52 protein-coding genes, 1 tRNA gene and 1 pseudogene (1 of these 54 running past the window's edge) are annotated in these 57671 nt (G+C 39.0%); 46 read left to right on the plus strand and 8 right to left on the minus strand.

Annotated features, from left to right (window positions below):
* The first annotated feature begins 361 nt into the window (after positions 1-361).
* The 8 genes from D3H64_RS04030 (at position 362) to D3H64_RS04065 (ending at position 6124) form a co-directional block, all read left to right on the plus strand.
* On the plus strand, positions 362-850 hold the full coding sequence (locus tag D3H64_RS04030; protein WP_121564986.1) for a PTS sugar transporter subunit IIB: 489 nt from the start codon (positions 362-364) through the stop codon (positions 848-850).
* A gap of 11 nt (positions 851-861) precedes the next feature.
* Complete coding sequence (locus tag D3H64_RS04035) at positions 862-1653, plus strand: PTS sugar transporter subunit IIC (RefSeq protein ID WP_121564987.1); 792 nt, start codon at positions 862-864, stop codon at positions 1651-1653.
* Positions 1650-2492, plus strand: coding sequence for a PTS system mannose/fructose/sorbose family transporter subunit IID (locus tag D3H64_RS04040; RefSeq protein WP_121564988.1), 843 nt, complete (start codon positions 1650-1652; stop codon positions 2490-2492). Before D3H64_RS04035 ends, D3H64_RS04040 begins: the two co-directional genes overlap by 4 nt.
* Before the next feature lie 12 nt (positions 2493-2504).
* The gene (locus tag D3H64_RS04045; protein WP_199700133.1) at positions 2505-3428 is read left to right on the plus strand and encodes a hypothetical protein; all 924 of its coding nucleotides are present in this window, start codon (positions 2505-2507) and stop codon (positions 3426-3428) included.
* Positions 3429-3432: 4 nt separating this feature from the next.
* Positions 3433-4611, plus strand: coding sequence for a hypothetical protein (locus D3H64_RS04050; protein ID WP_121564990.1), 1179 nt, complete (start codon positions 3433-3435; stop codon positions 4609-4611).
* Between the two features lie 34 nt (positions 4612-4645).
* On the plus strand, positions 4646-5482 hold the full coding sequence (locus tag D3H64_RS04055; protein ID WP_121564991.1) for a MurR/RpiR family transcriptional regulator: 837 nt from the start codon (positions 4646-4648) through the stop codon (positions 5480-5482).
* A 98-nt stretch (positions 5483-5580) separates the two neighbouring features.
* Complete coding sequence (locus tag D3H64_RS04060) at positions 5581-5862, plus strand: BCCT family transporter (protein ID WP_121564992.1); 282 nt, start codon at positions 5581-5583, stop codon at positions 5860-5862.
* Positions 5863-5872: 10 nt separating this feature from the next.
* On the plus strand, positions 5873-6124 hold the full coding sequence (locus D3H64_RS04065; RefSeq protein ID WP_121564993.1) for a hypothetical protein: 252 nt from the start codon (positions 5873-5875) through the stop codon (positions 6122-6124).
* Between the two features lie 558 nt (positions 6125-6682).
* Here the strand turns inward: D3H64_RS04065 and D3H64_RS04070 are convergent.
* A tRNA-Ala gene (locus tag D3H64_RS04070) sits at positions 6683-6755 on the minus strand.
* 246 nt (positions 6756-7001) lie between these two features.
* Between D3H64_RS04070 and D3H64_RS04075 the strand changes: the two genes are divergently transcribed.
* The 11 genes from D3H64_RS04075 (at position 7002) to D3H64_RS04125 (ending at position 20483) form a co-directional block, all read left to right on the plus strand.
* Complete coding sequence (locus D3H64_RS04075; protein ID WP_121564994.1) at positions 7002-7841, plus strand: exodeoxyribonuclease III; 840 nt, start codon at positions 7002-7004, stop codon at positions 7839-7841.
* Between the two features lie 73 nt (positions 7842-7914).
* Positions 7915-8682, plus strand: coding sequence for a TIGR02206 family membrane protein (locus tag D3H64_RS04080; RefSeq protein ID WP_158589218.1), 768 nt, complete (start codon positions 7915-7917; stop codon positions 8680-8682).
* A 309-nt stretch (positions 8683-8991) separates the two neighbouring features.
* A complete protein-coding gene (locus D3H64_RS04085) occupies positions 8992-9714 on the plus strand; it encodes a YaaA family protein (RefSeq protein WP_121564996.1) in 723 nt (240 codons plus the stop codon).
* A gap of 700 nt (positions 9715-10414) precedes the next feature.
* Positions 10415-10636, plus strand: a complete 222-nt coding sequence (locus D3H64_RS04090) for a FeoA family protein (protein WP_121564997.1) — start codon at positions 10415-10417, stop codon at positions 10634-10636.
* A gap of 8 nt (positions 10637-10644) precedes the next feature.
* The gene (locus D3H64_RS04095) at positions 10645-10878 is read left to right on the plus strand and encodes a FeoA family protein (RefSeq protein WP_121564998.1); all 234 of its coding nucleotides are present in this window, start codon (positions 10645-10647) and stop codon (positions 10876-10878) included.
* Positions 10878-13025 (plus strand): ferrous iron transport protein B, encoded by a 2148-nt coding sequence (gene feoB, locus D3H64_RS04100; RefSeq protein ID WP_121564999.1) that lies wholly within the window; start codon positions 10878-10880, stop codon positions 13023-13025. Before D3H64_RS04095 ends, feoB begins: the two co-directional genes overlap by 1 nt.
* A 12-nt stretch (positions 13026-13037) precedes the next feature.
* On the plus strand, positions 13038-13298 hold the full coding sequence (locus D3H64_RS04105; RefSeq protein WP_199700134.1) for a FeoB-associated Cys-rich membrane protein: 261 nt from the start codon (positions 13038-13040) through the stop codon (positions 13296-13298).
* Between the two features lie 572 nt (positions 13299-13870).
* Positions 13871-16735, plus strand: a complete 2865-nt coding sequence (locus D3H64_RS04110; protein WP_121565001.1) for a zinc-ribbon domain-containing protein — start codon at positions 13871-13873, stop codon at positions 16733-16735.
* 542 nt (positions 16736-17277) lie between these two features.
* Positions 17278-18681 carry an aspartate ammonia-lyase gene (locus tag D3H64_RS04115; RefSeq protein ID WP_121565002.1) on the plus strand — a complete coding sequence of 468 codons (1404 nt, stop codon included), beginning with the start codon at positions 17278-17280 and terminating at the stop codon, positions 18679-18681.
* 18 nt (positions 18682-18699) lie between these two features.
* The gene (locus D3H64_RS04120) at positions 18700-20100 is read left to right on the plus strand and encodes a lyase family protein (protein WP_121565003.1); all 1401 of its coding nucleotides are present in this window, start codon (positions 18700-18702) and stop codon (positions 20098-20100) included.
* Positions 20101-20141: 41 nt separating this feature from the next.
* Positions 20142-20483, plus strand: a complete 342-nt coding sequence (locus D3H64_RS04125) for a carboxymuconolactone decarboxylase family protein (protein WP_121565004.1) — start codon at positions 20142-20144, stop codon at positions 20481-20483.
* A gap of 363 nt (positions 20484-20846) precedes the next feature.
* Here the strand turns inward: D3H64_RS04125 and citX are convergent, their stop codons facing one another.
* Both citX and citC read right to left on the minus strand, forming a co-directional pair.
* Positions 20847-21356, minus strand: coding sequence for a citrate lyase holo-[acyl-carrier protein] synthase (gene citX, locus D3H64_RS04130; protein WP_121565005.1), 510 nt, complete (start codon positions 21354-21356; stop codon positions 20847-20849).
* Between the two features lie 318 nt (positions 21357-21674).
* The gene (gene citC, locus D3H64_RS04135; protein WP_121565006.1) at positions 21675-22736 is read right to left on the minus strand and encodes a [citrate (pro-3S)-lyase] ligase; all 1062 of its coding nucleotides are present in this window, start codon (positions 22734-22736) and stop codon (positions 21675-21677) included.
* A gap of 399 nt (positions 22737-23135) precedes the next feature.
* Between citC and D3H64_RS04140 the strand changes: the two genes are divergently transcribed.
* The 6 genes from D3H64_RS04140 (at position 23136) to lacG (D3H64_RS04170) (ending at position 30660) form a co-directional block, all read left to right on the plus strand.
* Positions 23136-24359, plus strand: coding sequence for a DNA cytosine methyltransferase (locus tag D3H64_RS04140; protein ID WP_121565007.1), 1224 nt, complete (start codon positions 23136-23138; stop codon positions 24357-24359).
* A 44-nt stretch (positions 24360-24403) separates the two neighbouring features.
* The gene (locus D3H64_RS04145; RefSeq protein WP_121565008.1) at positions 24404-25720 is read left to right on the plus strand and encodes a restriction endonuclease PLD domain-containing protein; all 1317 of its coding nucleotides are present in this window, start codon (positions 24404-24406) and stop codon (positions 25718-25720) included.
* 233 nt (positions 25721-25953) lie between these two features.
* Positions 25954-26790, plus strand: a complete 837-nt coding sequence (locus D3H64_RS04150; protein WP_121565009.1) for a PRD domain-containing protein — start codon at positions 25954-25956, stop codon at positions 26788-26790.
* A 92-nt stretch (positions 26791-26882) separates the two neighbouring features.
* Positions 26883-27194 (plus strand): PTS lactose/cellobiose transporter subunit IIA, encoded by a 312-nt coding sequence (locus D3H64_RS04155; protein WP_121565010.1) that lies wholly within the window; start codon positions 26883-26885, stop codon positions 27192-27194.
* Positions 27195-27199: 5 nt separating this feature from the next.
* Positions 27200-29023 (plus strand): lactose-specific PTS transporter subunit EIIC, encoded by a 1824-nt coding sequence (locus D3H64_RS04160; protein WP_233554880.1) that lies wholly within the window; start codon positions 27200-27202, stop codon positions 29021-29023.
* A 230-nt stretch (positions 29024-29253) separates the two neighbouring features.
* The gene (lacG, locus tag D3H64_RS04170; protein WP_121565011.1) at positions 29254-30660 is read left to right on the plus strand and encodes a 6-phospho-beta-galactosidase; all 1407 of its coding nucleotides are present in this window, start codon (positions 29254-29256) and stop codon (positions 30658-30660) included.
* Positions 30661-30790: 130 nt separating this feature from the next.
* On the opposite strand, the gene trpA is transcribed toward lacG (D3H64_RS04170), so the two are convergent.
* From trpA to trpD, 5 genes are all read right to left on the minus strand, one after another.
* The gene (trpA, locus tag D3H64_RS04175; protein ID WP_121565012.1) at positions 30791-31600 is read right to left on the minus strand and encodes a tryptophan synthase subunit alpha; all 810 of its coding nucleotides are present in this window, start codon (positions 31598-31600) and stop codon (positions 30791-30793) included.
* A 120-nt stretch (positions 31601-31720) separates the two neighbouring features.
* Positions 31721-32911: a tryptophan synthase subunit beta gene (gene trpB, locus D3H64_RS04180; RefSeq protein ID WP_121565013.1), complete on the minus strand. Its 1191-nt coding sequence runs from the start codon at positions 32909-32911 to the stop codon at positions 31721-31723.
* A gap of 342 nt (positions 32912-33253) precedes the next feature.
* Positions 33254-33916, minus strand: a complete 663-nt coding sequence (locus tag D3H64_RS04185) for a phosphoribosylanthranilate isomerase (protein ID WP_158589219.1) — start codon at positions 33914-33916, stop codon at positions 33254-33256.
* Between the two features lie 279 nt (positions 33917-34195).
* Complete coding sequence (gene trpC / locus D3H64_RS04190) at positions 34196-34975, minus strand: indole-3-glycerol phosphate synthase TrpC (RefSeq protein WP_121565015.1); 780 nt, start codon at positions 34973-34975, stop codon at positions 34196-34198.
* Between the two features lie 25 nt (positions 34976-35000).
* Positions 35001-36023 (minus strand): anthranilate phosphoribosyltransferase, encoded by a 1023-nt coding sequence (gene trpD / locus D3H64_RS04195; RefSeq protein ID WP_121565016.1) that lies wholly within the window; start codon positions 36021-36023, stop codon positions 35001-35003.
* Between the two features lie 1231 nt (positions 36024-37254).
* On the opposite strand from trpD, the gene D3H64_RS04200 reads away from it, so the two are divergent.
* The 21 genes and pseudogenes from D3H64_RS04200 to lacA form a co-directional block, all read left to right on the plus strand.
* The gene (locus D3H64_RS04200) at positions 37255-37863 is read left to right on the plus strand and encodes an ECF transporter S component (RefSeq protein WP_121565017.1); all 609 of its coding nucleotides are present in this window, start codon (positions 37255-37257) and stop codon (positions 37861-37863) included.
* Positions 37856-38593 carry an energy-coupling factor transporter transmembrane component T gene (locus D3H64_RS04205; RefSeq protein ID WP_121565018.1) on the plus strand — a complete coding sequence of 246 codons (738 nt, stop codon included), beginning with the start codon at positions 37856-37858 and terminating at the stop codon, positions 38591-38593. Before D3H64_RS04200 ends, D3H64_RS04205 begins: the two co-directional genes overlap by 8 nt.
* Positions 38594-39457, plus strand: a complete 864-nt coding sequence (locus D3H64_RS04210; RefSeq protein ID WP_121565019.1) for an energy-coupling factor ABC transporter ATP-binding protein — start codon at positions 38594-38596, stop codon at positions 39455-39457.
* Positions 39458-39460: 3 nt separating this feature from the next.
* Complete coding sequence (locus tag D3H64_RS04215; protein WP_121565020.1) at positions 39461-40267, plus strand: energy-coupling factor ABC transporter ATP-binding protein; 807 nt, start codon at positions 39461-39463, stop codon at positions 40265-40267.
* A 102-nt stretch (positions 40268-40369) separates the two neighbouring features.
* Positions 40370-41665 carry an alpha-L-fucosidase gene (locus D3H64_RS04220; RefSeq protein ID WP_121565021.1) on the plus strand — a complete coding sequence of 432 codons (1296 nt, stop codon included), beginning with the start codon at positions 40370-40372 and terminating at the stop codon, positions 41663-41665.
* Positions 41666-42061: 396 nt separating this feature from the next.
* On the plus strand, positions 42062-43453 hold the full coding sequence (locus D3H64_RS04225) for a glycoside hydrolase family 1 protein (protein ID WP_121565022.1): 1392 nt from the start codon (positions 42062-42064) through the stop codon (positions 43451-43453).
* A gap of 38 nt (positions 43454-43491) precedes the next feature.
* The gene (locus D3H64_RS04230) at positions 43492-43803 is read left to right on the plus strand and encodes a PTS sugar transporter subunit IIB (protein WP_121565023.1); all 312 of its coding nucleotides are present in this window, start codon (positions 43492-43494) and stop codon (positions 43801-43803) included.
* Between the two features lie 205 nt (positions 43804-44008).
* Positions 44009-45379 carry a PTS sugar transporter subunit IIC gene (locus D3H64_RS04235; RefSeq protein WP_121565024.1) on the plus strand — a complete coding sequence of 457 codons (1371 nt, stop codon included), beginning with the start codon at positions 44009-44011 and terminating at the stop codon, positions 45377-45379.
* Between the two features lie 523 nt (positions 45380-45902).
* Positions 45903-46835 (plus strand): haloacid dehalogenase-like hydrolase, encoded by a 933-nt coding sequence (locus D3H64_RS04240; RefSeq protein WP_199700135.1) that lies wholly within the window; start codon positions 45903-45905, stop codon positions 46833-46835.
* Positions 46836-47167: 332 nt separating this feature from the next.
* Positions 47168-47476, plus strand: coding sequence for a PTS lactose/cellobiose transporter subunit IIA (locus D3H64_RS04245; RefSeq protein ID WP_121565026.1), 309 nt, complete (start codon positions 47168-47170; stop codon positions 47474-47476).
* Positions 47477-47511: 35 nt separating this feature from the next.
* Positions 47512-49188, plus strand: a complete 1677-nt coding sequence (locus D3H64_RS04250; protein ID WP_121565027.1) for a lactose/cellobiose PTS transporter subunit IIB — start codon at positions 47512-47514, stop codon at positions 49186-49188.
* A 19-nt stretch (positions 49189-49207) separates the two neighbouring features.
* Positions 49208-50623 (plus strand): 6-phospho-beta-galactosidase, encoded by a 1416-nt coding sequence (lacG, locus tag D3H64_RS04255; protein ID WP_121565028.1) that lies wholly within the window; start codon positions 49208-49210, stop codon positions 50621-50623.
* A 60-nt stretch (positions 50624-50683) separates the two neighbouring features.
* Positions 50684-52123 carry a glycoside hydrolase family 1 protein gene (locus D3H64_RS04260; RefSeq protein WP_121565029.1) on the plus strand — a complete coding sequence of 480 codons (1440 nt, stop codon included), beginning with the start codon at positions 50684-50686 and terminating at the stop codon, positions 52121-52123.
* A pseudogene (locus tag D3H64_RS04265) lies at positions 52122-52268 on the plus strand (haloacid dehalogenase-like hydrolase); the annotation flags it as partial. The gene D3H64_RS04260 and the pseudogene D3H64_RS04265, both read left to right, overlap by 2 nt.
* Before the next feature lie 581 nt (positions 52269-52849).
* On the plus strand, positions 52850-53023 hold the full coding sequence (locus D3H64_RS10210; RefSeq protein ID WP_158589220.1) for a hypothetical protein: 174 nt from the start codon (positions 52850-52852) through the stop codon (positions 53021-53023).
* A gap of 13 nt (positions 53024-53036) precedes the next feature.
* The gene (locus D3H64_RS04270) at positions 53037-53897 is read left to right on the plus strand and encodes a DMT family transporter (RefSeq protein ID WP_121565030.1); all 861 of its coding nucleotides are present in this window, start codon (positions 53037-53039) and stop codon (positions 53895-53897) included.
* A gap of 364 nt (positions 53898-54261) precedes the next feature.
* Positions 54262-54765 (plus strand): PTS sugar transporter subunit IIA, encoded by a 504-nt coding sequence (locus D3H64_RS04275; protein ID WP_121565031.1) that lies wholly within the window; start codon positions 54262-54264, stop codon positions 54763-54765.
* Positions 54758-55063 (plus strand): PTS sugar transporter subunit IIB, encoded by a 306-nt coding sequence (locus D3H64_RS04280; protein WP_121565032.1) that lies wholly within the window; start codon positions 54758-54760, stop codon positions 55061-55063. The genes D3H64_RS04275 and D3H64_RS04280 overlap by 8 nt, the downstream gene beginning before the upstream one ends.
* 85 nt (positions 55064-55148) lie before the next feature.
* On the plus strand, positions 55149-56549 hold the full coding sequence (locus D3H64_RS04285) for a PTS galactitol transporter subunit IIC (protein WP_121565033.1): 1401 nt from the start codon (positions 55149-55151) through the stop codon (positions 56547-56549).
* 311 nt (positions 56550-56860) lie between these two features.
* A complete protein-coding gene (locus D3H64_RS04290) occupies positions 56861-57610 on the plus strand; it encodes a DeoR/GlpR family DNA-binding transcription regulator (RefSeq protein ID WP_121565034.1) in 750 nt (249 codons plus the stop codon).
* A 60-nt stretch (positions 57611-57670) separates the two neighbouring features.
* Position 57671: a 1-nt sliver of a galactose-6-phosphate isomerase subunit LacA gene (lacA, locus tag D3H64_RS04295; protein WP_121565035.1), read on the plus strand. 428 nt of this gene lie beyond the right edge of the window; a 1-nt sliver of its 429-nt coding sequence is all that appears in the window; only part of the start codon is in view: it crosses the right edge, with 1 base visible at position 57671; its stop codon lies off the right edge, out of view.

The following is a 57671-nucleotide window of genomic DNA, read 5'->3' on the forward strand; positions in this document are numbered from 1 at the left end:
AATTTACATGGCGTCTTTTTTTTTCACAATTGAGTGGCTAAGTTCATTCTAAAATCCACCATACGTTCTTTGTATTGTTATCCATTCATCATGTCTATCGGTTAAAATGGATCCGATTAATCGAAGGTTTTTTTTCTGTAAATTATTGATCATTTTATTTTGAGCATTGGATAAATTTTTTCGGGTTTAGGATAAAATAAAAAATATAAAGTCAATTTAAAAATCCAAATAAACCAAAAAAAGGCAAAAAAATATGAATAAAAGGGTTTACAGTTAAAAGTAATAGTGTTACCATTAAATCAAACCTAGATTTCTTGTGAATTTAGGACACAATAAATCAATCTAATTGGGGGTTATAAAAATGATTGTGCATGCTAGATGTGATTGTAGGGTCATTCACGGGCAAACAACTACACGGATTCTCAAAGATTATAGTGCAGATGGCATCATCGTAGTAGATGATGAAATTTCTAAAGATAAATTTATGATCCAATTGTATAGACAAGTTCTTCCAAAAGAAATAAAAGTGTTTGCTTTTTCGATTGATAAAGCTCTCAATAAGCTTAAAGAAGCTGACAATTCTTCGAAAGAATATATTTTGATTTTCAAATCTCCATTAGCTGCGAAACGTTTGGTAGAAGCTGGTTATAAATTTTTAACAACACTGTTTATTGGCCCGCAAAATGTGAGAGAAAAGTCTACATTTATTGTCCAAATGATAGGCTTGTTGGATGAAGAAATGGAAGCGCTTGACTATCTGGAAGAAAAAGGGGTCAAAGTAATTCTTAATCCTACTTTTACAACACCAGATCTTACTTGGTCTAAAGCTAAAGCAAAACTTACCAGATAAGGAGGGATAATATGTTTATTTTGAAAATAAGTTTAATTTCATTACTGTATTATTTGAGTAATGTATATAGTTCATTTGGGGGCTTTGTCCTTAGTAAATATACTTTATGTAGACCCTTAATTGGTGGCTTTTTATGTGGTTTAATTTTAGGAGATTTACAAAAGGGAATTGAGATTGGTGTTGCGATGCAATTAGCATTCATGGGTTCATTTGCTGTTGGCGGTGCTATTACTATGGATATTGGAGCCGTTTCTTTTCCAGTAACTGCAGTTGCTATTCTTTCTAATTTGGATGTCGGGGCTGCTTTAGCCATTGGAACACCAATATCGATTTTAGCAGCTAATCTGATTCAAGTGGTACGTGCGGCAAATACTTATTTTGCTCGTATTATGCGAAAAGGTATTGAAGAGGGCGATGAAAAGAAGATTGTTCTAGGTCATGTGCTTTTGCCTCAGTTATTTTTATTAACATTGTCGTTTGTAGTATCGTTTGTGTTTATTTACTTTGGTGCATCAACTGTACAAAGCTTTATTAATATATTACCGAATAAAATTTTGCACGCATTGAGTCAATTAGCTAGTGTTCTTCCTGCTGTTGGGATGGCACTTCTTCTTAAGTACAATATTAACAACAAATGGATGTTCATTTTCTTCCTGCTAGGATTCATGTTGTTCTCTTACGCCAAAATGACTTTTATCCCAATTGCAATTATTGCTGTAGTGATTGCGTATTTCTATTACAGAACCGATTATTCAAATCAACCATCTGATTCAATGGAAGAAAGTGAGGATGAAGTATTATGATGTTTCAAGCAAAACTAGATGATAATAAAAAACCATTAACTGCTAAAGAAAGGGTTAAAATGTTTTGGCAATACCAGTTACACTATGCCTACTCGATAAATTTTGAAAATTGGCATGGTGATGGGTACTCTTTCTGTATGAAACCTCTTTTAAAAAAATATTATGATAAAGAAGGCCAAAAAGAAGGGATGTTAAGGCATCTTGACTTTCACAATAATGAGCAAACCACTGCTAGTGTTGTATGGGGAATTATCACCGGAATGGAAGAACAAAGAGCATTAGGGAAACCAGTAGATGATCAAATGATTCGGACGACAAAATCTGCTTTAATGGGACCGGTAGCTGGTATAGGTGATAGTCTAATACAAGCAACTATTGTTCCTTTGTTAACAACTATAGCTATTTCTTTAACAGGTAAAGATTACTCCCCTTTAGGAAGTGTATTATATATCATTGCTACTCCTATTATCTTGTGGACGTATGCGTATTTTCTTTATAATAAGGGATACTTTTTAGGTAGGAATGCTATCATGATGTTGTCAGGTAAGACACTAGATAAAATAAGAAACACAATCCAAGTGTTTGGCGTGGTGGTTATTGGTGCTTTATCAGCGAGTTATGTTAAATTACAAACAATCCTTAAATTTGGTGGAAATAACAGGGGCGCTAAACCAATTGTATTGCAAGACATATTAAACAATATTTTTCCTAATATTTTAAGTTTATTGTTGGTATTAGGATGTTATTATCTAGTATCTAAGAAAAATTATTCGATTGCTAAATTAATTGGTTTGTTGATGGCGATGGTACTTGTTTTATCGTTAGTCGGCATAATATAGGAGGTTATTTTAGTGCTTTATCATATCGAACCTATATATAAATCGTTTGTTTGGGGTGGAGAAGCTTTAAAACAGTTTTTTCGACTTAGAACTGATCAAAAAAAGATTGGAACCGTTTATCATGTGATTTCAGTTCCAGGAGATTTGGATAACATCGTTACTGAAACAGGGGAAACTCTTTCAAAATTTTATCAATCAAATAAGGAATTATTTGGGATTAACAGCCAACACTTTCCAATTCGAATGACAACGACTGCTAATGAAGGATTTCAATCGTATCAGGTTCATCCAACTGATGAATTTGGCTTAGCACACGATAATCTGTATGGAAAGGTTTCTGGTGCGGTTGCTTTAGAGGAAAGTGATCAAGTTAGAACGAGATTATTTGGTAATAAAGCTAAAAGTAGGGAAGAATTGGCAGAATTGATACAAAAGAAAGATTGGGGGAATTTATTCACCACTTTAGATGTAAAGGATGGCGATTTCGTACATACGCCTGCTGGGCTTATTCATGGGGGATATGGAGATGGATTGGTTACCTCAACTTTTGGTTCGAATGGTGATATTACTTACCGATTTTACGATCTTGATCGTAATGATCCCAATCGCCCGCTAAGTATAGAAAAGGTTATTGCATGTTCAAATGTTCCAGAAGTCCCTTATGAATCTAAACATGTAGTACCCAAAAAATATGGGGATTTGTCTATTTATGAATATTATGACAAACCTAAAGAATACATAGCTAAGCGACTTAAAATAAATGGTAAGGTAAATTTTCAGTATGAACATTTTTCCTTTTTAGCTGTTGTGGGTGGGAAAGGAAAAATGGATGGAGAAGAGATTGGATTAGGTGAGACCATATTTGTCCCAGTAAATCATCCAACCATTGTAATTGAGGGCAAAATAGATTTAATAATGGTTTCTTATAGGGAGTAGTATTATGGAAGAAGTAACAATTATCGGTTCAGGTAGAACTGGACGGGGAATGATTGGGGAACTGTTTGATACAGATGGTAGGTATCATTTGAATTTTGCAGATATAGATAGACAATTAGTTAACTTGCTAAGAAAAAAAGGAAAGTATAGTGTTCATTTAAGAGATCTTATTGGTGGAGAAGATAAAATTCGAGAAATAGACGATTTTAGCGTATATGACATACATCAAGACCGTATAGAGTATATTGATAAACTCGCTAATTCACGTTTCGTAATTACAAGCCTTTTTCCAGATGCATTTGATTCTGCTATAAATGATATTGTTGAAAGTATTAAGCTACGATATAAACTTCATAAAGAAAATTTGGTAAATATTATTTTGAGTGCTAATTATGTTGGATTAATGGAATATTTTGTTCCTAGAATAAAGAAGCGACTGACAGATAAGGAATTGGAATATTTAGACAACTATATTGCTATTTTAGGGAGTAATGCTAATAGAAAGGTTACTTATTTAAAGGACAAGAATGACCTAACACTAGATGGGGATAATAAGTACGTTTTAAAGGTTAATCGAGGATTCAAGTTGCCTAATGATTATAAATTACCCAGCTTTATAGTTGAAGTAGATGATATCGAACGTGTAATGATTGAGAAGATTTGGTCGGAAAACCTTCAACATATAGGTTTTGCTTTTTTAGGGAATTACAAGGGATATAATGTTATTAATGAAGCAGTTAATGATCCTTGGGTTGTAAAAAAAATTGATGCAGCTTGGGAAGAAGCTCGTAGTGCAATGAAAAAGGTGTATGATATTCCAATTCCAAATGCTAAGCAAAGGAAAACGGTTTTGGATAAATTTGCTAGTCCATTTTTTAAGGATAAATTGCACAGAATTGGTAGAGCTGAAAAGCGAAAGCTGAAAAAGAATGATAGACTACTTGGTCCAGCTTACCTATGTTTAAATAATGGACTACCTGCAGACAATATTTTAAAACTTGTAGCTTACGGATTTTGTTACAATGATCCTTTTGATAGAGATTCACAAGAGGTATTGTCTTTTGTTAAACAAAACGGTATTAAAGAGGCAGTGAAAAAATATTGTGGGTTGAATCTAACATTAAAAAACGACAGAGTAGTTTTAGATAAGGTTGTTAACGAGTATAATAAGCTTAGAAAGTAGTCATTAGAACAGTAAGAAGCTAGGAGGAATAACAGTGTTTATTGCAAAGATAAAGGGTTTGTACCCTACACTTACTGCTTCAGAAATGCGAATAGGGGATTATTTGCTTGCTAATATCCAACGAATGAATAAAATGACGTCATCTGAATTAGCTGAATCTTTAGGAGTGGGTCAAGCGACTGTTATTCGTTTTTCAAAAAAGTTGGGATATAGATCTTTTACAAGTATGATGGATGATATTTTGTCGTCAGATCCAAATGAAGAGCAAGGTGAAATACAATTATCTGATTCAACTTATGCGACCTTTGAAAAAATAAAAGAAAAATATATTCAATCTATTGATGTAGCGTTTAGAAGCAACTCTTGCGAAGCAATTGAAAAAGCTGCAAATTATATTGATAGAGCTAGAAATGTTGTTTGCTTTGGATATCAGGCTACAGGTGGATTTGCTAATTATCTCTCAGAATCATTGATTGAATTAGGTAAATCATCTTATCAAAGTAGCTCTATTATAGAAACAAAGCAAAGGATTCGATTGTTAGATTGTCAAACGGATTGTGTAGTCATGGTGAGTAAATCGGGTGAGACAAAAGAATTGTGTGAGCTTGCAAACTTTGCAAAAGAAAATAATGTACCCGTAATTGCTATTAGCAATATTGGGAAGACAACTTTATCTGATTTAGCAGATGTGCGCCTGAGCTTTTTGTACGATCAGCAAAAGACACGATTGAAGGCATATACTCAAAACGGGGGTCTTTTGTTTGCGATAGATACTCTTATCTTAAATGTTTATAAAAAAGACTACAAAAAATATAGAGAGAATTCATTGAAGTTCATGAAATTCTCTCGGCCTAATGAGTATGAAGAGTAAAATGTGCTTTAAGACACTGTTGTAGCAAGAAGAACTAATCATTTTTCTTCTTACACTTGGCGCAAAAAGATAGTTATAAAAAAGCTAAATGCTAGCAATTGATCTATCCTGCTATAGATTCTATCGCTTTGACAGCATCTTGTTATAGCTATAAACGTTTGGCTAAAGGTAAACAACCAGCACGTGTAATTCAATTGATCTGGTGTATTCTCTTAATTCTCTTGCCCATTTCCTTGTTATTTGCGGAAAGTTCTATGACCAACTTGCAAACAGTGAGTATTATTACAGCCTTTCCTATAGGAGTGGTCATTATCTTAATCGCCTGCGCCTTTTTAGTTGATGCAAAGCGTTATTTGGAGGAATCTGCTTTTAAGAACTAATGGCTGTAGATTGATCTCGTCTAACGAAATGGCTTATAATAAGGCTGAAGATGCGGGCGAACAATTTCAATGGCCGGTTTTTAGCCTGTGGAATAAGGACTTGTGTGAAATGAACAAAGAAAAATGCTTGGGTAAGTTCATGTACTCGGATCAGGCAGTAGAAGAAGACCGTCGTATTGAATGCGATTGTGAATTGGGGATTCTTCCGAGTATTATTTTTGACTTAGGACTTATTTTCCTTTTGTGGAAGTGGCTATTTTAGTCGATAGACTAGTGGGTGACACCCTTTATGAAAGGGCGTCAGAGTGAATGTTTATGGAGGAATAATGATGATCAAGAAAATGGGTAAATTAATTTTTCAAGTCATTCGTTTAGTGGTAATTGTGCTGGGGCTTACTATTTTGTTTAAATAGCTCCAATAAGAAGATCACAGGCGCTTGAAGTCAAAATTGTTTAAAAGAGATAACAGGCGCTTGAATCAAATTTTGTGTAAGGGAGATACATTCGCTTGAAGCCGGAATTGTTTAAGGGAGATCACAGTTGATCGATGTCAGGATTGTTTAAAGGCTATCACACCTGCTTGATGAAAGAATTGTTTAAGGGATATTACAGGCGATCGATGTCACGATTGTTTAAAAGCTATCACACTTGCTTGAAGCAAAAATTGTGTAAGGGAGATACATTCGCTTGAAGCCAGAATTTTGCCACCATCGCACATTGAAGTCATTTTGAGAAAATTTAGAGCCTATACAAGAAAAAAGTTGCTAAAGCTTGATCGAACAAGTTTTAGCAACTTTTATTCATTACTTGAAAAGATTGATGGAGACAACGGGGCTCGAACCCGTGACCTCTACAATGCCATTGTAGCACTCTCCCAACTGAGCTATGCCCCCTCAACAAAAACTACTATAGCTTATTTTAGCCTAAAGTTCAAGAAAATCTCATAAAAATTAAAAGGCTTACAAGATTTGCTGAGAATAGCCTTTCTTCCTTTAGGTCCTTCTGATGTGCGTTCGTGCATGAATATGGTAAACTTGGAGGTAAAGCTTCGGATGGACTAAAGATAAATTTTTTAGGAGTGCGCCTAACTTGGAGCTAAAGTCCAGTGCCAGTTGAAAAAAGAAAAAAGGAGAATTGGGATGAAATTTATTTCATGGAATATTGATTCACTTAATGCCGCTTTAACCAGCGATTCCAGACGCGCAGAATTATCACGTGATGTCTTGAAAACCTTGCAAGAAGAACAGGCGGATATTATCGCTATACAAGAAACAAAATTATCGGCTAAAGGGCCAACGAAGAAGCATCAAGAGTGTTTAGCCCAATGGTTTCCTGACTATCGTTATGCCTGGGTGAGTTCTGAAGAACCTGCACGTAAGGGCTATGCAGGGAATATGGTGCTCTATAGGAAGGACTTGACTCCGATAATTACCTATCCAAAGATAGGGGCACCCACTACCATGGATCATGAGGGGCGGATTCTGACCCTTGAATTTGAGCATTTTTATTTCACTCAAGTCTATACACCAAATGCCGGAAATGAATTGGCTCGTTTGGCAGACCGGCAAATTTGGGATCAAAAGTATGCGGATTATCTAGCGGAATTGGATCAAGATAAGCCAGTGATTGCAACTGGTGATTTCAATGTGGCTCATGAAGAAATAGATTTGGCTAATCCTGCCTCTAACCATCGTTCGGCAGGTTTTACGGATGAAGAACGAGAAGGATTCAGTCAACTCTTAGCTCGGGGCTTTGTGGATAGTTTCCGTCATCTGCATGGGCCACTTGAAGGGGTCTATTCTTGGTGGGCGCAAAGAGTTAAAACCAGTAAAATCAACAATTCAGGCTGGCGGATCGACTATTTTCTGGTCAGCCAAGCGATTAAGGAAAAGATTTCTCGTTCAGAGATGATTGATTCTGGTGAACGTCAAGACCATACCCCAATTGTTCTAGAGATGGATGGGCTTCTAGAGGAGTAAGAAAATAGAATTGATTATCTTTTTTAGTTCATGAGAGACGGCCATTTATCTGTGATGTAAAGGAGTGATGAAGATGGCTTATTTCTTTAGAGGGCATGAAGATGGGTATAGATTTCCTTCTTTTTCCCTCATACATGTGTTGCTTGTGCTGCTACTCTTAGCTGGTGCCTATGTGTTATTCAAATATAGGGATGAGATCAGAGCTAACAGACGTTGGGAGAAAGGGGTAAAGCTGTCTTTCATGACTTTAATCGTCTTGGATCAAGTGCTTTATATCGGCTTTTGCTTCTTTAGTCGACCAGATGGCTTACAGCAAGCTCTCCCTTTATACACCTGTCGTGCGGCCTTATATACAGGATTTTTGGCCTTATTGACGGATCATAAAGTATTCAAGGCCTTAACCGTCTATTGGGGGCTTTTTGGAGGGATTTTACCCCTTGTTTATCCCGATATGATGGCTTATTCTTGGCCACATTTTACCAATATTCATTATTTTTTGTTGCACTTTTTAGTTTTTTGGATGGCAAACTACTTTTTATTGGTAGAGGGCTATGATTCTAGCCGGTCGAATTCTCGTCTGCTTTATAGCTTGGTGAATGCCTTTTTACTTTTAGCGCTAGGGGTTAATCTTTATGTCAAGGGGAATTATGCCTATCTAATGGAGGCTCCTCTTTTAAAGACCTTCTTCTTAGAATGGCCAAAGCTCCTGTATTGGTTATTTACTTTTTCAGTCTACAATGCCTTGGTTTGGTGTGTGCAACAAATGTGTGTGAAGATCTTGATACCGCAATTCCTACCAGAAGAAAGTTCTAAGGCAGATCCATTAAAACAATACCACTAGGGGAAAAGTGAAATTTGTTAGAGCAAGAGCTAAATTGCTACTTAAAACAATACCACTAGGGGAAAAGTGAAATTTGTTAGAGCAAGAGCTAAATTGCTACTTAAAACACTAGCACTAGGGGAAAAGTAAAATTTTATAGAGCAAGAGCTAAATTGCTAGCTTAAAATAATACCACTAAACACTAGAAAACAAGTCAGAGTAGATGAAGCTTTATAGCTAAATTCCCCCAAAATTTCTCCAATGCTCAAAAGAAATGGTGGATAAATTTTTGGGAAATTTAGGGTTTAAAGCTAAGGAAGGAGGAAATAGATGAAGATTATTATGGCGCCTTCTAAGGAAATGGATTGGAGTCATCCTGAAGAAATCGACTGGCACTTGTCAAAGAAAAGTCAGATCATTCAGGAGACTTTACTAGAAATGAATAAAGATGAACTCCAGAAAAGCTTGAAACTGAAAGACAAGCAATTGTTAGAAGTGTTGACCTATAGGGATACTTGGGCTTTACCATTTAGTTCTAGGGCAAGGGATCTTTATAAAGGAGTAGCTTTTCGTTCGCTTCATTTAACCAATTTATCTGAGGAAGAAGAAGGCTATCTGAATGACCATTTGCGCATTTTGTCGGCTTTTTACGGTGTCCTTCAGCCTAATGATAGAGTGAAACCCTACAGGCTGGACTTCATCCTTCCTCTAAAAATCCAAGGGAAAAGTTTAAAAACTTTCTGGGGGAAAAGTTGGGATCAATCCTTTGAAGAAGGGGAATGGCTCATTAACTTAGCGAGTAAGGAATTTGCTAGCCGTTTGACAGCTAGTCGTTACCACTGGCTAGACATTGATTTTGCTGAACGAGTGGGGGATCGGCTAATTCGTCCTTCTAGTTTAGTCAAGAAAGCTCGGGGCATGATGGCGAATTATTTGATTCATCATCAGCTGACTGACCTTGAAAGGATCAAACAATTTAAGGAAGAGGGCTATCATTTTGTAGAGGAAGAATCCAATGATCAGCTCTTGACTTTCATTCGGGAAAAAGAGTGAGGACTTTTTATAAGCGGATAGAAACGTTCAAATGAAGACGTTTTGTCCGTTTTTTTTGATGGGAAAAAGCTGGCTGATGGGAAAAGCTGGTTGACGGGAAAAGCTGGCTGATGAAAAGGAAGGCGTTATGTTTTAGAGCAAGAGAAGGAAAGGTGAAATAGATCAGAAATTGATCCCATAGCTAAATCCCCCAAAAATTTATCCAATGCTCAGTGGACGATTTTTTGGGGGATTTTCTGATTCCTTCTGCAGGAGACAATGTTCAAGAGAGAAGCTTTGTTAGTGTATTTTGTGATCCCATCTGCAGGAGACAGGGGTAAGGAATTTATGGGAAAGAGAAAAAAACGATGCAAAGTGACAATGGTTACAAAATACCTTGTTGAGGGCTTATATATGTTTTCAAAGGTAAAATAGTCGGGAGAAAAAATGGCTGGGGATAAGTGGATTAAAAATGAAAAAGCTGAAAAAACAATTAGTTAAGCTTGCTTAAATTTGATCATATTTTCATATGCAAACTATTGAAATTATAGGAAAACATGGTAATATAATTTTGATATGAAGCCGTTTTTGAAAAAGGCTTTTTATTATTGATATGTTGTTGAGAATGATTATCGAAATTAACCGGGCTAAATGAGAATGACTCGTTGAAATTAGGAATCATTCTTATCATAAAAAAGGTTTGGGATGAGAGAGGCTTGCCATGTTTTTATATATGCTAAAAAAAGGAGAATTAGCAGAGATTGATCGTGTTATTGGGTCAGCTACTTGGAAAAAACGCTTGGAGGATATGGGATTTGTTCCAGGCACCTTGATCCAGGTGGTTTTGGCGCAATCGGGCAACTTGATCGTGGAAGTTCGGGGAACTCGCTTTGCCATCAATCGTGACATGGCTAAGCATGTGCGCATTCGCCCAAGAAAGTGAGGAGTAAAGTGACAACATTACGTGAAATTCCTTGTGGGGAAAAAGTAACCGTCGTTAAAGTGCATGGGGATGGAGCTTTGCGGAAGAGAATTCGTGATATGGGGATGACAAAAGGCGCAGAGGTTTTTGTGAAAAAGGTGGCACCATTAGGCGATCCCATTGAATTAACAATCAGAGGATACGCCCTAACCATTCGCAAAGAAGATGCTGCCGTTATTGAAGTGTCTACGGAAGGAGAATAATGGTGACAAGAATTGCATTAGCGGGTAACCCAAATACGGGTAAAACCACTTTATTTAACGCTTTGACGGGGAGTTCTCAACGTGTTGGTAACTGGCCTGGGGTTACAGTAGAAAAGAAAGAAGGTCAATTGAAAGGGGCAAGTGATGTCCAAATCGAAGACCTGCCTGGGATTTACTCTCTATCGCCTTACACAGCTGAGGAACGTGTGGCAAGGGATTATCTTATTCAAGAACATCCAGATGTGATTATCGATATCATTGATGCGACGAACTTGGAACGGAACTTGTACTTGACCATGCAATTATTGGAAACAGGTATTCCAATGGTTGTTGCTCTGAATATGATTGATGTAGTGGAAAAGAATGGGGACAAGGTAGATATTGATTTATTACAAGAACGTCTAGCTTGCCCAGTGATTGGGATTTCTGCTTTAAAAGGGCAATCCATAGAACACTTGATACAAGCTGCTTTAAAGACTAGTCAAGAAGCTCCTGAAGCGGCATTCCCGACTTACGAAAGTTATATTCACGATGCAATTTTCAAGATTAAGGAAAAATTGCCGGAAAGTGTAGAAGATTATCGCCGTCACTGGACGAGTGTTCAATTGTTTGAACGTGATGAAGACATGTGGAAACAAGTGAAGTTGTCCGATGACAAGAAAGCGGTCATTGAAGGCTTAATTGAAGCTTGTGAAGAAAAAGGTGATGACGACTCTGAAGGCTTGATGTCTGCGACTCGTTATGATTATATTGCTAAAATTATTCAAGGTGTTTATCATACAGCGGATGAAGAAAAGCAGTCCCTTACAGATAAAATTGACGCCATTGTGACCAACCGTTTCCTAGCCTTGCCAATTTTTGCTTTGGTGATGTACCTTGTTTATTTCATTGCGGTTTCGACTATTGGGAAACAAGGGACGGACTGGGTAAATGATGTGGTCTTTGGGGAAGTTGTGCCAAAATATCTTGGCGGTTATCTCGACAGCTTACACTTGATGCCTTGGTTAAATGGCTTAATCATGGATGGTTTAGTGGCTGGTGTCGGTGCCGTTATTGGTTTCTTGCCACAAATGTTAGTTTTATTTGCTTGCTTAGCTTTCCTTGAAGAATGTGGCTATATGGCTCGTATTGCCTTTGTTTTAGACCGTATCTTCCGGAAGTTTGGCTTATCTGGGAAATCCTTTATTCCAATTCTTGTTTCAACTGGTTGTGGGGTGCCTGGGATCATGGCTGCTCGTACCATTGAAAATGATAATGACCGCCGTTTGACTATTTTGACCGCAACTTTCATTCCATGTAATGCCAAGTTGCCGATTATCGCCTTGATTGCAGGGGCTTTCTTCCCTCATCAATCTTGGGTAGCTCCGTCGACTTATTTCTTAGGGATGGGTGCCATTATCGTTTCAGGGATTATGTTGAAGAAAACACGTTGGTTCTCTGGGAATCCAGCCCCATTCGTGATTGAATTGCCAGCTTACCACTTGCCTAGCTTTACAGGTATTTTGCGGACCATGTTTGAACGTGGGAAAGCTTTCGTGAAGAAGGCTGGTACCTTAGTCTTGTTGGCGACTGTTATTGTTTGGTTCCTCCAAGGCTTTAACTGGCACTTGCAAATGGTTGAAGAACCTAACCACTCTATTTTGGCTACATTGGGACGTATCGTAGCGCCTATTTTTGCCCCATTAGGTTGGCCTGACTGGCGGGCGGCTGTTGCTTCTGTAACAGGTCTCTTGGCTAAGGAAAACTTGGTTGGGACATTCGGTGTCCTCTTTGGTTTTGCAGAAGCTGCTGAAGATGGATCTGATTTCTGGCCTCAATTGGCTCATGCCTTCAATCCATTAGCTGGTTACTCTTTGATGGCCTTCAACTTGCTATGTGTGCCTTGCTTTGCAGCGGTCGGAGCTTTGAGACGTGAAATGATGGATGATAAATTGACTCTATTTGCAGTGGTTTATCAATGTGTTCTAGCTTATTGCGTTTCCTTAATCATTTACCAATTGGGGATGTGGTATGCAGAGGGACAATTCGGATTCTGGACACTTGTCGCCTTGTTTATTTTGGCGGGCTTCATTTACATGTTGTTTATCAAGAAACCTTACAAAGCGCCTAAAAAGACTTACGACTATCGACCAGAACCTTCTAAATAAGGAGGGGATATGATGGCAAACATTATTGTATTGCTCATTGTTGTTTTCATTATTGTTTTAGCTGTTCGAACTTTACAAAAAGATCGGAAGGCAGGACCATGTGGTGGCTGTGCGATCAGCAAGAGTTGCTGTAGCGGGAAATGCGCCGGGCTAGGGAAAGCTGGCCAAGGTCGTCCTGAAGCCATCGAAGCAATTCGTCAACGGATGGAACAATTGAAAGCAGAAGGAAAAGAAGATAAAGAAAATAAAAAAGATCACCCTTCATGCTGCTAGTCAGCGCTTGATAAGAAGTAGAAAGAAGCTCCAAGTGGGTTTATAATTGGCCGTTTACTGAAAAAGGAGAAGGCCAGACTTTGTAAGACTAACTTTCTATTGCTTTGAAGTGGATGAGTGAGATTAAGTCTCTAAGCAAGTTTTATACTTGTTTAGGGGCTTTTTTTGATGTGACAAGGAAGGAAAGGTCGTGACAATGAGTTGACACACACTTTTTTGTGGAATAGCTAAAGATTTCCTAGCATTTTTGATATAATGACTACAAGTAGATATTTTTAGCTAAAATCGCTAGAACTTGAACTGGTTAATCAATAATGTTTTCGACTGGTTGATCAATAATGTTGTTGAAGGAGACAGGCAATGACCTTGCGCCTTTCTTTAACCGAATGGAAGCGATCTGGTATCTATTGTTTAGCTGATAGGACTGAATGAGTGCCTATCTGATACAGGATAAAAATGAGGATTATCTCTATTGTAGAGGGATAAAAATGACGATTATCTCTATTGTAGAGGGATAAAAATGACGATTATCTCTATTGGAAAGGGATAGAAATGACAGAGGAGGAAAAGCCATGAAGAATTGCCCTGAATGTGGCAGTGAGAACCGTGATGAGGCGCTATTTTGCCTGAGCTGCGGTAGAAAATTGCCTATACCGAAAGTTCTCGACAGCAGCTTGTCCTGTTCGAACTGTGGCTCATCGAATAGAATAGGAGCACACTTTTGCTTGAATTGTGGGAAATCATTAGAAGATGAAAATGCTTTAGCTCATGCCGATAAGGAATGGCCTGAAGAAGGCGAAGGAGCAACTGATGAAGTTCCTGCAGGTGACAGGGAAGCAGAAGACTATAGCGCAAGTGATGAAGTGCCTGCCGAAGACGGTCTAGCTGATGACTATAGCGCAAGTGATGACAGTCTAGCTGATGACTATAGTTCAACTGATACAGGTCTAGAAGATGGCTATAGTTCAACTGATGCAGGTCTAGCAGAAGACTATAGCTCAACTGATGAAGGCGGGGAGCTTTACAGAAGCCTTGAGCCATCTACTGACGAGGGCGATGCTTACCCAAGCGATGCTGAGGCTGATGCTTACCCAAATGACGAAGAGGCTGATGTTTACCCAAGTTATCATGAAGATGATATGGCCATTCCTTTAGATGAGTGGGAAAGACTGAACGGGAAGCCAGATCTTTATGACGATATTTCTAAAGAAGACCTTTACAAGATGTCCCTTGAAGAAGCTGAGGCTAGAGCGAATCGGCGACCATATGAAAAGGAGACTGAGGATTTTGCTGAGTCAGTTGGCGAAGAAAACCAGTCTGCTATTGTTTTTCACGCTGACGGGAGCAAAGATGAGTTAGAGGCGACTCGGGTATTTGAATCGGGTCAATTAGCAGGTGTTTCTTATCATGAAAGTGCATCTACTGATGAGGCTGACCCTGACTTTCAAAATGACCAGGTGGAGGAATTTGCTGCTAGTGGTGAATCTTTCCCAGAAGAAAGTAATGCCTGTCCTTATTGTGGGGCAGCGAAGGAAGACGGGATGGATTTCTGCCAAAATTGTGGGCAACCCTTCTTAAATGCTGAAGTAGAGGAAGAAGCCCCAGTAGCTAGTCCATTGAGAGGGGCGGGCTCTTCTGAACCAAATGCTTCTCATAAGAAAAAAGGAACCTGGTTCTTACTCCTGATTTGCCTCTTGGGCTTGTTGGGAGCGGGAGGATATAAATATGCAGAAGCATCTGTTTCAAAAGAAAAGCAAATTAATACTTTTATAAAGGAAATTGCAGATGGAGACAGCCAAGCAGTTGCAGAAAAGCTTCGTTCTGATGACAAGAGTCTTACCCTATCTGCACGAACGGTAGAACCACTCGTTAATTACTTATCGACAAGCGAAAGCTTACAAAGGCGATTGAAGAATCAGTTAATGACTGGAGAAAGTAAAGATTTTGGCTTAAGCCTTGAAAAAGAGGGGAAGATTTGGAAATTATTCCCACGATATGTTTTCTCTGTGAAACCTGTCCGTATGTTAGTTACTAGCAACAAAAAGGGTGTTAGTTTCTATACTTTAGGTGAAAAATGGGCGACATCGGATTCAGATAAGTTCAAAGGGGAAATAGGTCCTCTAGTGCCAGGGAAGTATACCATACGAGCTGTCTTGAAAGAGAAGAATGGTAAACAACAAGTGATGGAAAAGACAAAACTTGTCTTACCAAGTCAAAGCAAGCTGGCACAAATTGATTTTGAAATGGTCGAAATTCCTGTTAAGAGTAAGGATAAAAAGGCTAAAGAGGCTGATGTTTTACTTAATGGGAAAAAAGTGGGGCAATTGAAAGATGGACAAACACGTCTTGGACCAGTCTTCTATGAACCTGGTATGAAAGTAGCCTTGCGAGGAAATAATGGCCTGCAATCAAGAGGCGTTCAAGTGCCACAAGGGCAAAAGGCTCCAGAAATGTCTCTAGATTTCTCTACTCAAGCCAATAAGAAAGAATTGGAACGCTTGGAACGGATGAAACAAGAACGTCGCAGACAAGAAGCCCTAGCTACTGCAAGGATCGCTGAGGAGCAAAGAAAAGCTAAACAGGATCGAGAAGAAGCGGCTAGACGTCAAGCAGAACGTAAGCGCCAAGATGAAGTAAGACGCCAAGAAGCAGACCGTAAGCGCAAGGAAGAAGAGGCGAAACGTCAAGAAGAAGAACGTAAGCGTAAGGAAGAAGAGGCGAAACGCCAAGAAGCTGACCGCAAGCGTAAGGAAGAAGAAGCGAAACGCCAAGAAGAAGAACGTAAACGCAAGGAAGAAGAGGCGAAACGCCAAGAAGAAGAACGTAAACGCAAGGAAGAAGAAGCGAAACGCCAAGAAGAAGAACGTAAACGCAAGGAAGAAGAAGCGAAACGCCAAGAAGAACGCAAGCGCAAGGAAGAAGAAGCGAAACGCCAAGAAGCAGACCGCATAAAAGAAGCTCAGGACTTTGTCGGCAAGGAAGCGGAAGCTAGCCTGAATGAAGCAGATAGCCAACTATCGGATGATTACCGTCATGAATTAGAAGGTTTAAATCAATTCTATCAAAAGATTTCTACGGCAACTTTCTATGCGAACAGCTTTAACCCTAGTGATTTTGAAGGTTACTTTGAAAATGGAAAGACTAACCCTGCTTACCAACAACTGATTTCTTACATTAACAGCTGTCGTGAGCAATCGAAGAAGGGTGAAATCTTAGGCGTTAGATTTAAAGCGGGCTTCAAGAAATTTGAAAAAATCGCAGATCGGGATGGCGGACGGAAGATTTCTTATCAATTGCTGGCCGAAACAGCCTATCCAAAAGCATCTTCTAAAGAGAATAGTCAGTCTTCTAAAGTGCTTGAAAATCTTCTCTGCCAATTTGATGTAGATTCCTACTCGCCACGCTTTGATCAGACAAATGAAAGTTTGTTACCTTAAGCAGTAGAGTTATTCGTTAAGCCATCTTCTGTAATTAGGCAGATGAAGGATTGTAGCTTAAGGAGAAAGACTGAATAATAGCACAAAGGAACCTCCCTAGTTGGAATATAGCTAGGGAGGTTTTTGTAAGGAAAATAATTAAATTTAGAGGCCTAGGAAATTTAGGCTGATATGGCAAAAGATAAAGTAACATGGGGAAGTCGATGATACGGAAAAAGATTGTGAAATTTAACCGATAGGACTAGTGGAGCAGAAAAAAATCCAACAGCATTTTGCTAAACGAAAGGAGACTAAGCCTTATGAAAATGACTTTCCTTATAGTTTTAAGAGGAGATAATGATTTTGCTTAAAAGACGGTAAGAATTGACCTTATCACATTGAAAATATGGCAAATATCGTTTACAATGAAACCGCTTATAGGAGATTTAGATTAGAGGGCTGACTCTGTTCAGGGAGGCGAAAAAAAGCTTTTATAGAGAGGTCTAATCTTGTGAAAAAATAGCCGATTTCTCATGAAAAAGATAATAGAAGGGGGAAGCAAAATGGCCATTGAAAAAGAAGAATTTCGAATTGAATCAGATGTAGTAGGGGATTATAAAATTCCAATTGATGCCTATTATGGTGTGAATACGCAACGGGCCTTGGAGAATTTCCCAATTACGGGACAAAAGATGCACCCTCAAATGATTAGGAGTTTGGCAGAAATCAAGAAAGCTTGTGCTTTAGCCAACAAAGAAGTCAAACGTTTAGAAGAACCTCTTGCAGATGCGATTGTTCAAGCTTGCGATGATGTTTTAGCAGGAAAATTGGACAGCGAATTTGTGGTAGACCCTATCCAAGGTGGGGCAGGAACCAGTGCCAATATGAATGCCAATGAAGTTATTGCCAACCGTGCTATTGAAATACTCGGTGGGACAAAGGGAGATTATAAAATCGTTAGCCCTAATGACGACGTGAACTGTGCCCAATCGACGAATGATGTTTACCCATCTTCTGGGAAAATTGCCATTATACGTTTATTAGATAAGGCGATTGAACAGTTAGAGCGCTTAGAAAAGGCTTTACTCAAGAAAGCTGAAGAATTTAAGGAAATTCCTAAGATGGGGAGAACCCAATTACAAGATGCTGTACCTATTACACTTGGTCAAGAGTTTGCCGCTTATGCAGCCGCTGTTGGTCGGGACATTAAACGTTTAGACTCAGCTAAATTAGATGTAGCCTACCTGAACATGGGGGGGACGGCTATCGGTACTTGTGTGAATGTAACGCCAGGCTTTATTGATTCTTGCTTAAAGCATTTAAATGACATTACTGGTTTGAAACTCTATAGTGCGGATGATTTAATTGATGGCACGCAAAACTTGGATTGCTTTGTGGTGGTTTCTTCTAAAGTGAAATCTTGTGCGGTTAATCTGTCGAAGATGGCCAATGATTTGCGCTTAATGAGTTCAGGGCCAAGGACAGGTTTAAATGAAATTAATCTTCCTGCTAAGCAATCAGGTTCATCCATCATGCCAGGGAAGGTAAATCCTGTTATAGCAGAGGTCGTTAGCCAAGTTGCCTTTAATATTTTTGGGAATGATACCACAGTAACCTTTGCAGCTGAAGCAGGTCAATTAGAGTTGAATGCCTTTGAACCAGTGATTTTCTATAACTTGTTTGAATCCATTGATACCCTAGCTCATGTGGCTAGTACCTTTACAGATAACTGTATTTTAGGTATTACCGCTAACACAGATCGTTGCATAGAATTGGTGGAAAAGAGTACAGGTTTAGTGACTGTTTTGAACCCAATCATCGGTTATAAAAAGGCGACAACTATTGCCAAGAGAGCCTTAAAAGAAGATCGTAATGTAAGGGATATTTTGATTGAAGAAGGTTTATTCACAGAAGAAGAATTGAAGACAAAATTGAACATTTTGGATATGACTCAGGCAAAAAAATAAGGCCAAGGAGGCACTGAAATGACACGGATAGTAAAGGATAGCATGGGAACGATCGAAGTGGCAGATGGAGCTTACTGGGGTGCGGTGACCCAAAGAAGTCTAAATAACTTCCGTATTGGTCACGAAAAAATGCCTATCCAGTTGATCCATGCCCTAGCCTTGATTAAAGAGGCAGCTGCCTTGACGAATCAGGAGTTGCGTGGATTAGATGAAAGCTATGCCAAGGCCATTGAACAAGCAGCTGAAGAAGTCCGTTCCGGTAAATTGGATGATCAATTTCCTTTAAAGGTTTGGCAAACAGGTTCTGGGACTCAAACCAACATGAATGTGAATGAAGTGATTGCTAAAAGGGGAAATGATATACTAGGGGTGGAAGTTCTTCACCCAAATGACCATGTTAATTTGTCACAAAGCTCTAACGATACCATCCCTTCTGCTATGCATATGGCGGTGGTTCAACGCACACGGGATAAATTGATGCCAGCCTTACAACATTTGAGAAATAGCCTAGAAGCTTTACAAGAACGGGCTGGAAAGCAAATGAAAGTAGGTCGGACTCACCTTCAAGATGCCACCCCAATTTACTTTGCTCAAGAAGTTTCTGCTTGGGTTGCCATGATGGATTACAATATGGCAAATATTCAAAAAGCTACAGAAGCTTTGATGGCTTTACCACTTGGAGGAACGGCTGTCGGGACAGGGATTAATGCGCCGAAAGATTTTGCGAAAAGGGCTGTGGAATGGATTGCTGAAAAATCTGGTATTCCATACAAAGAAATGGATAATAAGTTCTTTGGTTTATCGTCTAAATCCTTGATGGCGAATTATCATGGGGCTTTGAATGCTCTAGCAACTGATACCATGAAGATGGCTAATGATATTCGTTGGTTAGCGAGTGGCCCTCGTTGTGGTTTTGGTGAAATTAGTTTGCCAGCTAATGAACCAGGGAGCTCTATTATGCCAGGTAAGGTCAATCCGACCCAATGTGAAGCCATGACCATGGTTGCTGCTCAAGTGATGGGAAATCACACGACAGTGACAGTAGCCGCTTCTCAAGGGAACTTTGAATTAAATGTCTATATGCCGGTGATGATCTACAATATCATGCAATCGATCTATCTTTTAGCCGATGCTTGCCAATCCTTTAGTGACAAGTGCGTTTCTGGAATTCAAATCAATGCTAGCGTGATGGAAGATGAACTCAGACGTTCCTTAATGTCTGTCACAGCCTTGACACCGAAAATTGGCTATGATAAGGCCGCTAAAGTGGCTAAATTAGCCCATGAGGAATCGTTGACCTTGAAAGCTGCTTGTGAGAAATTAGGTTTCTTAGATGATGAAAGCTTTGACGAGTTGATGACTCCTGAACATCTTTTAGGCTTAAAGTTAGAGGATGAAGAAGCTTCCCACTTAAAATAAGGCAACAAAGCTGGGGAAAATTTCATAAAGGAGACAGATTCATGGGAAAATATACAGATGCTTTTAAAGAAAATCAACAATTGATGGGCGGAGCACTTCAAGCTTGTCATGTGAAAGAAGGCTTCATGGACGTCCATAAAAATGCTATCTCTGCTGGAAAACTTTCAGTCAAAGAAAAAGAATTGATTGCTTTAGGGATTGCGATTGCTATTCGTTGTGAAGGTTGCATTCTTGCGCATACCCATGCTGCTGTTGAAGCAGGTGCTACTTTAGAAGAAATTTCAGAAACAGTTGATACGGTCATTTTAATGCAAGGTGGCCCAGGTGTTGTCTATAGTGGGAAAGCCATTGCTATGGCAAAAGAATTTTTGGAAAATAAATAGGCAAGGAATGAAAGAAAACCATTGCTAGTGTGTTATTAATACAACCCAGCTTGTGCTGACGTCCTATTTGCTCATGTAGCAGTTAGGGCGTCAGTTTTTTTGGAGAAGAAAATATCCCCCAAAAGTTTGACTGTCAAGGTCAACTCTTGGGGGATTATCGTATGCGATATTTATTAGGACTGCTCTTTCAAGGGCAGTTCTTGAGGGAGTATCGTGTGAGATACTTGTTAGGACTGTTTTTTTAAGGGCAGTTCTTGATGAAGTATCGTATGCGATATTTGCTAGTACTGGATACTAGACTTATCTTACAAGCTAGATAGTGTTTATTGACGACTGGAGTAGAAATTCAGTCCGATAGCTAGCTTATTTTTCTAAAGCATTTTGGATGATGTCATCTACTTTAGATTCTAGTTCTTCAAGCGAATGAGCCCGTGAACGAGCGCAATCTTTAGCGTCTTTCGGGCAAAGTAAGCAAGGACGGTGGTGTGGACGAGCTAGTTTGTGGCCTTGTTTATCCAAGACATCCATGTCGAAGAGGCGACCAAGTTCATCAGCTTCTTCAATGCTGCAAGTTAATTGTTTAAGGCGTTCGGCGGATCCATTCACCACAAGCATTAATTCATCTCCGCTAGGGGCGAGTCGTTCTTCTTGGGCTATGATTTCGACACCAGCTTCTTCTAATTGAGTGAGCAAACGTTCTTTTCCTAATTGGTAGGCCGCACGAATAGATGGATTAGTTTTCACTGACCCTGGAATATTGAGGGCGAATGAGACTAGGGGATGATGATATTGCTGTAACAATGCTTCTTGACGTACAGCACGGTACTCTCTAGCGGCTAACATATCTTCTAAGCTAATGGCTGTTCCAAACATGAAACACAGCTCCTTTCACTATATGAGGTGAGGGAGTAACCCATGTAGTAGTTTAGCACATTTAAAGGGATAAGGTGGCATTTTTTAAAGAAAGAAATCATTTCTTCTTTGAAAAAGAGGGGGAAAAGCCTATAAAGCTCACTGCAAGAGGATATGCTTAGAAAAGGGAAGTGCGGTACTTTCTCAAAGAGGATATCCTTAAAAAGGGAAGTGCAGTACTTTCTCAAAGAGGCTCTGCCTAGAAAAGGAAGTGCGGTACTTTCTCAAAGAGGATCTCCTTAAAAAGGGAAGTGCGGTACCTCCTCAAAAAGGATATCCTTAATGGTGGCGGATAGTTTGACTCGCTTTTATAGAGGCGATAACTTTCTGAGCTTCTTTAGACTGGAAGTAAGCATAAGTCGTTTCTGGAACAAGGGATTTGAGCTCGTCGATTTTACCCTCATGGAGCAATTGGCGAACCTCAGAAGCGCTGATGGCCTGACCATTTTGACTTAACCGCTTGATAACCGTCAATTCTATGCCTGCTTGGGGTAAATTTTCCTCCATAGCTTGATTATAAAGAGCGGTCACTTGACTGAAAGGTTCGTCACCGACAAAACGTTCTTTAATGTGGAGGCGCTGGGCAATTTTGGTAAAAATAGCAGCGTCCAGCTGGGTTTGGCTCGACATGACAGCTGCGTCGTCTTTTTGGAAGTAGCTTGGGAAGGTCGCTTGGCTAATGAGGTAGGGGCCAGTTTGATGATAAATGATATTTTGGATGTCTTTTGTCCCTTCCTTGACTAAACGTTCACGGACTTTAAAGGGAACTAGGCTGGAGTCTTCGTTGACGACAAAAATATGGAGAATATCGACCTGTTTTTTAGCTTCTTCAACCAAGTAACGGTGCCCTTTGGTGAAGGGGTTGGCATTCATTATGATAGCCCCTTGCTTAAGCTGAGCTGATAGGCTAGTTGCTTTTGATTCCTTTTCTAGTTGGTCGAGGTAACGGTCAAAGCCAAGAGAACGGTTTTCCATGAAGACAATTTCGCCTGGAATGCGCACAATTTCATGGAAACCTAACCCAGAGAAAAATTGGCGGGATTCATCTTTAGTGTATAAAAAGAGATGGGTATGACCTTGTTCAAATTGGTACTCTGTCAGGTGTGTGATGATTTGGTTCATCAAACCCTCACCTTGATGTTTGCTTGAAACGGCTAGGCAACGTAGGCTGTTGTGAAAGCAAGATCCAGTGGCTACTAAGTCACCATCTTCAGACCACAAGCCACAAGTGTAGTCGATGTTTTGATCTAAACGGATCCCTTCTTCGTTCAAGAGGGCTGTAACTTGAGCCATTTTACGGGTGTTTCGTTTAGGGATAGCGGAAATGTAGTAATTCGCCATGGGTACACTCCTTATGGGGTCGTTTTGTTAGTTTACCTCAGTGTAGCATGAGAAAGAAAAGAATAAAGGTATTTGAGGGGTACTTTTTAGAGGAGAGGGGGTTTCTTAGTATGGGATTTGGGAGGATGTTATTTGCTTTATAACACGATGTAGAAGTGCTTCTAGATTATGACTGTCTATACTAGTAAAGTAGTGAAAGTGAAAATAACATGGATTAGTTAAATCATAATACGTCAAGAGAGCGTATTTTGTATTGTAGTAGATCAAATAGAGAGATTGAGTGAACAATCTATTTATGATAATCTCTAAGTTAGCGTGAGTTGAGCCTTGTCAGTTCATGTAGTACAAATGCTGTGTAAAGAAAGTTTATTGTTAAATGCTGTTTTAGGAGGATAATACATGACAAATTCTGTAAGTTCTGCATCAGCTGAGAAATATAGTTTAGCTTCATTTTTCGCTGGTGTTGGTGGAATTGAGCTTGGTTTTGAACAAACCGGCGAGTTCAGAGTTGTTTATGCCAATGAATTTGATAAAAATGCGCAAATAACCTATAGATTAAATAATCCATATGTCAAGTTAGATGATCGTGACATACATGAGGTAGCTAGTGAAGAAGTGCCTGATGTAGATGTGATAACGGGAGGATTTCCTTGTCAAGCTTTTAGTATTGCTGGTTATCGAAAGGGATTTGAAGACGAACGAGGGGATTTGTTTTTTGAACTTTTACGCATGATCAACCATAAGCAACCTAAAGCAATTCTGATTGAAAATGTTAAAAATATGGTTACTCATGATCATGGGAATACTTTTAAAGTTATTAGAGAGGCCTTAGTGACGAATGGGTATACTATCAAGTGGAAAGTTTTAAATACAATGGAGTATGGTAATGTTCCTCAAAATCGGGAACGGATCTATATAGTTGGGTTTAAAAATGAGAAGGCTTGTGAATCTTTTTCTTTCCCTGAAAAAACGGAATTGAAAACACCATTATCAGACATCATAAATTATAATGATAAATGTGATGAGTATTTTTATTATAGAGAAGGTAGGCAACCTTTTTATAAAACTTTGGTGAAAGATATAAAAAATAAAGATTCTGTTTATCAATGGAGAAGGCAGTATGTAAGAGAAAACAAATCGGGTGTAGTTCCAACTTTGACCGCAAATATGGGTACTGGTGGTCATAATGTTCCAATTATTTTAACAGATAGGGGCATTCGTAAATTAACACCAAGAGAAACATTTAACGTGCAAGGATTTCCTAAACAATTTAAGTTGCCAAAAGATATGGCTAGAAGTCATTTGTATAAACAAGCTGGGAACAGTGTTTCAGTTCCTGTGATCAAACGAATTGCAGAAAATATAGGGAAAGCACTTCGAGAAGATCGGAAAGAGTATGAAGAGAAAGTGGAAGTCAACGAGAAATATGCATTAGTTTATACAGATATTCAAGGGAGATATAGTGGATATTCTAAACTAGTCCAAACATTTTCGACAATGGAGTCTTTAGAAGAGTACATTTCTGACTCCATAGAGATGTCTTGCTTACTCAGTGTTGAAGAATATATCCGTATAATAAAAAAAGGGAGTAGTGCTAGTTTTTATATGGCGCTACCACTATAGTGTGTGAATACTAAATAGTGCAATGAAGGGCTTAGGTGACTAATATGTCTATTTGGGAAAGGTACAGTAAGGAAGAAAGAAACGAATACATAAAGTTTCTGACGGTCTATGGAGCATTAACTAATCTTTTTAGGCAAAAGCATGGGAAAATGATTCCATATTTAGATTCTAAATTCCAAGAAACGATTTATGCTAAAGTTTTCAAAGGACAAAACGTAGACATAGGCAATACACCTCATGACATTCTTTCAGTATTTGGTAATGAACGAATAGGGATAGGATTAAAAACTTGGATGAATTCTAGCCCATCTTATCAAAAAGTGATGCAAATAAAGAGATTTAAAGCTGAAATTGATCCATTTTTTAAAAAGTCAGATGAAGAATTAGCCCTGAAGTTGTCTCAAATCAAAAATGAAAGGATGCTAGCTGATTATAAAAGATTAAATCTTAATACTGACCATAATATATATCATTATGTGACAAGAGATGACGGGAAATTTGTTATTCAAGAAACCTTATACCCTTTAATTGAATTGAATAGATTGCAAGGGTTTAATAGAACAGATACAGCTTTTCATTGGTCTGATGGCGTCAAAGAATATAAGTATACTTATGGCGATTCGCAAATTTGGCAACATTTTGACTCATCAAAAAAGGATACATGCCTATTGGAACAATTCAATGTCAAAATAATGGATGACCCGTTTGATTTTTTATTGAAGGCATATTTTAATTTAGGTAAGGAATTGCAAAAGGATGTAACTTCTAGGGATTATGTCGAAGTTTATCTGCCTTTGTATTCCTATAAAAGTAAAGAAGTTGAGGAAAAATCAGGATTGAATTCTTGGAATGCAGCACCAAAAGCCAAGGGGAGTGATAGGCTTAGACCATTAAATGAAGTGTATATACCGATCCCTAGAGAGTTCCATAGAAAATTTCCCGATTTCTTTTGCCCGAATATTTTTGACTTTGAAAAACGGCAAAAGAATTTTGAAGGAGATAGACGTGATAAACCTCAAATTAAATTTCATCTTAAACTTCCTAATGGGAAAACGATTCCTGCAATGGTTACTCAAAGCAATATGAAAGCTTTACAATCTGGTAGTACTGTTGAAATAGATCCTGATACTAATAAACTATACGGGCAATCAGCATTGGGTCAGTGGTTATTGATAGATGTTTTAGGACTTAAAGGGAGACAACTTGTTACTAGAGAATGGTTGCAAAAAAAGGGGACAGACTCTATTCGGTTATGGAGAAAAAAGGGAGACTACACTTGTATTAACATTGACTTTGCACCAATAAACAGTTTTGAAGCTTTTATGCGGGAAGAAGAAATTAATGTCGATGACTATATTTAGATGGAGGCTACTTAAGTAGTCGATTAAGATAAGGTGTCGGGGGTTAATCCCCTCACACATACCCCAAAAATTAAAGCCTTTACATTTTAGATTGACCATGCTAGAATGTAGACAAAGCGATAAAAGTAGATCGTGACTAACGAGATTAGGCGAGACTGCGAATGTGGACAGAATAATGGTGTTCTGTTTACTTTTGCGGTCTCTTTTTATTGTTTAGAGAAGGGAGGCTCTCTATGTATCGTGTGATTAGACCCTTAAATAATAATGTGGCCTTGGTCAAAAATGAAAGGAATGAGGAAGCCGTAGTGACCGGTTTAGGTTTGGCCTTCAAAAAGAAGAAAGGAGATGTGATCCCAAAGGAAAAGATTGAAAAAGTATTTCAGTTACGTTCTGAGGAAGCAAAAAATGATTTTATGTCGCTCCTAAAGGATGTCCCACTTGACTTTATCACCGTTACTTTTGATGTGATTGAAAAATTAACTCGAAAGTACCATTATCCTGTCCAAGACTATTTATATATTACCTTAACGGATCATATGTATTGCGCCTATAAAGCCTTGCAAACGGATTCATATGTCTATAATGAATTGCCAGATATTGCCCTGAAATACCCGAGTGAATACGCTATGGCAAGAGAAGCCTTACAAATATTTAGGTCATCTTTACTAGAAAGTTATCCTGACGACGAATTAGGCAGAATTGCCCTTCATTTTATCAATGCGAAAGGTATATCTGAGGCAACTTCTGGAGGGAAAATCGATAATCGAAAGGCTATATTAGAAGCGATCGAAGCCGAATTAATCGCAAATGGGATCAAGAGAAGCCTTGAAAATAGTAATTTCTATGACCGATTTATGGTGCATTTGAATTATTTTTTGGACTACATAGACCGAAGCAAGGAAGAAACTAGTTCGCTTCTAGACATGGAAAAACAAGTGGCTATTGCCTATCCCAAGGCTTTTAAGATAGCCAACGCTATTTATGACATTATTTCTAGAGAAACAGGGGTAGACCTGTATAAAAGTGAACGTTTTTATTTAGTCATTCACATTCAGCGCTTATTGAAATAAAAGAGTTTACTGAAATAAAAAGTGTATTGAAATAAAAGAGCTTGCTGAAATAAAAGAGTTTATTGAAATAAAAAAGCTAGGGAGGACTCATCATGAAAAGAGAAGAAGCCACATTGCTAGGTTTTGAAATTGTCGCTTATGCGGGAGATGCACGGTCTAAATTATTGGAAGCTTTGAAGGCAGCGGAAGAAAAAGATTTTCCTAGGGCTGAGCGTTTGGTAGAAGAAGCCAATACTTGCATTATTGAGGCGCATAAAGCTCAAACGAATTTATTAACGCAAGAAGCAGCTGGGGATGATATTGCCTACAGTGTGACGATGATGCATGGCCAAGACCATCTCATGACGACTTTGCTTTTAAAAGATTTGATGCATCATTTCATCGAGCTTTATAAGAGGGGGTAAAGTGTATGGAAAAATTGATTGCTTGTATTGAAAAAAGGAAACCATTTTTTGAAAAATTGTCACGGAATATTTATCTGCGGGCTATTCGTGATGGCTTTATTGCAGGGATGCCGGTGATTTTATTTTCTACCATTTTCATTTTATTAGCCTATGTCCCGAATGCATTTGGCTTTTTCTGGCCTAAAAGTATTGAAAGCCTTTTAATGAAGCCTTATAGCTATTCTATGGGGATTTTAGCCCTCTTATTAGCTGGGACAACTGCTAAATCATTGACGGATTCAGTCAATCGAAAAATGGAGGCCACTAATCAAATCAATTATATGTCGACTTTATTGGCTTCTATGGTAGGCTTGCTTATTTTAGCCGCTGATCCTCTTGATGGAGGGATTTCGTTAGGGTTTCTTGGGACGAAAGGACTCTTGACGGCTTTCCTTGCAGCTTTTGTGACGGTCGGTATTTATAAAGTTTGTATTAAGAATAATGTGACGATTCGTATGCCTGAAGAGGTTCCGCCAAATATTTCCCAAGTATTTAAAGATGTGATTCCTTTTACAGCATCTGCTATGTCTTTGTATCTATTGGATTTATGCAGCCGTCAATTTATTGGAACAGGTGTGGCTGAAGCGGTTGGAAAAGTCTTGGCACCATTATTCTCTGCAGCGGATGGTTATGTTGGGATTACCCTTATCTTTGGGGCTTATGCCTTCTTCTGGTTTGTTGGGATTCACGGACCTTCTATTGTTGAACCAGCTATTGCGGCTATAACTTATGCCAATATTGATGCTAACTTGGCTTTGATGCAAGCGGGTGAACATGCCGATAAAGTCTTGACTTCTGCTACTCAAATGTTTGTGGTAACTATGGGTGGTACAGGGGCTACTTTAGTCGTGCCATTTATGTTCATGTGGCTCTGTCAATCGAAACGCAATAAGGCTATTGGCCGAGCTTCTGTGGTGCCGACTTTCTTTGGTGTGAATGAACCGATTTTATTTGGGGCGCCGATTGTCTTGAATCCTATTTTCTTTGTGCCATTCATCTTAGCACCGATTGTGAATGTCTGGATTTTGAAAATCTTTGTTGATGTATTGGGGATGAATAGTTTTACGACCAATTTGCCATGGGTAACTCCGGGTCCTATTGGGATTGTCTTAGCTGCGAACTTACAATGGTTAGCAGTTGTCCTTGCCTTGCTGCTTATTTTAGTCGATATAGTGATTTATTATCCTTTTGTTAAAGTTTACGATGAACAAATCCTTGAAGAAGAACGTTCTGGAAAACATAATGATCAATTGAAGGAAAAGGTCGCTGCTCATTTCAATACGAGTAAAGCGGATGCTGTTCTTGAAAAAGCTGGCTTAGACCTGAAGGGGGAAAATGCTTCACTGGCAGGAAAAAATCATTTAGCTGACGGGGAAATGCAATATTCAGATAAAGGAAGCCTAGAAGATAAGAGCGAAAATTCTCAAGCAGATGGAGAAGGGTTAGAATTAAGCCCAGAAAGCAAAGCTATAACGAAAGAAACACATGTGCTTGTCCTCTGTGCTGGTGGTGGAACGAGTGGTTTGTTGGCGAATGCTTTAAACAAAGTGGCTAAGGAGAAAAATCTCCCATTAAAGGCTGTGGCAGGTAGTTTTGGGGCACATCGCGAAATTTTGCCTGAATTTGATTTAGTCGTTCTAGCTCCACAAGTCGCATCGAATTATGTTGACATGAAAGAAGAAACGGATAGGTTAGGGATCAAACTCGCTAAAACAGAAGGAGCTCAATATATTAAATTGACTCGTGATGGTAAAGCAGCCTTAGACTTTATCAAAGAGCAATTGAATTAGTTCGTAAAAGGATTTTTAACAAAAAATGAAGCGCGAAAGCTTAAAACGAATTTTCGAAAAGGAATGAAGTGCGAAAGGAGTCTTGCGTCATCTGACAATTGAATTAGGCCTTTAAAGAGACTGTAAGAGTAAATGAAGGGAAAATTGATTTGGAATAGACTTGTTTACAGCCCTCTTAGGCCAATAAGGACTATCGCATGAAGCTATCAAAAAGGTAAAGGATGAATGAGATGGGGAAAAAATTACCAAAAGATTTTATATTTGGCGGAGCTACTGCTGCTTATCAAGCAGAAGGGGCAACTCATGTAGATGGGAAAGGACATGTAGCTTGGGATAAGTATTTAGAAGATAACTATTGGTATAGGGCTGAACCAGCCAGTGATTTTTACCATAAATACCCAGTAGATCTTGCTCTTGCAGAAAAATTCGGGATAAATGGCATACGTATTTCCATTGCTTGGTCTCGTATATTTCCGAATGGCTACGGGAAAGTGAATGAAAAAGGGGTAGAATTTTATCATCGCTTGTTTGAAAGTTGTCGGGAGCACTCTGTAGAGCCTTTTGTCACTTTGCATCATTTCGATACACCGGAAGCTCTGCATTCAAATGGGGATTTCCTCAATCGGGAGAATATCCAGCATTTTGTGGATTATGCCGCTTACTGTTTTGAAGAATTTCCTGAAGTTCGCTATTGGACAACCTTTAATGAAATTGGTCCAATAGGGGATGGCCAGTATTTAGTCGGGAAATTTCCTCCTGGTATTCAGTATGATCTGAAAAAGGTCTTTCAATCTCACCATAACATGATGCTGGCACATGCTCGTGCTGTCAAACTCTACAAAGATAAAGGTTATAAAGGAGAAATTGGAGTGGTGCATGCCCTACCAACGAAGTATCCTTTTGATCCATCTGATCCAGCTGATGTCAAAGCTTGCGAATTAGAAGATATTATCCATAACAAATTCATTTTAGATGCCACTTATCTTGGCCACTATTCAAAGGAAACGATGGCAGGTGTTCAAGAAATATTGGCAGCCAATGGAGGAGAACTCGATTTACGTGATGAGGATTTTGTAGATCTAGAGGCGGCTAAAGATTTAAATGACTTCTTAGGCATTAATTATTACATGAGTGATTGGATGAAAGCTTGTGAAGGTGAAACGGAGATCATTCACAATGGGACGGGGGAAAAAGGAAGCTCGAAATACCAAATTAAAGGGGTTGGACGAAGGGAAGCTCCGATAGATATTCCTAAGACTGATTGGGATTGGATCATTTATCCTAAAGGACTCTATGATCAAATTATGCGAGTGAAGCGGGATTATCCTAACTATAAGAAAATTTACATCACAGAAAATGGCTTGGGCTATAAAGATGAATTTGTCGACCAAACTGTTTATGATGATGCACGAATTGATTATGTGAAGAAGCACCTAGAAGTGATTTCGGATGCTATAGCAGATGGTGCTAATGTAAAAGGCTATTTCATCTGGTCATTGATGGATGTCTTTTCATGGTCGAATGGCTATGAAAAGCGCTATGGCCTATTTTATGTAGATTTCAAAACGCAAGAGAGATACCCGAAGAAATCAGCCTATTGGTATAAAAAAGTTGCAAAAAGTCAACTAATTGATTAGGTGGAAAAGGGCAAAATAATTCAGAAGAAAAAGCTAGTCACCTGATACATAAGAAAAAGCTAGTCTCCTTCTAAAGCATAAAAAAGCTAGTCTCCTCATAAGGAAGCTAGCTTTTTTGAATTTAAAGGACTCAGGCGCTGATATGACTTCTTTCGTCCTGTTCCTTGAGTTCTGCTATGGCACTTGTCATTTCTTGTATATATTTACCGACCACACGAGGGGATTTTTGACCATTTTGGCCGATACGTTTGACGACAGCTGATCCGACGATGACACCATCTGCTAGTTTAGCCATTTCTTTGGCTTGGTCAGGCGTAGAGATACCAAAACCGATCGCACATGGGAGGTCTGTGACTTGACGTACTTCTGAGATCATACTTTTGAGGTCTGTTTGAATGTTTTCTCTTTCTCCAGTGACCCCTAGGCTAGAAACCACGTAAATAAAGCCTTCTGCCTCTTTAGCGATCATCTTGATCCGATCTTTAGAGGTTGGAGCGATCAGGGAAATGAAGGATAAGCCATACTTTTGACAAGGGACTTGGAATTCTTCCTTTTCTTCATAAGGAACATCAGCGAGGATCAAGCCATCCATTTTGGCTTCTTGACAAGCTTTTAAGAAACGATCGATCCCATAAGAGTAGACGACGTTGGCATAGGTCATAAATACAAGGGGGATGGTCACTTCTTTTCGTAATTCTTTGACAAAATCTAGGATAGCAGTGGTGGTGATCCCATTTTCTAAGGCACGAATATTGGCGGCTTGGATGACTGGACCTTCCGCTGTTGGATCTGAGAAGGGAATCCCTAATTCGATTAAGCTGGCGCCATTTTTGACGGCTTCTAAGATGATGTGACGGCTGGTTTCTAAATCTGGATCGCCGCAAGTGATAAAGGGAATAAAGGCTTTTTTATTTTGGAAGGCTTGTTTAATGTGACTCATATGAGACTCCTTTCGGTTGAAGCTAGATAAATTTGATGAGGCGGATGAAGAATCTTTTACTAGTTAGCTAGGAAGAAATGATGGAAGGACTATTAGACTCCTTGGTTGAGCATTTAGGCATTATTCAGCAATTTCTTCTCCACGGTAACGGGCGACAGAGGCACAGTCCTTGTCCCCACGGCCTGAAAGGTTAATGACCATGATGTAATCTTTAGGGAGTTGGGGAGCGACTTTGATGGCATAAGCTACGGCATGAGCTGATTCGATAGCAGGAATAATCCCTTCTGTTTTGGAGAGGTATTCAAAGGCGTCAACCGCTTCGTCATCTGTGATTGGGACGTATTCAGCCCGTCCTTCATCGAAAAGATGGGCGTGTTCTGGACCTATACCTGGGTAGTCCAAACCTGCAGAAATAGAGTAGACAGGAGCGATTTGTCCTTCGTCATCTTGGCAGAAGTAAGATTTCATCCCATGGAAAATACCTGGCCGACCAGTCGCAAGGGTAGCGGCGGTATCAGCTGTATCAACGCCTCGACCAGCAGCCTCACAGCCAATTAAGCGGACGCCCTTATCCTCGATAAAGTTGTAGAAGGCACCAATGGCGTTAGAGCCACCACCAACGCAAGCCACCACAGCATCAGGGAGTCTGCCTTCTTTTTCTAACATTTGTTCTTTGATTTCCTTGGAGATGACCGCTTGAAAATCACGAACAATCATAGGGAAAGGGTGAGGGCCAACAGCGGAACCTAGGCAGTAGTGGGTATCGTCAATTCTAGATACCCATTCTTTCATGGCCTCATTGACCGCATCTTTCAAGGTAGCAGTACCGGATGTGACTGGTACTACTTCAGCCCCCAAAAGTTTCATTCGATAGACATTTAAAGCTTGGCGAATGGTGTCTTCCTTTCCCATGTAAACGACGCAATCCATATCTAATAAGGCAGCAGCAGTGGCTGTTGCTACGCCATGTTGACCAGCACCCGTTTCGGCGATGAGACGGGTTTTGCCCATCTTTTTGGCGAGAAGGGCTTGGCCTAGAACGTTGTTGATTTTATGAGCCCCTGTATGGTTCAGATCTTCACGTTTGAGATAGATCTTGGCGCCCCCCAAATCTTTGGTCATTTTTTCAGCGTAATACAAGAGTGATGGGCGGTTGGCGTAGTCATTGAGGAGTTTTTGGAGTTCTTCTTTAAAAGCGGGGTCTTTTTTGTAGTGGTTGTAGGCTGTTTCAAGTTCAATAATGGCATTCATCAATGTTTCAGGAATGTACTGTCCGCCGTGCATTCCGAATCTTCCTGCTTTATTTGTCATGGCATAGTTTCCTTTCTGAGTAAGCTTTAAGGGAAATATGTATTGCTACCCTTTTTATGTTGACTTTAATGTTAGTGTATCCTGCATATTTTTCTGTATTAGGTGTTGTAATAGGTCAGTTCTTTATTTTGTTTTGGCTGGTCTAGCTATTGTAATAGGTCCGTTATTTCTGCTTGTTTATTCTTTCTAGTTGTTGTACTAGGTCAGTTTGTCCCGCCTTTTTATTCCCTCAATGTGACGTAATAGGCCAGTTATTTGTTCTCTCTAGCTAGCTTAATAGGCTAGTTATCCTGCTTGTTTTTCTGCCCAAAGTGTTGCAATAGGCTAGTTTGTCCCGCCTTTTTAGACTGCTTCACCTTCAAGTGGAGGGAATTCTTTAGCTTCTAGGGAATAGAGATTTTGATCTGCCTGTCTGACATTGGCCACAAATTGCCGGATCAAATCGGGATCTTTTTCTTTCATTCTTTCAATTCCCGAGCTCACATCAACGCCATAAGGGTTTAGCTTCTTAATGGCTGAACTGACATTGTCTTTAGTGAGGCCACCAGCTAAAAAGTAGTCTTGATTAAAATCTTTCAATAAGGACCAGTCAAAACTTTTCCCTGATCCAGCTAAAGGGGCATCTAATAAGAGGTAATCCACCTTATAGTTTTTAGCCTGATCTAAATCCTTCAACTGACGAATAGGGCAGGCTTTAATAATGGGACGGTTAATGCGTTCTTTCAATTGGTCGATGTAGGTCTGGTCTTCCTGCCCGTGAAGTTGGATGATATCAAAACCACAGGAAATGGCCAGTCGACTGACTTCATCCAGATCTTGATTTAAAAAAACACCAACAGCTGCGAGGTGATCTGCTAGAGACTTTCTTAAATGAAAAGTCTGATCTGGGTCAAGATAACGAGGGCTTTTAAGCACTTGGATAAAGCCTACCGCATCAACGTCTAAAGTGTTAATTAAGCGAATAGTTGAGAGTTTTTTTATGCCGCATAGTTTGATCTGAGTCATTTGTTTGCCTTTCTTTTTCAGACGATCTGGAGAGTGATAGCGCATGGGGTCAGTAAGTGATCGGGAGAGTGATAGCGTTTGGGGTCAGTAAGCGATTTTGAGTCGGTGAAAGTGACTTGGCTTGCTTGAGATGTAGTGGCTTGGTCGAGATAGTTTGTCGTGGCCGAGATAGCTTGGATTGCTAAGAGCCTCTTTGATCGGTGAAAATATTTTATCCACGGGTATTGTTCACTTGAATCTTAATCTAGTCCCTTGTAGCCTAATCCAGTCACTTGAATCTTAATCCAGTCCCTTTAAGGCTCTTAATTGCGCAGTTTTGTCTTTTGCACGCATGAGACTTTCTCCCACTAAAATAGCATCCGCTCCTATAGCTTCCATGGCCAATACGTCCATTCTGGTGTGTATACCTGATTCAGCCACGAAAAGGGCATTTGGAGAAAGAAGATCTCTCAGCTTTTTAGTGGTTTCTAAGTCAACTTCAAAGTTAGCAAGGTTACGGTTATTAATCCCGATAATTGGGGCATTGAGGTCATTGACCATAGCGATTTCCTCCTTTTGGTGTACTTCTACTAAAGGGGAGAGGCCTAAGTCTTGGCACAGATTAAGGTTATCCTCTAATTCTTTTGGAGTGTGGAGACTAGCGATTAGTAAGACGGCTGAGGCTCCTAGAACTTTAGCTTCATAAATCATATAGGGATCGACGACGAAATCCTTTCTTAAGCAAGGAATCGTTATAGCTTGGCTGATTTCTTTTAAATAATCGTTGCACCCTTTAAAATATTGGGGTTCAGTCAGGACAGAAACTGCATCGGCGCCAGCTTTTTCATAAGCTTTGGCGATAGCAAGATAGGGAAAATCTGGAGCGATCAAGCCCTTAGAAGGAGAAGCTTTTTTGCATTCAGCAATGACGGATAGGCCAGGTTTTTGCAGAGCAGTTGTGAAATTTGGCCGATTGGGGCTTGAAAGAGCAAGACTTTTTAGCTCTTCTAAAGGGACTTGAGCTTTGACTTTTTCGATGCGCACTTTTGTGGCATGAGCAATTTCATTCAAAATGGACATAGTTGGCTCCTCCTTCTGACTTTTCTTAATCTTTGACTTGGCTTTCTTTAATCAGCTGTTCTAGTGTAGCTTGGGCTTTGCCAGAATCAATGAGTTGACCAGCCAGTTCTACCCCTTCTTTGATGGAAGCGACTTTTTGGCTAATATAGAGGGCAGCTCCTGCATTCAATAAGACGGCATCCCTTTTAGGACCTTTTTCACCAGCTAAAATACGACGGGTCAATTCGGCATTTTCTTTAGGGGAGCCACCTTTTAAATCCTCTTTTCGACAAGAAGTAAGGCCGAAATCTTCTGGTTTGATGACATAAGACTTTAATTGGTCTCCATCAATTTCACATACGCTAGTTGGAGCGCTCAAGGAAATTTCATCTAGTTTGTCTTGCCCATAGACCACTAAGCCACGTTTAACCCCAAGATTTTGCAGAACTTTAGCTAAAGGTTCAACGAGGTATTCATCGTATACCCCTAACAATTGATGAACAGGGCTAGCAGGATTTGTCAAAGGGCCTAAGATGTTGAAGACGGTTCTAAAGCCTAATTGTTTTCTGATTGGACCCACGTATTTCATAGACTTGTGGTAACGTTGGGCGAAAAAGAAGCACATCCCCACTTTATCCAATAGCTTCCGGCAAAGGTCTGGGTCTTGGTCGATGTTGACGCCTAGTGCTTCTAAACAGTCAGCTGTACCAGATTTCGAGGAAGCGGCACGGTTACCGTGTTTGGCCACTTTTACGCCAGCTGATGCGACGACGAGAGAGGCTGTAGTGGAAATGTTGAAAGAGTTTGCCTTATCGCCACCAGTTCCGACAATATCAATGACAGGTTGAGGGACTGGGACTTGTTCGGCGTGTTCACGCATGGCCTTGGCGCAACCAGAAATTTCATCAATCGTTTCTGCCTTAGCCGATTTGGTTGATAAAGCAGCAAGGAAAGCAGCGTTTTGAACTTCTGTACTTTCACCGCTCATTATTTCATTCATAACAGTATAGGCTTCTTCGAAAGTCAAATCTTCTTTGCTGACAATTTTTTCAATAGCTTCTTTAATCATGGGGAAGTCTCCTTTTTTGTTAAGATTTTTAGTAAGATCTAAAGATGAAAGGGTCTAAAAATGCCAATGATCTTTAGTTTGTGGAATAGCTATGGACGAATAGCTTCAGTTGCTTTTTCTTGTATGAGCCCTGTTGGAAGTGTTGCAAGACTTCTTGTATGAGCCCTCTTGGACGTGTTGCAAGACTTCTTGTATGAGCCCTCTTGGACTGGTTGCAAGTTTTTTGTATGAGTCTTGTTTGATGTGTCAGAAAGCTTTTTGTAGTAGTCTTCTTGGATATATTAGCAAGCTCTTTTCACTAGTGTTATAGTTCATAAGAATTGATCTGGCATGGGATCCCTCCTAAAATAAAAAACTTCTCTCGATCTCTTTGTCGAAAGAAGCTGTAAAAAAAGCCCCTGACAAAGAAATCTCTATGATTTCTAGCCAAGGACGGAAAAATAAGTGCAATAATCCGCGGTGCCACCTTGCTTTCATGAAAGAAAACTCGTTATTTTATGGGACTTCTTTCATGCCCTTTGTAGGATACTAACATATCCCTAGTCACTGACGTAGACTGTCACGTCACAGAATACTCTGGCCTAAACCATTTGACTGTGCCCTCAGCGGTCCATTTGCTAGCTTGTTTCTGGCTCGACTCTCATCTCTCTCGAACTCTCTGTGCAGGCATCACTAACGTTATCTCCGCTTCAACGGTTTCTAAATTGGCACTATTATGACACTGGTTTTAAAAACTGTCAAGTGCTATATCGTATAGTTTAGTGAAGTTTTTACAATTTTTAAAAGTGGTAAAAGAGGAGCGGATAGGTTAAAAAAGGCTATAAATCGGTGAAAATAGAGGGTGATTAATCTGGGATAAGTCGTTCGTTTTTGGACTAAAAAAATTTAAAAATATTTTTATGAAGCACTAGTTGCTGGAAGATTTTCCGGGATATGGGAGTGAAGTTTAAAGGCTTATAAACATTTAAGGATAATCTTTCATGGTGGGAAGGAGCGAAGCAATTAAAACTAATCACTCATGGAGGGAAGGAGCGTAAGCATTTAAAGCTAATCACTCATGGTGAAAAAGATCAAAAGCATTTAAAGCTAATCACTCATGGTGGGAAACACCATAAAAACCTAGAGAAAGAGTAAAAAGGAGGATGTTCGCTATTTAGTAGAAGTAATTTCGCATATTATTCAATTATTTATCTATAATAAATAAGAGAACTTCAATAAAGGAGATGGAGAAATGCAAAAAGAGCGAGCTCCCCGTGTGAGTTTACAGGAATTAATGTTGATTCCTGTAGGGGTCTCACTGAATGTAGTCGGTTACCAGTTGTGTACCGTCTTAAAATTCCCCGTATTTGTCGACCAAATCGGGACTTATTTAGTAGCGATGTTGGCAGGACCTTGGATGGGGCTGTTAACGGGATTTATTGGGAATGTGGTCAATGGTATGTTGAGCCCTGTTGCTATACCATTTGGCTTAGTGTCTGTGATTATCGGTTTATGTGCTGGATTTTTCTCACGCTGGGGATTTTTTAAGCATATAATCGGGCTAGTCTTTTCATGTGTGGTGATAACGATCGCTTCAGCGACAGCGGCTGCTTTTGTTTCGGTTGTTCTATTTGGTGGGGTAACAGGGTCAGGGACAGATCTGATTACAGCGACTTTCCTGGCTTGCGGGAAACAAGTTTATGAATCGGTTTTATCTACGAACTTAATTTCAGGCTGCTTTTCTGCCATTTTGAATCTAGGCTTAGCTTATTTGATCGTTCGTCGTATTCCTGACCGTTTTTTGATTCGTTTGAGAGACGGAGCGAAATATGTGAAGGTGAAGGTGAGTGAGAATGAGTAAAAATTTATTGCAACTACATCCTGCTACGAAGGCTTTGATCCTTTTGACTGTTATTTTGCTATCGATGTTTTCAAGTCAATTGATGACACAAGGGATTCTTATAGCCTTTACCCTAGGCTTAGCTTTTTTATTTGGAAAGGGAGAAGAATTTCTATCGACCTTCTTTAAGGCTACTGGGCTACTAGTTCTTTTTATCCTTCTCATGCAAACTTACATTGTTCCAAATCCTGATAAACAAGTTTATTTTGCTTTTATTGGCTTTTCCAAGACAGGTTTTGACACGAGCATCAATTTAAGTTTACGCATTATGGCTATTTCCTCTAGTGTTATTTGGTTTTTCTTAGTGACTAAAGTCAAGGATATTGTCGCTTATTTAGATCATTTGAAAGTGCCAAAAGCAGTGACTTTTGTTCTTGCCTCTACCATTTTATTGGTGCCTGAAATGACGAAATTAAGTCAGCAAATTATGGATGCGCAAAAAGCTCGTGGGATTGAAACAGAAGGGAATCTCTTGATGAGATCGAAAGCTTTCTTACCCATGATTGGCCCGCTTGTCTTGACCGCCATTCAACAAACTGATGAACGAGTACTCACCATGGAAGCTCGGGGATTTTCTGCACCAGTGACTAAGACGAGTTATTACCTGCTAAAACATTCTTCTATCGACTGGATCCTGCGTTTTGCTTGCTTAGTGGTATTGGTACTAGCATTTACTAGAGGAGGGATATAAATGGCGCTTATTGAACTAAAAGGGGTCAATTACCGCTATCCACTTGCCAAAAAAGAGGCTTTAAAAGGGATTAATTTGACCTTTGAAGCGGGCAAGATGTATGGACTGGTGGGAGCGAACCAGTCGGGAAAAACGACCCTAGTCCAAGTGATTCGTGGCTTTCTTCCTAATTTGCTAAAAGGAAATTTATCAGGACTGGTGACTTTTAAAGGACAGGATGTGTCTTCTTACAATATAGGGGCTTTAGCGGCTTTTATGGGCTATTCTTCCCAAAATCCCTTTACCCAAATATCTGGAGTGAAGGATACCGTTGAAGAAGAAATTGTTTATGGAATGGAAAATCTAGGTTTTGATAGAGAAAAAATGCAGGAGAGGCTAGAAAAAGTCTTGGCTGATTTTAACTTAACAGGACTTCGGGGCAAAAATCCTTATGATCTTTCAGGGGGACAGAAACAACGAGTAGCCTTGGCGTCTATCGTGGCTATAGACCCAGAAGTGATTATTTTGGACGAGCCAACTTCTCAATTAGATCCAGAAGGCACGGCAGAGATTTTTTCTATCGTGGAGCAATTGAAAAAAGCTGGGAAGACCATCATCATGATTGAACACAAGATCGACTTATTAGCCGAATGCTGTGACGAAATTATTGTCATGGAAAAAGGCCAAGTGGTTTTATCTGGTTCTACTCGTACAGTTTTGACCGATAAAAACTTGATTCAATATGGGGTTAATGCTCCTCAAGTCACTAGCTTTTTCCAACAATTTCTAACAGAAATAGATGGAGATTTCCCTTTCTTAAAGGGGAGCTTGCAGGAATTACCCTTGACCATCGAAGAAGCGATCAAACAATTAAGGGGGCTATAGACTATGTCGGTATTAAAACTTGATGGCGTGACCTACCGTTACCCTAACCAACATCTGGCTTTAGAAAATGTCACAGTTAGCTTTGAAGCCGGTCAAGCTGTAGCGATTATTGGGCAAAATGGTGCAGGGAAAACGACCACCGCTAAATTGATGAATGGGTTATTGAGACCGACTTGCGGGCATGTCCTTGTGAATGGAAAGAAAACAACCGGCTTAACGACCGCTCAAATGGCAAAATATGTCGGCTATGTCTTTCAAAATCCTGACGATCAAATTTTCCAAGAAACGATTGAAAAAGAAATTGCTTTTGGCCCAGCACAAAAAGGTAAGTCTAAGGAAGAAGTAGAAAAGATTGTCAAAGAAGTCGCAGAAGTTTGTGGTTTGAGCGATAGTTTGGGGGAACATCCTTACAATATTTCTTATTCCAAACGTAAATTTATTAGCATTGCAGCAGTATTAGCGACGGATCCAGCTGTTGTCGTATTGGATGAGCCGACAGCCGGTCAAGACAGAGAATCTTTGTTGCTTTTAGGAAGAATCATCCGTTATATGACGGAAAAAGGCAAGGCAGTGTTGACGATCACCCATGATATGGAATTTGTGGTGAGAGAATTTCAACGGGTACTCGTTTTTGCCAATCGTCGCTTACAAAGAGATGGTCAAGTAGGAGAAATATTTGCGGATAAAGACTTATTGTTTAAATCAGGGCTGAAGCAACCTTATATTTGTCAATTCGCTGACCAATTAGGCTTTAAAGGAGTCTTGACGATGGAGGACTTAGCTCAAGCGATTCAGTCAAGAGGTCGTTAGATTTAAAGAACCAGCCAGTTGGGTAAGATCTCTAGCCAGTTGGGTAAGACTGCTAGCCAGTTGGGTAAGACTCTAGATTAGTTGGGTAAGGAGGTAGGAAAGATGGAGGAAACATTTCAATGGTTTCGTACAGGTAAATATGGGCTGTTTATTCACTTTGGTTTGTATTCGATAGCGGCACGGCATGAGTGGGTGCAAACTTTAGAGGAAATCAGTCCTAAAGATTACGAAAAGTATATGGACTATTTCAATCCAGATTTATTGAGACCGAAAGAATGGGCGAGACAAGCCAAATCAGCCGGTTTTCGTTATGTGATTATTACCGCTCGCCATCACGAAGGCTTTTCATTATGGGATAGTGAGTATTCAGATTTTACTATCGCTCATACAGCTTATGGCAAAGACTTGCTAAAAGAATTAGTTGACGCTTTCAGAGAAGAAGGTTTAGGGATTGGTTTATACTATTCCCTTTTAGATTGGCATAGGGAGGACTTTACAGTAGACGGTTTTCACCCGATGCGCAATGATGAAACATACTGTAAAGAACACCCAGGGGATATGGAAAGTTACCGGCAATTCATGAAAAATCAGATTCGAGAGCTGTTGACTAAGTATGGAAAGATTGATTATTTCTGGTTTGATTTTTCTTATGAAGGTAGAAAGTGGAAAAATTCTGTGGGTAAGGGGCCGAAAGATTGGGACTCAGAAGGATTAGAAGCCTTAGTTCATGAACTTCAACCCCACATTTTGCTGAATGATCGTTTAGGTTTAGGTCGAGGTGTACAAACCCCTGAGCAATTTGCTAGAAGTCAAGGTGCTGAAGAGGGGCAATTATGGGAGACTGTTCAGACTTTAAACAATAGTTGGGGCTATGACCGGGATAATCACAATTATAAGACGCCTGAAATGGTCGTGAAGCAGTTAGTCGATACGGTGTCTAAGGGCGGTAACTTTGTCATGAATGTTGGCCCGAATGCTCGTGGTGAGTGGGGTGAAGAGGCTACAGAGATTTTATCTCAAGTGGGAGAATGGTTACAGAAAAATGGGGATAGTATCTATGGGACGACTCCTGCTCCTTATACTTGCCCGGTGGATTGCCGTTATACCAAAAAAGGGAAGAAACTCTACTTGCATGTGATGAGTTGGCCTTTTAGAACCTTGTTATTGCCAGAACTTGGTGGGAAAGTTGCTTTTGCTAGGCTTTTAGCTGACGGGTCTGAAATTCGCTTTGTGGATACGAAGAATTTGCCAGATCGTCGTTTAGATAATGACAATCTCTACCAAGAGGTCACTACAGCCCATATTGATGAATCCCTTGATCCAAGCATGGTGATGCTGAATTTACCAGTGAAGGAGCCGGATAAGTTTGTGACGGTGATTGAACTGACCTTGAAATAATAAGGGATAAGTTTGTGACCGGTATGGAAAAGACCTTGGAATAAATGCAGAATAAGAAAAAGCTCTGCTTATGGATAGTTTTCCTTTTAAGTACTACTTAGAGAGGAGACTATCAGCTTAAGCGAGCTTTTTTGGCGTGTGATGGGACTAAATGGGCGTCTCTTATATTGGGAAAGGAAAGCACTTTAAGGATCTTCTGTATTGCTAAGGAAGTTTCCAGACCTTTGCCTGAGCTATTTTTTGCTATACTGAAAGCGTTAGGAGGCAGATAGTTCCAAGGCTGTGGCTTAATAAAATTGAAAGCCGTACTATCTAGAATATTTTTGCTTCAAAAAGATGAAAACGCTCTAATTAGTGATGGGATAAGAGTGAAAGTAGATTAAAGGAGGGGGATAGATGTTTTATCAATTTCCAGAAAATTTTTGGTGGGGTTCCTCTACTTCAGGGCCTCAAACAGAAGGGCGAGTTGAAGGGGATGGAAAAGGGGATAGCAATTGGGATTATTGGTACAAGCAGGCTCCTGAAAAATTCTTCGATCAAGTTGGGCCAGGGAAGGCTTCTACTTTTTATGAACATTATCAAACGGACATAGATTATCTAGTGAAAACTGGGCACAACAGCTTTAGAACGTCCATTCAATGGTCTCGGCTAATCCCAGACGGAGATGGAGAGGTCAATCCAAAAGCAGTTGCGTTTTATAAAGAAGTCTTTCAAAGGATCAAAGATAAAGGCATTCGTCTCATCATCAATTTATATCATTTTGATCTGCCTTATGCCTTAGAAGAAAAGGGCGGTTGGTTGAATAAAGCAACGGTAATAGCTTATGAACGCTATGCAAGAATTTGCTTTGAATTATTTAATCCATGGGTAGATGCTTGGGTTACTTTCAATGAACCGATTGTGCCAGTTGAAGCAGGTTATTTAGGACAGTATCATTATCCAGCTATTGTAGATGCCAAAAAGGCGGTACAGGTGGCATATTATACCCAATTGGCTTCTTCCTTAGCCGTTAGGGCATGCCATCAAGTAGATGAAGATAAAAAAATAGCTATTATTTTGAATTTGACACCAGCTTATGCCAGATCTACAGCGAAAGAAGATCAAGAAGCTGCCGAAATTGCGGCTTTATTCCAAGCGAAAAGTTTTTTGGATCCATCTGTTAAAGGGGAATATCCTAAAAAATTAGTGGCAATTTTGAAAGAGAATCAACTCTTGCCTGATTATACGGATGAAGAGCTAAAAATTATTAAAGAAAACACAGTGGATTTCTTGGGAGTGAATTACTACCAGCCATTGCGGGTACAAGCCCCTGATAAAAGAAAAGAGACCCATCCATTAAATGTAGATCACTTTTACCAAACTTATGATATGCCAGGAAAGAAGATGAATCCTTACAGGGGATGGGAAATTTATGAACAAGGGATTTATGATCTAGCCATGATGATCATGAAAGAATATGACAATATCGATTGGGTTTTAACTGAAAATGGTATGGGCGTAGAAAATGAAGGACGTTTTAGGGATGAAACGGGTCAAATACAAGATGATTATCGGATAGAATTTATCAAAGGACATTTAATAAAACTATACGAGGCCATTCAAGATGGAGCCAATTGTCATGGTTATCTTTTGTGGACTTTTATTGATTGCTGGTCTTGGTTGAATGCTTATAAAAATCGCTATGGGCTAGTGGAATTAGACTTATATACGCAAGAACGTCGTTTGAAAAAATCTGGTGAATGGTATAGACAACTAGCTAATCATAATGGCTTTGAAGCACAGGAATAGGAATAAATAAGCTAGCTATGGGAGAGGAGAAAAGCAGAATGAAAACGATTATGTTGGTGTGTAATGCAGGCATGTCTACATCTATGTTAGTGACAAAAATGAAAAAGGCAGCTATGGAAAAGGGGGTAGATGTAGAAATATTTGCTATACCTGTTTCAGAAGTAGCTGAGCAAGTTGCTTCTAAAGCTATTGATGTTATTTTAGTTGGACCACAAGTGAAATTTATGGTGAGTCAGTACAAGAAAGATTATGAACCTAAAATAAAAGTGGATAGTATCAATATGCAAGACTATGGGGTGATGAATGGGGAAAAAGTGTTAGAAACAGCTCTAAAAATGTTGGCTGAATAGGAAGTCTAGCGGATGAAAAGATCCGCCTCATCTACTGGCTTAAGCAATGCCCAAGTTTGTCTAGTAAAACTAATGGGTTTTATTACCTATAGGGGCTAGGGATGGGAAAATACATATAGCATTTGTTGAAGTACATAGGAAAAAGTTGGCGAATAGGTAAAAAAATAGGAAAAAGTCGGCGAATAGGTAAAAAGAAGGAGGAGTAATGATGAGTGTTTCTGATAAATTTATGAAGCTTGCTGGCAAAATTGCTTCTGAAGCTCATTTGGTAGCTGTGCGTGATGCTTTTGTTGCAATGATGCCGATTACCATGGCAGGATCTGTTGCAGTTTTACTCAATGTTTTTCTAAGAGATATTCCAAATAATCTGGGAATGTCATCGTTTGTTGAAAGCATGAGCCCTGTTATAGCCGTAAATGGTAATGTATGGTTTGGAACGATTGCCATCATGGCTTTGGTGTTCTCATTTGCTTTAGGCTATAATTTGTCCTTAATGTATAAAGTGAACCCTTTGGCTGGTGGGATGGTTTCTTTTGGGGCCTTTATTGCCACTGTTCCACAAAGCTTGAAGTTTGCCTCTAATTTAGAAGGCTTGTCGGATAAAGCGATTAAGATTTTGAGTGGGGCAGGTGTAGCGGTAGAGCCTGCATCAAAAGGGGTCGATTTATCCTCTTGGGGAGCTATTTCTACAGCTTATGCAGGTGCAACAGGTTTGTTTACAGCTTTAATTGTTGGATTCATTAGCATGAAGATTTTCGCTTATCTCATGAATCATAAAGTCATTTTGCGCTTACCTGATTCTGTACCACCTGCTGTTAATAAAGCCTTTGCAGCTATTATTCCAGGTGTTGTGGCTATTTATGCGGCAGCTATTTTGGCTCAAGCCTCTGTTATGCTTACTGGAAAAGCTTTAAGTGATCTTATTTCTACTTACATTCAAACTCCTTTGATGGGCTTGTCTCAAGGTGTGGGATCAGTCATTTTAATTACTTTCCTTGTACAATTATTCTGGTTCTTTGGGATTCATGGACATAACGTATTGGCACCTGTGATGGATGGAGTCTATTTAACCGCTCAAAATTTGAATTTGGAACACTACCAAGCTCATCACCAAATCGCTAAATTACCTTATCTTTGGACTCGTGGATCATTTGATGCCTATTGCCAAATGGGTGGATCTGGCGTTACTCTTGCTCTAATCATTGCCATCTTTATCTTCTCGAAAAGAGACGAATATCGTGCTGTAGCCAAATTAGCTTGGCCAATGGGTATGTTTAATATTAACGAACCTGTGATCTTTGGTATACCAATTGTATTAAATCCTATTTTCATTATTCCATGGTTAATTGTTCCACCAATTTGCGCTACAATTGCCTATACATTAACAGCTTTGGGCGTTATACCACCTGTATTTATTATGGTTCCTTGGATTACACCTCCAGGATTGTATGCTTATTTAGCAACAGGAGGCTCTTGGTTGGCAGGCTTAGTTTCCCTGTTGAATTTAGGGGTAGCTTTCTTGATCTGGTTGCCATTTATCCTCTATGCGAACCGGGTAAAAGAAAATGAACTTTAATGCCAATAAAGCAAAGTGGGCTATGTTCTATATATCTATAGCCCTGCTATTGATTTGTTTAAGTCCGACTTTACCAGGCACTTATATACATTTAGTGACGGCAGCGGTATTGATGGGCTTGGGGATTTTTCAATTACGACGTTCAAAATAATAAGAAATTGCCTATGATGATAATAAATAGGACTTGTTAGGGATAGCTTAGTTCTTAATGAGTTTCTTGAAAGAAAATGTAACCTCCATCTGATTTGTCAGCTGGAGGTTATTGACTAGAGAAAAATGATTGTTGATCTAAAAAGTAATAGGAAGAAAGGCTCAGGCTGATGGGTTAGAGAACTTGGTATTTTAGATCGTTGAATCACTTGACTAGTTGAACTTGAACAAAAACGGGAATACTATAGGAGGGTAGAATAGAGGAATGCTAGTAATAGTAGGGAATGTGTTTGTCGACAAGTCAAAAATAAAATATCCAGCTTAATCAATTAGGATGGGTAGACATTGACCGAGATGGACACAAGCAAGGCATATGATCCAACTTATCGAAAAGATCGGAGGAAGAACAGTGACTAAACGCTTAATTAGTGCTAATGCGTCAGATATTATGAAGATGACTCCTGCAGAATTGAAACAAAGTATTCGTGCCAGTGAAGGACGGGTGGTTTTGACCGAAGTCGTTCCAGTAAGGCCAGCTTTTATAGGGGATATCACTCAAGCAGAAATAGCAGCAGCTTTTGGATCTGACATGATTTTATTAAATGGTGTTGATTTAATTGATCCTAAGATCTATGGTATAGATGATACAGAGCATTTTGTAGATGAGTTGCACCAACTGGTCGGACGACCAATTGGGGTGAATTTAGAACCGGTTGACCCAAATGCTCATATGGCAGAAGAAAAACGTACGGTTTCAGAAGGACGTCAAGTTTCTGAAAAGACGGCTAAACTTTTACAAGAACATCATCTGGATTTTGTATGCATTACAGGTAATCCAGGTACAGGTGTGACCAACGAATTGATTAAAGAATCTGTTGGGGTGATTAAAGAGCATTTTGATGGTTTAGTGATTGCAGGCAAGATGCATGGGGCAGGGGTAGCTGAACCGGTTGCGGATAAGAAGACATTAGAAGCCTTGATCGATGCTGGTGTGGATATCCTTCTCGTTCCAGCAGTTGGGACTGTTCCGGGATTTACTCAAGAAGATTTACAAAATGCTGTGCAGTATGCTCATGAGCGTGGCGCCTTGGTGATGACTGCTATTGGGACGAGCCAAGAGGGGGCTGATGTTGAGACTATTCGCCAAATTGCCTTGTATGGGAAAATCGCTGGCGTAGATATTCAACACATTGGGGATGCTGGCTATCATGGGATGGCTTTAGTAGAAAATATTTATGCCATGAGCAATACCATTCGTGGAATACGCCACACCATTTCAAGAATTGCTAGATCCGTTAATCGATAAATCATCATTATAGCAAGTAGATAAAGAGATCTTTCCAGTAAATATTCTGGGAAGATTTTTTTTATCATAATTACTTACTGAGAGTGTCGTAGAATAGGTATAAATTAACTTTTCCTTTATTCTGATTATACTTATTTTAAATATGTAGTTCATTAAACGTAAAAAACATCTATCAAAGAAAACAAAAAAGCTAGGGGTAATATTGAAATTAATAAGAAAATGCATAAAAAGGAACTTTGTAAGCGTTTGACAAGGTATCTAAAAACGCTTATATTAACAATATCAAACAAAAAGGAACTGAAACGGACTTGCCGGTAAGGAGGAAGGTAAAAATGGATAAAGAAGAAGTGGCAATGATTGGATTTCAAATAGTTGCTTATTCAGGTGAAGCAAGATCGAAATATATTGAGGCTATTCGTAACCTCAAAGAAGGAGGCTCAAAGGAAAAGACACTACAATTGATTTCAGAAGGAGATGAAAAACTGACCAAGGCGCATAACACACAAACAGAATTGCTAAGTCGTGAAGCTGATGGTGAAGAAATTGAGTTAGGATTTATTTTTGTTCATGGTCAAGATCATTTGATGACTACTGTTTTATTAAAGGATATGTTGGATTTTATAATGGATATTTATAAATAAATATCGAAAAATGAACAAGAAAGCAGGGAGATCTTATGGAAAAATTAGTTGCTTATATCGAAAAAGCACAGCCTCTTTTTCAAAAAATATCGAGAAATAGATATCTCCAAGCAGTAAAAGATGGTTTTGTTCAAAATATGCCTGTTGTTTTATTTTCTAGTATTTTTATGTTACTCGCTAATATTCCGAATATTTGGGGATACCATTGGCCTAAAGATATTGAGGCTTTGCTATACAAGCCTTATACCTATACAATGGGATTTTTAGGCTTATTGGTAGCAGGTACAACTGCTAAAGCTTTAACGGACTCATTTAACAGAGATTTACCATTAAGTAATCAAATTAATTATATTTCTACAATGCTAGCATCTATATGTGGATTCATGTTACTTTCTGCTGATCCAGTAAAAGATGGTCTATCTACAATGCACTTAGGATCATCTGGTTTGTTAGCTTCGTTTATATCTGCATTTATTTCTGTTAATGTCTATAACCTATTTATTAAGAACGAAGTCACTATTCGTATGCCTGCTGAAGTTCCACCTAATATTGCACAAGCCTTTGTGGATATACTTCCATTTGGGGCTACTGTTCTTGTGGCACTAGGATTAGATCAATTGACTCGATTAGTTATCAAAGTGAATTTTGCACAAGCAGTTATTAATGTTTTTCAACCGCTTTTTACAGCGGCAGATGGCTATTCCGGTTTGGCTGTTATCGCTGGTGCTACAGCATTTTTCTGGTTCATTGGTATTCACGGACCTTCTATTGTAAATCCGCCTATTACCGCAATTATGTATGCTAATTTAGCTGCTAATTTGGCTCTTTATAAAAATGGGCAACATGTCAATCTTGCTTTAACAGGTCCTTTCTGTTCATTTATTGTTAATCTTGGGGGGACAGGGGCTACTTTTGTCGTACCTTATATGTTTATGTTGCTGTCTAAATCAAAACGTAACAGGGCTGTGGGTAGGGCCGCTTTTATTCCTACATCTTTTTGTGTGAATGAACCGATATTGTTTGGGGCTCCACTAATTTTGAATCCAGTATTCTTTATTCCGTTCATTTTAACACCTATTGTGAACGCTTGCTTGTTTAAGTTTTTCGTTCAAACTTTAAGTATGAATGCCTTTGTTTATGAGCTACCTTGGCCAACTCCTGCTCCAATTGGATTGATTATGGGTACAGCTTTTTCAAAATTAGCCTTTGTTTTGGCACCCCTATTACTTGTTGTAGATTTTATCATTTATTATCCATTCTTTAAGGTATATGATGATCAAATTTTGGAACAAGAACGCTCTAAAGCTGAAGAGTTGAAAGAAGGGGCAGAAATAGAACAAGTGCAAGAAGAAAAAGAAACACTCCTTAACGCAAGTGAAAGCTTAAATAAAGAAATTAATGTGTTGGTTTTATGTGCTGGTGGAGGAACAAGTGCTTTATTGCGTAACTCTTTAAGAAAAGCTGCGAAGAAATATGATGTTCCAATAAAAGCTTCTGCTGGATGTTATGGAGAACATCGAGATATATTGAAAAACTTTGATTTAGTTATTTTAGCACCACAAGTTGCGTCGAATTATGTTGATTTAAAAGAAGATGCTGATAGGGTTGGTGTTAAAGTGGCAAAGACAGAAGGAGAACAATATATTGCCTTAACGAATAATCCTGAAGGAGCAATGCAATTTGTTATGGGGCAATTGAATAAAGAAGATTAGTGTGTTGGAGAGGTGCTAAATAATGAAATTACCAAAAGACTTCCTCATGGGTGGGGCAACAGCAGCTTACCAAGCTGAAGGGGCTACTCATGAGGACGGTAAGGGGGAAGTGGCTTGGGATCCTTGGCTAAAAAAGCAAAATTGGTTTCAAGCTGATCCAGCAAGTGATTTTTATCATAAATATCCGATAGACTTGGCATTAGCAGAAAAATTTGGAGTTGATGCGATCCGCATTTCTATTGCCTGGTCACGGATTTTCCCGCATGGTGACGATGAACATGCTAATAAAAAGGGTGTTCAATTTTACCACCACGTATTTCAAGAATGTCGAAAAAGGAATGTTGAACCATTTGTCACATTGCATCACTTTGATACCCCGTTATCATTACATGCAAACGGAGATTTTCTAAATCGGCATACAATAGATAGCTTTGTAGAATATGCGAAATTCTGTTTTGAAGAATATAAAGATGAAGTGAAGTATTGGGTGACCTTTAATGAAATTTGGCCAGTAGCATCTGGACAATATTTGAATGGAAAATTCCCTCCAGGTATAAAAAATGATTATTCCAAAGCAGTGCAAAGTATGCATAATATGATGGTTGCTCATGCACGAACCGTAAAAATTTATAAAGAGAAAGGATATTCTGGCGAAATAGGGGTTATACACTCTCTTGAAACAAAATATCCTTATGATAAAAAGAATGAAGCGGATCAGTGGGCTGCTACGAAATATGATGTTCTCAGCAATAAATTTTTGTTGGATGCTACTTATAATGGATGCTATTCAGATTTAACGATGAAGGCATTGAACGAAATAATGGAAGCAAACCATGCAAAATTAGAAATAACTCAAGAAGATTTGGAGGATCTCGCATTAGCTAAAGACGATAATGACTTTTTAGGAATAAATTACTATCAAAGCAGTTTTATCAAGTCTTACAATGGACCGAACCAATCTTATCACAATAGTCGAGGGGAAAAGGGGACGTCTGTTAATCGGATGAGAGGAATTGGAGAGCAAATGTTTGATATGGATATTCCTAGAAATGACTGGGATTGGCTCATCTATCCAGAGGGTTTGCGCGATCAAATGATTCGTGTAGCAAAAGAATATCCGAATTACCATAAGATATATGTAACGGAAAATGGGTTAGGTTACAAGGATAAAGTGGTGGATGGACAAGTACAAGATGACGCGCGGATTGATTATATTCAAAAACATCTGATAGCTTGTGTTGATGCTATTAATCAGGGTGTCAATGTAAAAGGATACTTCCTTTGGTCTCTGATGGACGTTTTTTCATGGTCTAATGGATATGGTAAACGTTATGGGTTATTTTATGTTGATTTTGATACGCAAGAACGTATTGCCAAAAAGAGTGCCTATTGGTGGAGAAAGGTTCATGAAGATAGGCAGTTGACTATTGACTGATGATAAGAACGGTAGGATAACGAATAAATACGTATAATCACAAGGAGGAGAGAATGGATTATGAGCAAGAGCTCTTATTTCCCAAAAGAATTTCTCTTTGGTAGTGCTGCGGCAGCTTATCATTTTGAAGGTGGATTTGGAAAAGATGGCAAAGGGGCTTCTGTAGCAGATGTGATTCCACATGCGCCATCTGAAGGGCGGACAACTGTTCCCGAAGACGGTAACTTAAAACATAGAGCTGTTGAATTTTATGAACGCTACAAAGATGATGTAAAATTATTCGGTGAATTAGGTCTTAAAGCGTTTCGAACTTCAATTGCATGGACTAGGATATATCCAAAGGGAATAGAAGAAGAGCCGAATGAAAAAGGTCTGCAGTTTTATGATGATTTGTTTGATGCTTTACACGAACAAGGAATAGAACCTATCATTACAATCACTCATTCTGCTGAAATGCCCCTTTATTTAGCAGAACATTATAATGGATTTGCTAACAAAAAGGTCATAGAGTTTTATCTTAAGTATGTGCGAACGGTTGTTAACCGTTATAAAGGTAAAGTAAAGTACTGGTTAACTTTTAACGAAGTTAATATTGTTGCTCACGAACCCTTTTTCCATGCGGGAGTTGCACAATATAAAGAGCCAGTTGATGATAACTTGAAATATCAAATTTTTCATAATATGTTTGTGGCTAATTCTAAGGCTATACGAATAATTAAGGAGATTGAACCAGATGCAATGGTGGGTTGCACCACAACCATTGGACCGATATATCCACTGACACCAAAACCGGAAGACGGATTGCAAGCTTATTTCGATATGAGAGAAATGCTTTTCCATATAGATGTACATGTCTTTGGAAAATATCCAGACTACAAGCTCAAAGAATTTAAGGAAAAAAAGCTGAAGCTAGACATAACAGACGAAGAGTTGCAAATAATAAAAGAGAATACTGTTGATTTTGTGGCGTACAGCTACTACATGAGTGGGGTTTCTTCTTTTAATAGAAGTAATTCCAAAGTAAGGGATGTTAACATTATTAGTAAGATGTCCAATCCAGAATTGAAGAAGAATGAATGGGGATGGACATACGACCCAGTGGGGTTGCGAACTATTTTAAACATCGTATGGGATCGTTATCGTCTACCAGAATTCATTGTAGAAAATGGAATTTCTAAGCCAGAAAATTTAGAAATAGGAATAAACGGGCAATTAACTGTTTACGATGATTATCGGATAGAAGGACTAAGAGACTACCTTCTGCAAATTAATGAAGCTATTCATGATGGAGTTCAGGTGATAGGGTATACGAACTGGGCTGTAATGGATTTTGTAAGTGGGTCAACAGGGACTATGCGAAAGCGTTGGGGTTTTATCTTTGTTGATTACTATGATGACAAAACAGGTAGTATGAAGCGATTCAAAAAGTTGAGCTTTGATTGGTATAGAAAAGTTATCGATAGCAATGGAGCATTCCTTTTTGAGGAAAAACAGTACTAATAAAATCGCTGGCGTAGATATTCAACACATTGGGGATGCTGGCTATCATGGGATGGCTTTAGTAGAAAATATTTATGCTATGAGCAATACCATTCGTGGAATACGCCACACCATTTCAAGAATTGCTAGATCCGTTAATCGATAAAACATAGGAGTAAGATAAAACAAAAAGAGAACTAGCTAGAGGATTTGAGTGTAGCTTTCTATATATACTTAGTTGTTGGTGAATGTAAGCACTGATGAATAGAAAATGCAGTCTGACCGAACTGAAGGAAAGAGTCCTTCATCGGAAGCAGCGTTAAAGGAAGTCAAGCGAATTACTTGCTGTGCCGAAAGGCTTACAGCAAGTTTGAGACTGACTAGCTGGGAGACCAAGGCTCCCAGCGGTCCCGCTGCAATTTTCCGATGAAGGCGACTCTTATCCGAAAGAATCGGTCATTTTTGTTTTTCATATTACATGTGCAGACAATCGTCTGTCTATTTCACCAACAACAAAAAGTATAGAGTTTTTTTGTATCCAGATAAGTAAGTCTAAAAATATGATTAAAATGCTATAGAAAGAAAAGAGAATGAAATTTGTTGTTAACTTTAGAGAATAGCCAAATAAAAAATAGTATAAGGCATTTTTTAGAGAAATATTTCTTGATATTCTCACCAAAAGTCTTCTTGACAACTCATAATTTAAAAGATAAGATGATGGAGAATTGCCCCTTTTAATGTAAAGGGATGTCTTTTTATTCAATTCCAACTACAGACGACGATGATAGGGCGAGTAAGTGGCTCATTCGTACGATAGAGTTAGATTTTTCTCAAGAGAATCGAGGCGTTGATGGTATGGAGCAAGTTTTTGAGCTTACAGATGGACTAATCTTCAAAAACTTGCCAAGAGAAGGGTTGTGAAAGGAGTGTTGGTATGCCAGATAAAACTAAGGGGATAATTGGCTTGTTTTGGGGTGCAGTTATTTGGGGTGGAGGTTATATTGCAACGGCAGGAGCCTTGCAGTCCTTTGACACCTTGTCTTTTCTAGCTGTCCGATTTGGTTTAGCCAGTTTGATGATGTTTATCATTTTTTATAAGGATATTCGAAAAATGACCCTAGTAGAGCTAGAAATGGGCTTGCCTATAGGACTTGTTCTTTTCCTTGCTTTTGGTCTGCAGACTTACGCTTTGCGCTTTACGACCGTCTCCAATAATTCTTTTTTGACCGCAACTAATGTGATTTTTACCCCCTATTTGGTTTGGCTTGTTTATAAAAAGAGACCTTCCATACGGATTTTTATAGCGAGTGTGATGACCTTAGTGGCGATAGGTTTCTTGACTTTAAAATCTGTCAGTTTTTCCTTTAATATCGGGGATTTTTATACTTTAGTCTGTGCGGTTCTCTTTTCTCTCCACTTGATCGTTTCAGTTAGGATGAGAAAGGTTAACGTGAAGATTACGACCTTTATCCAATTTTTGGTGGTTTCTATTTTGTCGACGATAGCTTGTGCTTTGGTTGGTCCTAAAATTCAACCTTTAACCTGGATATCTGTGGGGTCTTTACTTTATTTAGTTTTCTTTTCAACGATTATTTGTTACATGTTGCAAATGTATGGGATCAAGCATGTTAATCCTTCTATTATGTCTATCATTCTTTCTTTAGAAACGCTTTTTGCGACAATTTTAGGGGTCATCATTTTAGGAGAACCATTTAATATGAGGATTGCCATTAGTTTAGTGATCTTACTTTTAGCCATTGCTCTGTCGTCTACTTCAGATACGGATGCTATTTAAATTTTTCCTAGGTCTGATGAATAAGACGAGATCCTGCCGTTTACTTTGATATGGAGGCTAGTTAAGTCAAAAGTTGTTGAAAATAGTTTAAAAGTCAACTCCTTAGAGAAGATAGGAAACATATCTTTTCTAAGGAGCTTTTTTTAGATAAAGGGCTAGGAGAATATGAACCATGCGATGTTTAAAGCTTAAGATAAAGACTGTAATTCTTGTTGATAGAACAATTTCAAAAGCAAACGAACATAAAACCCCTTGAAAATACGTTCGAAAATGTTAAAAGTTGTCCAAAAGTGTTGACAAGGAAATGGAAAGGCATATAATTATCAAGTGAAAGGAAGATAATAAAATGGAAGGAGGAAGATGAGTGACAGTAGAGAATTTATTTTCGAAGGAGACCATCTACCATTTTAATGTGCCCGATATAGAAAGCGCTTTTAAATTGGTTAGTGAGGATTTAACAAAGAAGGGGCTGGTTAAAGAGGGCTTTTTAGAAAGCGTTTTAAATAGAGAAAAGAATTATCCGACTGGCTTGGATATGAGTCCTGTGAATCCAGAATTCCCCAATATTGCAGTCCCCCATACAGAAAGTGAATATGTCAATTGTTGTAGAATTGTTCCTATTCGTTTAGAGCAAGCTATTGTGTTTCACAACATGATTAAACCATCTGAAACATTGGAAGTGAGCTATTTATTTATGATTTTGAATAATGATGGGGCGGTTCAATCCAACATTTTAGCTCAAATCATGGATTTCATTAATTCTTTATCCTTAGAAGAAGCGAAGAGCTTTTTCAAAGAGGAAGATACTGATCTTATTTATAACTTTTTAATTCAAAAATTTGAGAAGAAGGGTGAGTCAAATGATTAAGATTTTAGCAGCTTGTGGCGCCGGGGTAAATTCTAGTCACCAAATCAAAACAGCTTTAGAAGAAGAAATGGGGAAACGTGGCCATCAAATTCATGTCGATGCGGTGATGATTAAAGATATTACAGAAGATATGATGCAGCACTATGATATTTTCGCTCAAATCGCTGAAACAAAATTTGGCTTTGAGGTGAAAATTCCTATTGTTAATGCAGGTCCTATCTTGTACCGTATTCCTGCTATGGCGGAACCTGTTTACACGGAAATTGAAGCTATTATTAAAAAGCTAGAAGCAAAATAGGGAAATTGTTTCATATAAGCTAGTCATAAGCAAATTAATTGAAGTATTTCATGTAAGCTAGTCATTAGAAAAAAGGAGAGTAATTATGCAAGCTATAGTTCAAATGGCCAATGGGTTGCTAAAACCGCTGATTGACTTAGGCGCACCTGCTTTAATGACAGTTGTATTGACTGTGATCGCGATGTGTTTCCGTGTGAAATTTACCAAGGCTTTGGAAGGTGGTTTGAAACTCGGGGTAGCATTGACAGGGGTCGGAGCTATCATGGGGATCTTAACAGGTGCTTTTTCATCTGCTTTGGGAGATTTCGTTAAAAATACTGGCTTAAGTTTAAATATCACTGATGTGGGTTGGGCTCCATTGGCTACCATTACTTGGGGGTCTCCATACACTTTATATTTCATGCTTGTTCTGTTAATTGTTAACGCTATCATGTTGTTTATGAATTATACAAATACCTTGGATGTGGATATTTTCGATGTTTGGCACTTGTCTGTCACAGGTTTGTTTGCCATGTACTGTGGGGCTAATCTTTTTGTGACAACAGTTTTGGTCATCTTTATTGGGATATTGAAGATTATTAACTCCGATTTAATGAAACCTACTTTCAATGATTTGTTGAATGCTCCTGATTCAAATCCAATGACTACAACGCATATGAACTATATGATGAATCCAATTGTTATGTTGTTGGATAAGATCTATGACAAGTTGTTCTTCTGGCTAGATAAATATGACTTTGATGCAGCTAAATTGAACAGCAAGATTGGTTTCTGGGGATCTAAATTTGCTATTGGTATTTATCTTGGGATCTTCGTTGGGATGCTAGCGGGTCAAGATGTGAAATCGATTGTTTCTCTAGGCTTTACAGCTGGGGTTTCCTTGGAACTCTTCAGTATTATCGGGCAATGGTTTATCGCTTCTGTTGAACCTTTATCTCAAGGGGTTACCAATTATGCGAGTGGCCGTTTCAAAGGGAGATCTTTCAATATTGGTTTGGACTGGCCTTTTATCGCTGGTCGTGCAGAAATGTGGGCGGCTGCAAACGTATTGGCACCAATCATGTTAATTGAAGCAATGATTTTACCTAAGAATGGTTTATTGCCATTAGGTGGGATTATTGCCATGGGACTGACACCAGCACTTCTTGTGGTAACTCGTGGGAAGATCATTCGTATGATCATTATCGGTACTGTTTTATTACCAGTCTTCCTATATTCTGGAACCTTGATTGCTCCATTTGCGACGGAAATCTCTAAACAAGTTGGGGCTTATCCTAAGAATCTCGGCGCTCATGCCTTGATTTCACACTCCACTTTGGAAGGACCTATTGAAAAATTCCTCTCTTACTTTGTTGGGAAAGCTTCAACAGGGGACATGAAGATGATTATGTGTGCGATTGTCTCTCTTGCCGTTTACACAGCTCTATTTGTTTGGTATGCAGGTGAAATGAAGAAACGTAATAAAGAATATGCCAAAAACAAATAAGCCTAGTTGGCAAACCTCAAGAGCCTAGCTCTTGAGGTTTTTTCTTTGAAGTCTTTTGCTAGGGATCAAGTGACATCACTCGTTTGAATGAACTAAGGGGCATCTCCTAATAGATGGACTAGGCTAAAGGGCAAAATTTATCTGGAAGTCAAAGTGAATTGTTGCAAAATGTTTGTTTGTTCCTGTATGATGAGAATGATGAGAGGTAAACAGACAATATTCAACACAAAGACGGATAAGGGCAACTTGTGTCGAAAATTAGTTGTAGATGCGAAGAATTATATGGGCAAAAAGGCTATCAGGAGGTATATATGCTGAAAAATGAAAGATGGAAGATCATTCAAGAAATGCTGAGCCAGAAGGATATCGTGACTGTCTCAGATATTGTGGAACGTTTGGATGTGTCGGATATGACAGTTCGGCGGGATTTGAATGAGCTAGAAAAAAATGGCATTTTAAAACGTGTCCATGGGGGGGCTGTAGGGAACGACCGCTATCCTCACCAAGAATTATCGCATAAAGATAAACAAATTATGCATATGGCAGAGAAGGAAAAAGTGGCTGAACAGGCTGTCACATTAGTGGAAGACAACGATATTATTTTTATGGGGCCAGGGACGACTTTGGAGGCTATGGCAACGAAGCTAAAAAATCCGAATATTGTCGTTGTGACGAACTGTTTGCCTGTCTTTCAAAAATTGATTGCCAACGAAGTCAAAACCTATTTATTAGGGGGCGAAATTCGTTTAAAGACGGAAGCTTTTAATGGGGAAATCACCATGAATTCATTGAAGAATATGCATTTCCACAAGGCTTTCTTTTCTTGCAATGGGATCGTTGACAATAAAGTGATGACCGCTACTTTAGCAGAAGGAATTACCCAGGAATTAGCTTTGGAAAATGCTACGGAGCGGTATTTATTGATAGATTCTTCCAAGATTGGGCAAAAAGATTTCTATGAATTTTACAATCTAGCAGATGTGACGTCGGTCATCTGTGATAAGGATCCGAAAGAAAAGTACCAGAAATTGATGGCTTATGTCGATGTTATGTGCCAATAAAGGTTGAAAAATGTTTACTTTTGTTTTAAAATGTTTATATCAAACAAAGGAGGCATTACCA

This window comes from Atopobacter sp. AH10, from assembly GCF_003664595.1.
In the GTDB taxonomy this organism is placed as follows: Bacteria; Bacillota; Bacilli; order Lactobacillales; family Aerococcaceae; genus Atopobacter.

Coding starts and splice junctions, on each gene's coding strand:
- feoB (WP_121564999.1), top strand. CDS start 10,878: ATGGTGACAAGAATTGCATTAGCGGGTAACCCAAATACGGGTAAAACC.
- D3H64_RS04085 (WP_121564996.1), top strand. CDS start 8,992: ATGAAGATTATTATGGCGCCTTCTAAGGAAATGGATTGGAGTCATCCT.
- D3H64_RS04125 (WP_121565004.1), top strand. CDS start 20,142: ATGGGAAAATATACAGATGCTTTTAAAGAAAATCAACAATTGATGGGC.
- D3H64_RS04270 (WP_121565030.1), top strand. CDS start 53,037: ATGCCAGATAAAACTAAGGGGATAATTGGCTTGTTTTGGGGTGCAGTT.
- D3H64_RS04200 (WP_121565017.1), top strand. CDS start 37,255: ATGCAAAAAGAGCGAGCTCCCCGTGTGAGTTTACAGGAATTAATGTTG.
- lacG (WP_121565011.1), top strand. CDS start 29,254: ATGGGGAAAAAATTACCAAAAGATTTTATATTTGGCGGAGCTACTGCT.
- D3H64_RS04035 (WP_121564987.1), top strand. CDS start 862: ATGTTTATTTTGAAAATAAGTTTAATTTCATTACTGTATTATTTGAGT.
- D3H64_RS04145 (WP_121565008.1), top strand. CDS start 24,404: ATGTCTATTTGGGAAAGGTACAGTAAGGAAGAAAGAAACGAATACATA.
- trpC (WP_121565015.1), bottom strand. CDS start 34,975: ATGTCCATTTTGAATGAAATTGCTCATGCCACAAAAGTGCGCATCGAA.
- trpD (WP_121565016.1), bottom strand. CDS start 36,023: ATGATTAAAGAAGCTATTGAAAAAATTGTCAGCAAAGAAGATTTGACT.
- D3H64_RS04185 (WP_158589219.1), bottom strand. CDS start 33,916: ATGACTCAGATCAAACTATGCGGCATAAAAAAACTCTCAACTATTCGC.
- D3H64_RS04235 (WP_121565024.1), top strand. CDS start 44,009: ATGATGAGTGTTTCTGATAAATTTATGAAGCTTGCTGGCAAAATTGCT.
- D3H64_RS04090 (WP_121564997.1), top strand. CDS start 10,415: ATGTTTTTATATATGCTAAAAAAAGGAGAATTAGCAGAGATTGATCGT.
- D3H64_RS04150 (WP_121565009.1), top strand. CDS start 25,954: ATGTATCGTGTGATTAGACCCTTAAATAATAATGTGGCCTTGGTCAAA.
- D3H64_RS04160 (WP_233554880.1), top strand. CDS start 27,200: ATGGAAAAATTGATTGCTTGTATTGAAAAAAGGAAACCATTTTTTGAA.
- D3H64_RS04115 (WP_121565002.1), top strand. CDS start 17,278: ATGGCCATTGAAAAAGAAGAATTTCGAATTGAATCAGATGTAGTAGGG.
- D3H64_RS04240 (WP_199700135.1), top strand. CDS start 45,903: ATGATCCAACTTATCGAAAAGATCGGAGGAAGAACAGTGACTAAACGC.
- D3H64_RS04285 (WP_121565033.1), top strand. CDS start 55,149: ATGCAAGCTATAGTTCAAATGGCCAATGGGTTGCTAAAACCGCTGATT.
- D3H64_RS04230 (WP_121565023.1), top strand. CDS start 43,492: ATGAAAACGATTATGTTGGTGTGTAATGCAGGCATGTCTACATCTATG.
- D3H64_RS04220 (WP_121565021.1), top strand. CDS start 40,370: ATGGAGGAAACATTTCAATGGTTTCGTACAGGTAAATATGGGCTGTTT.
- trpB (WP_121565013.1), bottom strand. CDS start 32,911: ATGACAAATAAAGCAGGAAGATTCGGAATGCACGGCGGACAGTACATT.
- D3H64_RS04110 (WP_121565001.1), top strand. CDS start 13,871: ATGAAGAATTGCCCTGAATGTGGCAGTGAGAACCGTGATGAGGCGCTA.
- D3H64_RS10210 (WP_158589220.1), top strand. CDS start 52,850: ATGTCTTTTTATTCAATTCCAACTACAGACGACGATGATAGGGCGAGT.
- D3H64_RS04205 (WP_121565018.1), top strand. CDS start 37,856: ATGAGTAAAAATTTATTGCAACTACATCCTGCTACGAAGGCTTTGATC.
- D3H64_RS04260 (WP_121565029.1), top strand. CDS start 50,684: ATGAGCAAGAGCTCTTATTTCCCAAAAGAATTTCTCTTTGGTAGTGCT.
- D3H64_RS04225 (WP_121565022.1), top strand. CDS start 42,062: ATGTTTTATCAATTTCCAGAAAATTTTTGGTGGGGTTCCTCTACTTCA.
- D3H64_RS04280 (WP_121565032.1), top strand. CDS start 54,758: ATGATTAAGATTTTAGCAGCTTGTGGCGCCGGGGTAAATTCTAGTCAC.
- D3H64_RS04050 (WP_121564990.1), top strand. CDS start 3,433: ATGGAAGAAGTAACAATTATCGGTTCAGGTAGAACTGGACGGGGAATG.
- D3H64_RS04210 (WP_121565019.1), top strand. CDS start 38,594: ATGGCGCTTATTGAACTAAAAGGGGTCAATTACCGCTATCCACTTGCC.
- D3H64_RS04040 (WP_121564988.1), top strand. CDS start 1,650: ATGATGTTTCAAGCAAAACTAGATGATAATAAAAAACCATTAACTGCT.
- D3H64_RS04250 (WP_121565027.1), top strand. CDS start 47,512: ATGGAAAAATTAGTTGCTTATATCGAAAAAGCACAGCCTCTTTTTCAA.
- D3H64_RS04080 (WP_158589218.1), top strand. CDS start 7,915: ATGGCTTATTTCTTTAGAGGGCATGAAGATGGGTATAGATTTCCTTCT.
- D3H64_RS04245 (WP_121565026.1), top strand. CDS start 47,168: ATGGATAAAGAAGAAGTGGCAATGATTGGATTTCAAATAGTTGCTTAT.
- citC (WP_121565006.1), bottom strand. CDS start 22,736: ATGGCGAATTACTACATTTCCGCTATCCCTAAACGAAACACCCGTAAA.
- D3H64_RS04155 (WP_121565010.1), top strand. CDS start 26,883: ATGAAAAGAGAAGAAGCCACATTGCTAGGTTTTGAAATTGTCGCTTAT.
- D3H64_RS04140 (WP_121565007.1), top strand. CDS start 23,136: ATGACAAATTCTGTAAGTTCTGCATCAGCTGAGAAATATAGTTTAGCT.
- D3H64_RS04105 (WP_199700134.1), top strand. CDS start 13,038: ATGGCAAACATTATTGTATTGCTCATTGTTGTTTTCATTATTGTTTTA.
- trpA (WP_121565012.1), bottom strand. CDS start 31,600: ATGAGTCACATTAAACAAGCCTTCCAAAATAAAAAAGCCTTTATTCCC.
- D3H64_RS04290 (WP_121565034.1), top strand. CDS start 56,861: ATGCTGAAAAATGAAAGATGGAAGATCATTCAAGAAATGCTGAGCCAG.
- D3H64_RS04215 (WP_121565020.1), top strand. CDS start 39,461: ATGTCGGTATTAAAACTTGATGGCGTGACCTACCGTTACCCTAACCAA.
- citX (WP_121565005.1), bottom strand. CDS start 21,356: ATGTTTGGAACAGCCATTAGCTTAGAAGATATGTTAGCCGCTAGAGAG.
- D3H64_RS04030 (WP_121564986.1), top strand. CDS start 362: ATGATTGTGCATGCTAGATGTGATTGTAGGGTCATTCACGGGCAAACA.
- D3H64_RS04075 (WP_121564994.1), top strand. CDS start 7,002: ATGAAATTTATTTCATGGAATATTGATTCACTTAATGCCGCTTTAACC.
- D3H64_RS04120 (WP_121565003.1), top strand. CDS start 18,700: ATGACACGGATAGTAAAGGATAGCATGGGAACGATCGAAGTGGCAGAT.